The sequence below is a fragment of the Paenibacillus sp. LS-5 genome, assembly GCF_056121505.1.
In genome coordinates, this window is record NZ_JBWAVA010000001.1 from 115,344 (window position 1) to 173,014 (window position 57,671).

Here is a 57,671-nt window from a genome sequence, read left to right on the forward strand (position 1 = left end):
TTGGGTAATAATGTCTGTGCTTTATTAGAGATGAACCAAAGCAGATCAGGATATACATATTTGTACGAAGTGAAATCAATGAAGTAATGCTCACAAAACTTAAGCATATGCTTTCGAAGTGAGTTTTGTACGAAGTGAAATCGATGAAGTAATGCTCACAAAACTTTAGGAGGGATGGATTTGGCTTTTGGCGCCCGCATACTCAAAACCGGATTGGCAGTAACTCTTGCCCTCTATCTGTCCGCTCTGCTTAACTTCACATCCCCCGTGGGCGCGGCGATTGCAGCGATATTCGCAATGCAACCCTCTATATACAGATCCTGGCGTTATTTTCTGGACCAGATACAGACAAGTACCATGGGTGCTGTACTGGCGCTCCTGGGTGGAATGCTGCTATCCAATGAACCGATTGCCGTCGGTCTGGTATGTATTCTGGTGATTATGATCAGTATGAGAATGAACCGGGCCGATACGATCGGTCTGACACTGGTAACCGTGATCTCGGTCATGGAGGCCTCGGGACAGTGGGAGTTTGCTTTAACCCGTTTTTTACTCACGCTGAACGGTATTATTGCAGCATTCATCATTAATATCGCAGTATTTCCTCCCCAGCCGCGTAAGCAATATATCCAGCAGATTGAAAATGTTTTTGGAAGCCTGTCATTACTGCTCAGAACGGCAGTGTCGCACGAGATGAAGGAGAGCGTCTTCCGTGATGAGAAAAATGCGCTGGAAGGCTCGATCCGGTCACTTGCAGACAAATATGCTTTGTTTGAGGAGGAGCAAAAGCAGCTTCGCAGAGCTAAATACAGTCAAACCCGGCAAATGGTCGTCTACAAGAATCTGCTGGCTTCACTGCAGAAAGGGTTTGAGGTGCTGGAGGCGGTGGACCGGCATTATTTTCAGGCTGAACGTACAGAACGCACAGACGAGCTGTTCGACCGTCATTTGGAGCAGCTTATCAAATACCATGAGACGATTTTGCTCAAATTCGAAGACAAACTGAAGCCGGGAGCGACCGATATCGACCCGCTCAGCGAAGACAACGACCGTTTCCTGCAAGCAGCAATCAGCGGCTATGATGCAGAGAAAAGCGGGCAGTTGAGGTTATCTGTTGTAGCTGCGGCGGTCTATGACTATGGGTACCAGCTGGAGCGCCTGGATAAGGTGGCGGACCAGATCAATCGTCTTACCGGTGATGAAAAAGAATAATCCGCTATCCCTAATGAATATTCGAATAAGTTGACCATCCATCGGAATGAGGAGCATACTTTATAGTGATCAGCTTGTAAGGGCATCGATTGGAACACAGCAAAAGATCCGGCCCCAAAGGGGACCGGATCATCAAAGACTTGATTAAATATAATGTAGTTGTTACAATTGAAGGATATCAGTAACTCTAGATATACAAAGCACAATTACGCAACTTAATTATAACATGATCATGCGTGGATGTCAACCTTTCGGAGGGGATGAATTTCAATGGAGAAACACGATATTGAATGGAAAGAAGAACAGGAAAGGGTCAATGGAATCACGAAGCTGCTGTCAACTCATATCCGGAGGTTATCCGGTGAGCTCGGTCTTCATCGCAGTGATGTCGTGGATATGCGTAAAGAGTTCTGGGAAGAGGTTACTGTGAATTTCAGCAGCCCGGATGACCTTGGGGAAACATCAACAAGTCTTCGGCAGCAGGCCCAGATTCTGAATGAACGTGAACGCCATCATCTACAATCAAGCAAAGCACTTAAAAAATATAGAAAGCTGGTTGTTTCCCCATATTTCGGCCGGATTGATTTTAAGGAGACACCTGAAGCCGGGACAGAGAAGATTTATCTGGGTATCGGTTCGTTAATGGAGGATAACGGTACTTTCCTGATCTACGACTGGCGCGCCCCCATCTCCAGTCTTTATTATGACGGGGCTCCGGGACCGGCATCCTATGAAACGCCCGGGGGCCAAATCTCCGGAACGATGGAGTTAAAGCGCCAGTTCGTCATCGATAACGGTTCGATAGAAGTCATGTTTGATACAGGCGTTACCATCGGTGACGAATTGCTCCAGCAAGTCCTCAGCCACAGCGCTGACGACCGGATGAAGAGCATCGTTGCGACGATACAGAAGGAGCAGAATGCCATCATCCGCAATGACCGGAGCCGGATGCTTGTCGTTCAAGGAGCTGCTGGCAGCGGTAAAACCTCAGCCGCATTGCAGCGTGTAGCCTATCTATTATATAAATACCGCGAGGTGCTCCAAGCAGACCAAATGCTGCTCTTTTCACCCAATCCGCTTTTCAACAGCTATGTCTCCACAGTGCTGCCGGAGCTGGGTGAAGAAAATATGCAGCAGACCACGTTCCAGATGTATTTGGAGCATCGGCTAGGCCAGGAATTCGAGCTTGAGGATGTTTTCAATCAGACGGAAAGTCTGCTGAATGCCCCGGACGGGCCCGAGGCGGCTATACGCAGAGAAGGAATCGCTTATAAATCCTCAGTGGCTTTTCTGGATGTGATCCGGCATTACGTCAATCTTCTGGAGCATGAAGGGATGCTGTTTAAACCGCTTATGTTTCAAGGCCGGGCTGTGGTCAGCAAGGAAGAGATGGAGCACAAGTTCTACAGCTTTGATCCCAGTATTAAACTGGCGAACCGGATTGATCTTATGACGGGCTGGCTGCTCAAAAAAATCGCTGCATTCAGCGTGGAAGAACGGGATTCGCAATGGGTGGAGGATCAGATTGAGCTGATGGATTCCAGTGACTATCAGCGGGCTTATAATATGCTCCGCCGTAAGGGTGGAGGGCAGAATGACAGCTTTGATGATTTCGATATGGAGAAAACCTCGCTGGCCAGATTTATCGTCAGTCAGCGTCTGAAGCCCCTGCGCGGCTGGACCAAACGCAGTAGGTTTGTGGATGTGAAGGGGCTCTACAGCCTGCTTTTTACGGATCAAGATTTAATGGAACGTCTGAGCGGTGGCCGCAGGCTGCCTGATGCCTGGAATGACATCTGCCGGCAGACTTTAATTTCGCTGAACCAGAACGAACTCGCGTATGAAGATGCAACACCTTTTCTATATCTGAAAGAGCTTAGTCAAGGTTTCCGCACGAACACACTAATTCGTCATGTGATTGTAGATGAGGTGCAAGATTACTCTCCATTCCAGCTGGAATTCATGCGGCGGCTGTTCCCGCGGGCCAAAATGACGGTGCTTGGTGATCTGAATCAGGCGATTTATGCCCAAGGCGAGGTGCTGGGGGATCTGGGTGGACTGGTCAGCATCTATGGGGAAGAGAACACCGAAGTCATTTCCCTAACCCGCAGCTACCGCTCTACGTATGAAATTGTTGAGTTTACACGTTCGATGATACCCGGAGGAGAAAAGATCATTCCATTTAACCGGCGGGGAGAATCACCGTTGCTGACGGTTATGGACAATGAGGAAGGCCTGCTGGCTTCTATAGAAAAGGATGTACTGAATTTGCATTCCATGGGTTATCATTATGTGGCCGTAATCTGCAAGACTGCTGAAGAAAGTGCACGCGTTCATGCTGAACTGCAGGATCGTCTTCCAGTGAGGCTGGTTACCAAGGATACGCCCAATTTTCAAAAAGGAACGCTGGTTCTCCCCGCCTATCTGGCCAAGGGGGTTGAATTCGATGCCGTTATCATTTACGACGGCTCTGAAGCTAAATATGGCCGCGAAAGTGAGCGCAAGCTGTTCTATACCGCATGCACCCGGGCTATGCATCTGCTCCATATCTACAGTCTGGGCCAGCCCAATCATTTCCTGCCTGCTGAAGTTCGTGAGTCCGTGACTGCCGGGGCTTCACAGAGATAAGAACCGAAGATTTCAATACGTAAAGACCGCCTTCATAAGGATATTGGAAGGCGGTCTTTGCTGTGCGTTAGATTTAATTTAAAGGGATATCAATGGGTCTTATCCGTAGCCGTAACATCTTAGGCGGAATTTATTTGCCTACTGGATGATTTATGGAAGGTTCCTGGGCAAAGCTACGGCGTTGATACCGCGAAGTAAGCAAAATAACCAAATAGATCCCCAATAATAAAAGCGGGGCAAGGGTTGAATAACGGTACATGACAGCATAGCTGGTATAAAGTGCAATCGAACCGAGAATCAGCGAGCCGATAGCTACACCCAGATCCAGTGAGTTAAAGAACATCCCGTTAGCCATCCCGCGCTGCCGGGGCTCTACAGACTGGATCATCCAGGTCTGCAGCGCAGGCTGCATGGATCCGAATCCGATACCATAACATATCGCGGCCGGAAACAGTGCGGCTGTTGATGTGGCGAAAGAGAGCAGCAGCAATCCTGCAATAATAAAGAGACTGCCTGGAATGAGCAGAGCGGGAGGACCATAACGGTCGTAGATTTTGCCGGATAGAGGTCTTACCACTACAATAGCGACAGCATTGAACAGGAAGAAGTAAGCGATATGTTCAAGATGAATTTCATTACCGAAGAGAGCCAGAAATCCCAGCAGCCCCCCGTAAGAGACAGAGAGCAGAAAGTTAAGCACACAGGGAACGAATAGTCTGCGGAAGGCTCCACCTTGGAGTTGTGTCACCGGAGTATTTGCGGGTTCCTTGTGATGTGCCGGCAAATTAGCGGTCAGACGGTAGCCAAGCGGGACAATCAGCGCCAATACGGCGATTGTACAGATCAGCAGAGAGCCGAAGCCGGGCCCCTGAAGCAGGCTCAGCCCGAGGAGGGGGCCAGCTGACATGGCGAGACTCGTGGACAGGCCGAAGTACCCCATGCCTTCACCCATCCGCCGGATCGGAATTACATCAGAGGCCATCGTCGGGAAGGCGGTGCTGGCCATGCCGAATCCTACCCCGAACAGCATCCGCATAAGCAAAAGAGCAAGAATGCTTCCTGCCCAGTAGTAACCGATAACCGCAGCAAGGGATATAGCAAGCCCAAGGAAGATCAGCAGATTACGGCCGCCTTTCTCCATAGCCTTCGCAGAGAGGAGGCGTGAAGCGATGGCACTCAGTGCGAAGAGACTGGTCACAAGACTGACTTGAACAGATGAAGCGTGAAGTGTTTCTTCTGCATAGGCAGGGAGAGTGGAGAGGGTCATCTGCAGGCCCATGAACAGCATTAAATTGCAGATCGTAAGAATAATAAATGACGGGGTCCATAAACGTTCAGATGTATGATTCAAAACGGGTGTCTCCTATTCTTGAAGTGTATTTCCAGTGTTGTTGTAGATCAATTCCAGCATGGAGCGGAGATCTTCAAGCTGTTGCGGGTTTAGTCCATTAACAGCTGCTGCAATGGTCTGCTGCTCCAGAGTAACCGTGTGCTCTATCAATGACTTGCCTGTCTCTGTTGCATAGAGTAAGAAGGCACGCCGGTCGGTGGGACTCATGGTCTTGTGGATGAAACCTTTCTTCTGCAACAGCTCCACAATGCGGGCAGTCGTCGGCTGGTCCTTGGCAGCCGCAGCGGCAACCTCTTTCTGATTGATCCCTTCACGGTCACAGATCATCAGCAGGATAGACCACTGCTCCGGGGTGATGTCATAGGGCTTAAGGACACGGGCGAATAGATTGGAGATTCTCCGGTGCGTAGAGCCCAGCAAAAATCCGAGAAAATCTTGATGTGAAGTATGGGACATGAATAGTCGTCCTTTCAATTATACTTGTTATGACAATTATATTTAAGACAATTAAAATTGTCAATGAACAACAAAAAAGCCTATCCCCGCATTAGCGGAAATAGGCTGGTAATTTATCGTTAAACAGTGCTTAGACCTGCGGAACCTTCTCCCAGTCCTTCAGGAAACGCTCGATGCCGCTATCAGTGAGCGGATGCTTCCAGAGTGAAGGCAGGAGGGAACCAGGAATGGTTGCAATATGTGCACCTGCAATGGCAGCCTGCTCCACATGCGCAATGTTACGGATACTCGCAGCGATGATCTCCGATTGGAGTCCGTAATTGGTCAGGATCGTCTTCAAATCCGAGATCAGCTTCATGCCATCTACACCGATATCATCCAGACGTCCAACAAACGGGCTGATATAGGTAGCCCCGGCTTTGGCTGCCATCAGGCCCTGAGCTGCCGAGAAGATGAGGGTTACGTTGGTTTTGATACCTTTTTTGGTTAGTTCATAACATGCTTCCAGACCATCTTCGGTCATTGGCAGCTTGATCACAACATTCGGTGCCCATTCAGCGATTTCATAAGCTTCCTTCAGCATTTCTTCAGCTTTCAGACCGATGACCTCGGCACTGACAGGGCCTGGGACGATCGCAACGATTTCTTTGATTACATCTTTGAACAGTCTGCCTTCTTTGGCGATAAGCGACGGATTCGTCGTTACGCCATCCACTAATCCGAGGCGGGTAATACGTTTGATTTCTTCAATATTTCCGGTATCCAAGAAAAATTTCATTTCGTGGTATCCTCCCTTGGTTGATATGGATTGACAAACGTTTTGCACCACTTCATTATGAATCATGCTGCTGGAAGATTCAACTGTTAAGATGAATATTTCAAAATAACTTTATAGAATTCCAGGCTGAAATGTAAATTCAGCAGGCCGTGCCCATTCCCTGACACGTTCATCACGTGATAATATAGAAACGGTATTGTTCATAACGCTGAAATGGCAGGTGTCAGATATGATTATGGTATATGCAGGGGTTGTTATCTTTCTGTTATTTGCTGCCGGCGTCATGGCCTTTCAGAACAGCAGGCTAATTGCCCAACAGGAGGCTGGAGAGTCTACGGGACGTATCAGCAGCTTGATGTATTCCGTCTATTATCAATCCTTTTCAATGAATGAAGAGCGTCCGGAAGCCGTTCCTTTGTTTCAATTCACCGTACATTCGGACGAAGAGGGGCGGCTTGCTAGCGGAGAGGTTGATAAGACGATCGCCCTTTGCCGTGTTCCAGCCGGAAGCGGGGAAATGGCACTCTCTGACGCACAGAACTGGATGCTGGGCAGTATCCGGCAGTCTGCGCTTCGGGGCTTGCACATTCTACCTGCATCATTTACGGACAAGGCCGTGAACAAAGGGGAGAAAGAACTGATCTTCCGTTTGGAATCAGCCGTAAAAGAGGAGACCGCAGTTGCGGATCGTCATTAGCCATGTGGTCATTGATACCTGTACAAGGTGATAAGAAAACCCATACTAAAACTATATAATAGTTGGATAATATACAGATGAGAGTGAGGGACCGGGAATGTCACTGAATATCGGAGTGGAATTTGTTGTGGTTGATCCAGAGAATAGAGATTTGCAGAAACTGATTAAACGGCTGGATGATGAATTGAAATCCAGATATCCGCATGAGACGATCTATGTTGTGGATTTCTCTGATCCCAAGGTGAGGGAGATGACGTTTGTAGTGGCCTATGCCGGGGATCAGCCGGTAGGCTGCGGAGGTCTGCGCCCGCTTGCTGCTGATTCTTCAATGATGGAACTAAAACGTTTCTATGTAGACCCGGATACCCGCAAACAAGGAATCGCAAACCGTATGCTGCTGGATTTGGAGCAGAAGGCGGCAGCGGCGGGCTGCAGAGAGATCCGGCTGGAGACAGGCATCAAGCAGCCGGAAGCTATTGCGCTGTATGAGAAGCACGGCTACCGGCCGATTGATTTGTTTGGACCCTATATTGGTGATCCTGACAGCCTTTGTTACGGCAAAGTCTTGTCTTAATTAACTTTAAGCGTGATACTTGCCGGTCGGTGCATCCAGTACCCACTCCAGCATCAGGATCATATCCTCAAGCCGGCTTAATTGGGCGTTCAGCGTTTCTCGCTGCGGGCTACCGTCCGGCAGTGGTGCCAGGCGGGATTCCATGGATCTTTTTTGCAGGGTCAATTCATTGATTTTGGATTGGATCTGATGTTCGGTTCGCATGCTGGAAGCCTCCTGGCGATGATAATTTGCTTACTTCTCAAGAACTATTATAACGGATACATGGGGGTATTAGAAAATGACGATCAATGTGAAGCAGCTTGCGGCAGAGAAAGCAGTGGAGTATGTGAAGGACGGAATGAAGGTTGGACTGGGAACCGGTTCTACTGCTTACTGGGCCATCCGCAAGCTGGGTGAACGGGTGAAGGAGGGATTGCAGATTACTGCTGTTGCCACTTCGGTTGCTTCGGAGGAACAAGCCCGTGAGCTCGGTATCCCCCTGGTCGGTTTCGGTGATATCGACGGTCTTGATCTGACCATTGATGGCGCGGATGAGCTGAATCATGATCTGGAGCTTATAAAAGGCGGCGGCGGTGCGCTGCTTCGTGAGAAGATCGTGGCCCGCAATAGTACACAGATGATAGTGGTGGCTGACGAGAGCAAAGCTGTTGATACCCTAGGCAAATTCCCGTTGCCGGTTGAGATTGTTGCTTTTGCCTGGGAGTGGACTATAGCCGAGCTGGCCAAGCTGGGCTGTACACCAGAGCTTCGGCGCAGCGGGGATGTTCTGTACAAGACGGACAACGGAAATTATATTGCAGATTGCCGCTTCGGGTCCATTACTTCAGCTGCTGCACTCGCAGAGTCTCTTCAGAATATTACCGGGGTAGTGGAACATGGACTGTTCATTGGTATCGCCGATATGGCAATCATCGGTAAAGCGGACGGGAGCATTGAAATCATTGAGCTCAAGAAGGTCTTATAGCAGAAGTAAACATGGCAGTTCCGGCGAGAGAGTCAAAAGAAAACATAGGCCTCCGCAGACTAGAGGTATAGGCCGGGCATTGATTATGATCCTGTTAGTAGCATACTGCTCCGCCCTTGTGTACTGGATGTTCCTGGGGTTTGGACGAACTGTTCATTCAGAAGGGCCGTTCCGGTATAACGTGCAGCCGCTTCGTACCATTGAATTATATCTAAATCTCGATAACGGAATTTCTTTGTCAGGCAGAATAATCAATTTACTTGGCAATGTCATTGTCTTTGCACCATTTGGTTTTCTGTTGCCCTTGCTGAAAAGGAATCTGTATGCTGTCTTTCGGCTGCTTATGGTGTCGGCAGCAGGAATACTGCTCCTGGAGATCATGCAGATGCTGCTTCGCGCCGGTAGCTTTGACATTGATGATGTGATCCTTAACCTGGTGGGAGTATTATTCGGATACCTCATGCTGCGCATTGTGTATTTTAGAAGAAAATAGATGGAGAGGAGAATGAATTACATGCTGACAGATTTGAAGCAGCGTACCGATACAGAGGAAGTGAAGGAACTGCTGGCTTATGCCGTGATTGATGAACCGGATGCACTCTGGCGCACCACGGTGGAATATAGCAGCAAGGCTGCATTGCAGCTCTATGGGTGGGAAGAGGAAGGATTGCTTGTAGGATTGGTAGGATTTGAGGAAACTGAAGATGGTTCGCTGGACATCCGTCATATTGCCGTACTCCCGGAGAACCGGGGAAAAGGCTATGCGCGGGGGATCATTCTCGAACTGTTGGCAGCCCGCAATCCGCGGTATCTTCTGGCTGAGACAGAGGATGAGATTGCCGCAGACTTTTACAGGAACTTGGGCTTCATGGTGTACAGTCTTGGTGAGAATCCTGCGGGTATTGAGATGTTCCGCTGTGTGTATGAAGTGGAAGAAGAAGAGGATGAAGAGTAAACAGCCAGATGCATTCGTAATTATCACATAGGCAGCATGGGCATGAGCCACTTCGCATATTTATGGCGGGGTGGCTTTTTTGTGTGAGATATATATTTTGCAGGAATGAGTATGTGATATTGACTTGGCCGTATGAAAATATTCTGTAAGCAGATTGACTTTTTAGTCTGCAAATTATATAGTTTCACTGTGAAACTATTCTACACACGAACTATTATCAAAGATAGGAGGTTGGAATATTGAACCTTGAAGAACAATGGATTAACCGCTATGTGGATGCATATATGGCAGTGACCCGGCAGATCAACTCGCAGATCAGGGACAGTATGGCAGAGGGATTAACCAATGACCAGTTTCTAATTATGCGGCTGATCAAAAGCCAGGCCCTGTGCACATCCACTTTTTTGGCAGAAGCAGTAGCTGTGGGGAAGAGCTCCATTACTGCAATCATCAATCGGCTGGTTGAAGCCGGATTTATTGAACGGACCCGTGATGAGAATGATCGCCGTCAAGTCTATTTGACGCTGACACCTGTAGGAAGTGAAACCTATTGTACGGCTGAAAAGCAGGTTCATGAGGTGATTTCTCCTTATTTCTCGCACTTTGAGGAACAGGATATCGAGAAATTTATCACGATGTTTGAGAAACTGGCATTTTTGATGCAGGAAACAGGAGGGAAAGACAATTGAAGACAATACTTAGAGCAAGATGGGCCATTATAGTCGTATGGCTCGCGGTAGCCGTACTATTATTTTTAACTGCACCGGGCATGTCAGATCTCGTTCGTGAGAAGGGGCAGATATCCGTTCCGGACGGCTATACCTCGACCAGAGCTTCAGAGATTATGAAGGAAGTGGCCGATACCAAAGGCGGAGAGACGCTGCATCAAGTGGCGCTAGTCTTCAACAAACCAGCCGGTCTTTCCGCAGAAGATACTGAGAGCATTAAGCAGGGCGTTGAGAAGCTTGCTGCTCAAAAAGATACGCTGAAGATCAACTCGATCACCGACCCGTTTTCGCAGTCTGAACTGAAGGACACCCTGATTGCCAAAGACGGCAAAACCCTAATGGTTGCGCTGATGGTAAGCGGCGGGGAGGAAGCGGTTAAGCAATTGCCGGATCAGGTGGATGCCTTGCTTAGCGGTGTCAGCGCCGATCACTACTTAACGAGTGAAGGACTAATTACGGAGGATACCATTGCCAGTTCGGAAGCCGGACTCAAAAAATCGGAATACATTACGGTCATCTTTATTTTGCTGATTCTGTTTGTGGTCTTCCGGTCGTTTGTTGCCCCCTTTGTGCCGCTTCTGACCGTAGGGCTCAGTTATATTGTCTCGCAGTCCGTAGTAGCATTCCTGGTGGACCGCTTCGATTTTCCTTTATCGACCTTTACGCAGATATTTATGGTTGCCGTCATGTTCGGGATCGGGACGGATTACTGTATCTTACTGATCAGCCGCTTCAAAGAAGAACTGGCTGCTGCTGAGGATACTAAAAGTGCCATTATCACTACATACCGTAAAGCGGGTGGTACTGTATTCTACTCCGGCCTTGCCGTATTCGTAGGATTTCTGGCGATCGGGCTGTCCAAGTTCGGGCTCTACCGTTCTGCGGTAGCAGTAGCCGTAGGAATTGCTGTGATGATGCTGGCACTCGTAACAGTCGTTCCTTTCTTCATGGCAGTATTGGGTAAGACACTATTCTGGCCTTCAAGCAGTAAGCTAGAGCACAGTGAGAGCCGGATTTGGGGGGCAGCAGGTTCCTTTTCCCTCAAAAGACCTTGGGCAGCTTTGCTGATCGTAGCGGCGATCGTAGTGCCTTTCCTGTTGACTTACACGGGTAAGCTGTCCTTTAACAGCATGGATGAAATTGGTTCCAACTATGCTTCAGTCAAAGGCTTTAACATCATCTCTGAGAGCTTCGGCCCGGGTGAATCCATGCCAGGCAAGATCGTCATCAAAAATGACGACCGTATGGATACTTCGGAATATATTGGACTCGCGGAGAAGATCAGCCGTGAGCTGGAAAAGGTGGAAGGGGTCAAATCGGTACGCAGTATGTCGCGTCCGACCGGCGAGCAGATCAATGACTTCCTGATTCCAACTCAAGTGGCAACCCTATCGAATGGTCTCAGTCAGAGCAATGAAGGACTGACCAAGATTCAATCGGGCCTTGAAGAAGCAAGCAAGCAGCTCAGTGACAATGAGCCGAAGCTGAACGAAGCCGTATCAGGCAGCGCGAAGCTGACAGAAGGTACAACCGAGCTGAAAAAAGGTATCGATGCTCTGGGTGATGGGCTGTCACGCATTCAAAGCGGCATTCAGAGCGGCTCCGCAGGCGCCGGAGAGATCAAAACCGGACTGGCACAGGCGGCAGCCAGCGCCAAGAAGTTAGCTGATGCCAATGCATCACTGCTGGAGGGTTACAAGAAAATTGGAGCAGGACTGACGGCGCTGGACGGAGGACTTGGTCAGCTCCAGACCCAGCTTCAAGGTGTGGCGGCTGCGCTCGGAGGCTTGGATGCGTCTTTCACCGGTCTGGAAGCTACTCATCCCGATCTCTTGCAGGATGTGAACTATCAGACGATCAAAGGCACAGTAACGCAGAGTGGGACAGGAGCGGCCCAGCTAGCAGCTGGATTAAGCCAGATATCCGGACAGTTAAAAGGAGCTGCATCAGGCCTGGATCAGGCTAATACAGGATATGCCAAAGCGGCAGCCGGACAGACTGCGCTTGCGCAGGGGCTCGACAAGCTCGTGGCGGGTATCGGCCAGCTTCAATCAGGGTTGAATCAGGCGGCTGCCGGACAAGGACAGATTGTAGATAAGATACCTTCTATTACAAGCGGCCTGGATCAGCTGCAGGGCGGCCAGCAACAGCTGGCGGACGGTTTCGGCCAGCTTACAGGACAAATTGGCCAATTGACAGATGGTCTGAGCGACAGTGCGAAGGGCCTGAAGCAGATTACAGGCGGACTGGATTCGGCTCAGGATTATCTGAAGCAGATTCAGGATGCCAAAGATGATGAACTGAGTGGATTCCTGGTACCGGAAGAGGCGCTTAAGGCTGAGGGTATGGGGCAGGTATTTGATAATTATCTGTCATCAGACCGCAAGGTGATGACCATGGATGTGGTATTTACAGCTAATCCATACAGCGCAAAAGCCATCGACAGTATGGGTGATATTCAGGCAGCTGTAGACCGCGCCGTCAAAGGTACAAAGCTGGAAAATGCCGAAACGGCCATCAGCGGTGTAACCAGCACCTATAGCGATCTGCAGAAAATATCCAATGAGGATTATACGCGGACAGTTATCCTAATGTTAGGCGGTATCTTCATCATACTGGTACTGCTGCTGCGTTCGATTATTATGCCGCTGTACCTGATCCTTTCACTAGTGATCACCTACTTCACAGCACTCGGGGTGACTGAGGCGATTTTCGTACATTTGCTGAACTACTCCGGGATTACATGGACGACACCATTCTTCAGTTTTGTAATGCTGATTGCGCTGGGTGTGGATTACAGCATCTTCCTCATGGCCCGGTTCAATGAGAACAAGACATGGGATGTGCGGGAAGCCATCCTGCACGCCATGCGTAACATGGGTACAGTAATCCTGTCTGCGGTTGTCATTCTGGGCGGAACTTTCGCTTCGATGTATCCGTCCGGCGTACTGTCGATGATGCAGATTGCTACTGTAGTCCTGTCGGGTCTTGCCTTGTACGCACTGGTATTCCTGCCATTCTTCGTACCAGTGATGGTAAGAATGTTCGGCCGGGCCAACTGGTGGCCGTTCAGCGGATCTGCTTCGGATGACAAACCAAGAACACTAGACATGTAAAACTGGATATTTATATAACAATCAATACCATCTGAATGGATTGTCCTTAATCCCAAAAAACCTCCGCCGCACATTACTTGTGCTGGCAGGAGGTTTTTGGTCTAGCGGATGTATGTAGCGGCTGAACTAGCGTATCTTTGCCAAATAGCTGCGAAGCGCCCAGCCGCGTTCCTGCCGTTTTTTGTATTTGGGCAGTGAGCGGTAAATGGCTGTCGATTCGGCAAAGGCACGTTTGGCATCGTCAGTTCTGCCCAGTGCCTTATACATCGAACCGGCAAGATAATAGGCTTCACTGGAAGAAGATTGTATCTCCTGAAACTGGGTTACATAATGCAAGGCTTTGTCATGATCGATATTTCGGAAGGTTTCAGCGAGACGGAGGTAAGGCTGTCCGTATTGGGCTTTGCGGTTGATCTCCAGACCTTGCAGCATCTGTGCTTCGCCTTCAGGCAGCAGTCCCAGCTTCAAATTCGCATAGCCCAGCTCCACCCAATACTCCGCAGATTGCTCATAGCGGTCAGCGATTTGTACAAGCAATTCCTTGGCTTCACTGTAACGCTTGCGTTCAATCAGCAGTCTTGCCAAATCAAATTTGGCGGACACGTCATTCGGATTGAGCGAAATGGTTGTCCGCAGTCTGGACATTTGCCGGCTCCGGCGGAACGGCTTGGTGATGCTGGGGAAAATACCGACATATCGGCGGTCCAGAAAATACAGGATAACGAGCAAAATGAGAAGTGCCAGAAAAGGGTTGCCCACCAGGCGGTACAGCAGCAAGAAACCGAAAATTTTAAACATGAATTCCCTCCGTTATATTGGTGTATCCGAACTTCATTCCTATAGCTGATTGCAGAGCAGGGTAATTATACCATATTGACCTATATTTCAGATTGTTATTTTTCGTGCAGTAGGGTGAATTGACAGTCTATGGCTTAAGATTTAAGCTGAGAATATCTGCAGCTCCGCACAGGGATTTCCTGTTTTCTGCCTGCATAACTGAACGTACTCTATTTATGGGAGAAGGATGATTCATGGAATCAGGATTGGCAACAGCCGGCTTACGTCCCTTGGGACAATCCACATTAATGGTGTCGCCGCTTGGACTGGGATGCTGGCAGTTCAGCCGGGGTAAAGGCATTGTCGGGAAGTATTGGAGTAATCTGGAGGATGCGGATATTCTGGAGATTGTCCGGGTGAGTCTGGAAGGGGGCATGAACTGGGTAGACACTGCTGAGATCTATGGCGGTGGTAAATCGGAGGAAGCACTAGCCCACGTGCTGGATCAGCTAAAAAGGGAGGGGAGCCCCCATGCTGCACCTCTGATTGCAACCAAATGGTGGCCGCTTTTCCGTACCGCTAATTCCATTACCTCCACGATTGATGAACGGATCCGTTGCCTCGGCGGCCGGGATATTGATTTGTACCAGATTCATCAGCCATTCTCCCTTTCTTCGATTGCCAGTGAGATGAAAGCGATGGCAGGGCTTGTTCAAGCCGGCAAGATCCGTAACATCGGAGTCAGCAACTATTCGGCCAAGCAAATGACGGAAGCCCACAGGCTTCTCCGCCAATATGGCTTGAATCTTGTCTCCAACCAGGTGAAATACAATCTGCTGGACCGGAGAATTGAACAGAACGGAACGATGGCGGCTGCGAAAGAGCTTGGAATTTCGATTATTGCCTACTCTCCGCTGCAGCAGGGCATCCTGACAGGTCGTTTCCACCAGGACCCTGCGCAGATACAGGCTGTCTCCCGTATGCGGAGAATGCAGTCCGGACTTGGTGACAAAGGACTGGCCCGCAGTAAGCCATTAATCGAGAGTCTGAAGGAACTGGCAGGGAAGTACGACGTGACTCCTGGCCAAATTGCTCTTAACTGGCTGATGTATTTCAACGGCGACACGGTGGTTGCTATCCCAGGCGCATCCAAGGTCCGGCATGCCCGGGAGAACATCGGAGCGATGAGCTTCCGTCTTGAGCAAGGCGAGCTTGAGCATCTGAATGAAGTCTCTTGGACCGTTTTGAAGTGACGGAGATGACTGGATAATGAACCTTTTAGAATGAAACGTATAAGACCTCCATTCCGCTTTGCGGATTTGGAGGTTTTTTATTTTTTCCTCAATGTGCAATAAAACTGTTTAGGATTGGAAGTTACGGGTTAATTAAGGGATAAGATAGTGCACAGATACGCAAATATGGACGAACCTATATAAGGAGGTTGACTTAAATGAGTATGGCAGTACATAATCTTATGGCTTATAATCCTCACTATTTCAGACCTCAGCCCGTTGCTGATCCCAAGCCGCAAAGATCCGATGACCACACATTGAGCTTCAAGGAAATTCTGAGCGAGAAGCTGAAGGCGCAGAACGGAATGAAGAAATAATTACAGCACTTCAGTATATCTATAATGATAAAAAGATAGAAGCCGGATAAATCGACTAAGGTCGTTTATCCGGCTTTTTGCGTACCTTCTAATGTGGATTGGTTAAAGAAGCTAAGGTCTAACCTCATAGAATTGGCAGCTGCTGCGGGAATAATAGGTTAAGTCGCTGACTCTGGATTGAATCACGACATCCGAATCAGTAAAGCGTACAACGGTGGCTCCGGTATTCACCAGATGGTCATCCTCGAAGACTCTTACCGGCAGTTTGCGGTCAACGGCTTCCTGGAGATCGCTGTCGGTCAGCAAAGGGCGGTTAATAGGCATGATGGTATTCTCCTTTTATACAATATAACGATGCTGCGATTGCTGATAATGGAATTCAAAAATAGTATACCTGCGGGCAGCAGATAAATCCAGAAGGAACTCAAATGTGGGTCACATCTATCGTAAGTATTTCCACCATAAATCAGAAGTTTGCCTCCTCAAAAAAAAAGATCGCCTACTGTACACTAAATATAGTAAGAGAAACCTTTGAAAGGGGTACAGAGGAATGAGAAAAGCAAATCACCTGGCAGTGTCACTTGCCGCCGTTCTGCTCGTCGGTTCACTGGCAGGATGCGGAGGAAACAACAATGCCGGGAATGACAGTAAAAAAGAAAATTCGGGTAACAATGCGGCAAGTACTAATACTCCGGCAACAGAAAAGGCAGCAGATCCTGCTGAAAAGATTGAACTCTCTTTCTGGACGCTCGGTAACGTCAACTATGAAGAGTTGGGGAACCAGTATACCAAGGAACATCCAAATGTTACCATTAAGGTTCAGAACACCGGTGACCAGACCGCTCACCACAACAACCTGACGACTGCATTGTCAGCAGGTTCGGGAGCACCGGATATTTTCCAACTTGAAATCGGTTTCATGGAACGCTTCCTGGGGGCCCAGGATAAATTCTACAACCTGAACGATTATGGCGCGAAGGATATTCAAGCCAATTATCTGGACTGGAAATGGAAACAAGCTTCTTCCAAGGATGGCAGCTTCCAACTGGGTCTTCCAACAGATATCGGACCTACTGTTGTATACTACCGTACCGACTTGGCTAAAGATGCCGGTTTACCGGATGATCCAGACGGCTTCGGTGCTGCAATCGATACCTGGGATAAATTTGCTACAGTAGCCAAAGCGTTCAAAGACAAAACCGGCAAGCCGTTTGTGGATCTGACGGATCTGACTTATAACGCTCTGCGCGACCAGTCGGCTGACGAAATTTACTTCAGCAAAGCTGATGGCAAATTCATCGGTGACACGAATCCGCAGGTTAAGAAGGCATATGATTTCACAGTTAAGGGTATTCAGGAAGGATGGATCAGCAATGTAATGCTGTGGTCTCCTGAGTGGGGCCAAGGCATGAACGACGGTTCCTTTGCAGTAGTTATGGGACCAGCATGGATGGCCGGCAATATTAAGAGCAATGCACCGGATTCCTCCGGTAAATGGAAAATTGCTCAGCTTCCAGAAGGTGCCGGCAACTGGGGCGGATCATTCATCACCCTGCCGAAGGAAGGCAAGCATCCTAAGGAAGCTTATGACTTCATCCAATGGCTTGTTAATAAAGACAACCAGCTCGAATCGTTCAAGACTAAAGGTCTGATGCCTTCCATTCCTGCACTGTATGAAGATCCTGCCTTTAAGGACTTCAAGGATGAATTCTTCGGCGGCCAGCAGACTGCGGTTGAATTCGGTAAATCAGCAAACCGTGTAAAACCTGTCTACTACGGTCCGCTGCATGACCAGACGGATACGTTCTTCAAGAACGCACTGAAGAATGTACTGGAGAAGAAAGCCGATCCGGCTAAAGAGTGGGATGAAGCCGTAAAACAGGCGAAGACTCTGGCAGAACGCGGTTAATTAGTTCAATTAAGTTGTTATGATCGTCCGGATTCATGGGGGAGCAGTATCCTCCTTGAATCCGGATTTAAAAACGTTATATTCCCTGGAGGTGTGACATGGCTGAGCCCGTACTCGCGAGTCCACATGCCGAGAGCAAACGCCCTTTTTTAACTGAACAAAGACGGAGCCGCATTACTGCATATACCTTTATTTCTCCTTTCTTTATTCTGTTCTCGATATTTGGACTGTACCCGATATTCTTCACAATTTATTTATCCTTTTTTAAGTGGGATGCACTGGGTCCCATGAAATTCGTCGGTATGAAAAACTATGATCTGGTGACGAGCGACCCTACTTTCTGGATCTCTTTCACCAACACGCTCATTATGGGCCTTATGGGAACTGTACCGCAGATTATTCTTGCGCTGCTGCTGGCAGTACTCCTGCATTCGGGGATGACCCGTTTCAAGAAAACGTTCCGTATCCTCTATTTCATGCCGAACATCACTTCGATTGTTGCCGTTACTCTCGTATTCAGTACGTTGTTCGGTAATAACGGTATGATCAACTGGATGCTGAATGGACTCGGTCTGGACAGCATGGCCTTCAACTCTGGCTGGTGGGGTGTTAAAATCGCTATTTCTTCGATGGTCATGTGGCGCTGGACGGGCTACAATGCCATTATTTTCCTATCTGGCTTGCAGAGTATTCCAATGGATCTGTATGAAGCGGCCCGCATTGATGGAGCGAGCAGAAGACAGCAGCTTACCTTCATTACCCTGCCGCTGCTGCGTCCGTTCATAATTTTTGTTACCCTGCTCTCAACGATTGGAGCATTGCAGCTCTTTACAGAGCCATATGTATTCCTGGGCCAATCCGGAACCGGATCGACTAGACAGGAAGGAATTACGATGGTGACCTATCTCTACAGTGAAGCTTTCCGTAATGGATTCTTTGGTACGGCGGCGGCTACGGCAGTTCTGCTGTTCCTCGTCACGATTATTTTCTCCTTGCTTAATATGCTGGTCTCAAGCCGCATGGGCGGAGATACAGGAGGGAAAAAAGCGTGAGCACACTGCGTATGTTCAAAAAAAATCCGGACGATCTCGGCCTTTTCGGCAAGTTCTGGTTCTATGTTCTGCTAATTCTCGGGGCCCTGGTGTCCATCTTCCCGTTTTACTGGATGTTTGTGGTAGGTACCAATGACAAAGGTGCTGTATTCCATGTGCCGCCGCTCTTGACCATCGGGGATCAGTTCATTGACAACTTCAAGCGTGTACTGGATAAATCGGATTTCTTCCAGGCACTGGGCAACTCCCTGTTTGTATCATCAATGGTGACGGTTTCGGTCGTATTCTTCTGCACACTGGCCGGTTATGCATTTGCCAAATATGAGTTTCCGTTCAAAAATGTACTATTCTACTTCGTCATTGCCACCCTGTTCGTGCCGCAGCAGCTCGGAGTATTGCCAACCTATGTCATTATGGCCAAACTGCACTGGATCGACAGTTTCAAAGCGCTGATTGTACCAGCGATGGTTAATGCCTTCGGGATCTTCTGGATGCGCCAGTACATTTCCACAGCCGTACATACGGAGCTGATTGAAGCCGGCCGGATTGACGGCGGAGGTCATTTCCGTATCTTCTGGAACATTGCAATTCCTGTCATTACACCAGCTATGGCTACGCTTGGTATTCTAAATTTCATGACCGTATGGAATGATTTCTTCTGGCCGCTCGTCGTGCTGAAGAACAAAGAGAATTTCACCATTCAGATTGCATTGCAGCAGCTGTTCACCACGCGTGACGGCCTGGATTATGGAATGATTATGTCTGCAACATTCACCGCAACACTACCGCTGCTCGTTGTATTCCTGCTCTTCAGCCGCTGGGTCATTGCCGGACTTACGTCGGGTGCGATCAAGAGCTAAGAGGAATTAAGGATTGCCGTGAAGAATAATAAGGACATAGGACAGCAGGAGGAAGGGAAGGATTTATGAAGCTCCGCCGCAAAATATTGTTCGCTATTATTCTTCTCGTGTTCATCCCCGTCATTGTGATGGGAAGTGTGACTTACGTTAATTTTTCCAATGCCATGGAGAAGAAATCCAGCAATTTCTACTGGATCTCCCTTCTGGAAACCGACCGCAAGCTGAAGTTTGCGCTCAGTGAAATTTCATCCATAACCAATTCGGCCATTACGCAGCCGGCGATTCAGCAGTCACTGAAGCAGCCGGATTTTGTGCTGACGTATGACCGTAAGCAGGAGATCAATAATCTGCTAATCAATCATCCTATGATTACATCCTTTAGTTTGTATGGCAAAGACCGCTTATTATATCAATACAACGCTCCGATGTCCTTCGCTGACATGCGGAAGCAAGTCTGGTATGGGGCAATGGAGGGCGCAGAGGGGCGTCCCGTCTGGTCTGGTCCAGGGGAGAACGGTTCGGAAGCATCGGGTCACCCTGTGCTGGTGCAGGCCAGAATTATTAAGGATTATTATTCGCTGGAAGATATCGGCTATCTGGTGGTGTATGTGAAGCCGGATTTGCTGGATCAGATCTTCTGGGAAGCCGCCACACTGAAAAAAGGGGATATTCTGCTGGTGAACAAGCAGGGGAACATCGTCTTTACCAAATCCGGAGAGCATATCGGACAACGAACGGATTTTCCTTTTTTGCAGGATAACTATTCTCAGGATGAGGATTATTACATCGACAATTATCAGGGGGAGAAATCACTGATTACTTTCCTCCCTTCACATAATGCAGACTGGTATTTGGCAGCGATTACACCGATGAATCTGATATCATCAGAGTCAGTCTCCATCCGCAATATTGCGCTCATACTGGGTGCGGTTTCGCTGATATCTGCTTTTTTATTTGACCATTATTTTGTGCGCAGGCTTGTGCGCAGCATCAACAGTGCAGTGAACGGTATGAAACGGGTGAAGCAGGGGATTTTTACACCCATCACCATTCCTCCTCGTGCCGACGATGAGAGCGATTCGCTGATTGACGGTTTTAATCGGATGAGCTCGCAGATCGTAGAACTGATCGAGCAGGTGCAGACGGAGCAGGGCCGTAAGAAGGAAGCAGAGATGCAGGCGCTGATGGCGCAGATTAACCCGCATTTCATCTATAATTCACTGGAATCCATCAATTCCATGGCTATATTGGCAGGCAACAGGGATATCAGCAAAATGGTGATCTCGCTTGGTAAGCTGCTGAGGATTAGCATCAGTCAGAATCAGGAACTAATTCCGCTGCAGATGGAGTTTGAGCATGTCCGCCATTATCTGGATATCCAGAAATTCCGTTTTGAAGACAAGTTCTCTTATGCGCTGGAGCTGCCGGATTCTCTCAAGTACCTAATGACTCAAAAGCTCATTGTTCAGCCCATTGTCGAGAATGCCTTATACCATGCCATTGAACAGATGGAGGAGCATGGAGTGATTACAATCTCTGCGGAGGAGATGGGAAGGGATCTGATTATTATTGTCAAGGATAATGGCCCGGGCTTTGATCTTGCTACGATGATGAGTCTGTGGAATAAGGAACGCATCAATCCGAAAAAATACAGCGACAGCGGGGTCGGGCTTAAAAATGTGCATGAGCGCCTGAAGATCAGGTTCGGCAATCCTTATGGCATTGTAGTCTGTTCCTCCCCAGGTTTCGGGTCAACGATATGTATCCGCATTCCGAGAATTCTGCCATGACGGGGGCTGACGGAATGACCAGGAAGCAGACGATCCAAAGATGGCTGATGAAACGGGGATGGATCATTCTTTATATTGGCCTGATGTCGGGGGCGGTCTTCTTTATTATGCAAGGCAGAAGGGAACCTATTGAGGACAATGCCCAGGAGAAAATTACACTCACCTTCCGCCATTTTTGGATTAAGGAGCATGACCGGCCATTACTGGCTATTTTTGAAGAGGTTGTGGAGGAGTATCAGCAGGAACATCCCAATGTCAAAGTGAATTTCGAGGGACTGGATCAGACCATACACCGGGAGCAAAAGCTGAAGAGTGAAATGGTTACCGGTACGCCGCCGGATATGTTCGTGTTATTCGGAGGGGCCGAGATTGAACCTTATGTCCGCTCCAACCGTTTGATGGATTTGACGGACTTTGCCGAGGAGAACGGTTTGAAGGATCAGTTCAAGGATCTGCACCTCTGGACGTTCAATAATAATCATATTTACGGTCTGCCGATTGAAGGCAATGCGGAGCCGCTGTACTATAACCGGACGATCTTCAACAAGCTGGGTATTAAGGTCCCTGAGACGCTGGCTGAACTGGATGAGGCGATCCGCCAACTGAAGCAGGCCGGCTACATTCCCTTTGCGCTCGGCAATGAAGACCGCTGGCCTGCGGGAATATTTGCCCATTATTTAATGGACCGCTATGCCGGTCCGGATCTGATCCAGAAGCTGGTCACCGGCAAGGATGGAGCCAGCTTTGAGAACAGCTATTACAAACAAGCTTTCCGGCATTTGGGTGAGTGGATCCACGAAGAGGCATTTAGTCCGCTCTCTAATGATACATCACCGGAAAATGCAGTCGGCCTGTTTACAAACGGGCAAGCTGCCATGTATTTGAACGGCAACTGGGATATTAACCTGTTCACTGGAGAGAAGGCACCTGAGGGTTTCCAGAACGAGGTAGGGGTTATTCCGTTCCCGGCTCTAGGAAGTGGTGAGGAAGCCTCTATTGCGGGCGGGTATACCATCGGAATCGGATTGTCTTCGAGCCTGAGCGGAGCCAAACGGGAAGCGGCGCTTGCGCTGATGCAAGCATTCTATACACAAGAGATACAGAGACGGATTGTATACGAAGGCTTAAGAATCCCGTCCATGCGGATTACCATTGATCCGAATAAGACAGGGCCGGTATTTGCACAAGTCATGGAGATGATGGAGAAGAATCAGCAGAGCTTTGTGCCGTATGATAATCTCCTTTCCCCTGAGGTCAAGAAAACATTCCTGAGTGTTATAGAAGAGATGATTGATGGCGGTCTGCAGGGCAATGATGCATTGAAGCAGCTGCAGGCCTCATCGGAACAATACTGGAAATTGATTCGGAGCTCGGCCATTCAATAAGCCTGGGGGGGTCTTTAGATGGGGGTAACACAGGTGAATTATAAAGTGCTGCTGGTGGATGATGAACCGGTCATTCTGCGAAGCTTGAAGGTTGCCATACCGTGGGAAGAACTTGGCCTTACTATTGTTGGGGAAGCGCGGAATGGGGAAGTGGCGCTGCATATGATCGAGGAGACGGAACCTGACATTATCATCAGCGACATCCGCATGCCAGTTCTTGATGGTATTGCATTGATGAAGGAGGTGCTGCCGCGCAGCGGTAAGCTGATCTTTATCTTTATCAGCGGGTACGGGGAGTTTGAGTATGCACGGGAAGCACTGCGCCAGGGGGCATTTGATTATTTGCTGAAACCGATTGATCATGAGGAATTAACCGAGATGCTCACACGGGCCAGAGCAAGACTCGACCATCAGAAGGAGAATGAACAGCTGATGCTCTCGGTACAGACTCTGTCGATGCTGGCCCGTGAGCGGATGTTTGCCGAGTTCACGCTTGGTAATCCGCGTCCGCTTCAGCATCTCAAATGGCTGGAGAACAGTGAGCTGGAGAGCGACTATTTCATGGCGGTGGTCCGGCTGGATCATTACGCCGCTCTGATCGCCGAGTGGAGCGTGGAGGAGAAGCGCCTTTGGCTGTTCGCGGTAAGGAACATTCTGGAAGAGTGGTCGCTAGAAAATGGTGTGTTGTCCGTGTTCCCGTTCTATAACGGTGAATGGATCCTGCTTTTCCCAGGAAACCTTACTACCGGCAGAAAAGAACTTGGCGAACAGTTGATCGAAGGGATCAAAAGATATTCCAAGCTGGAATGTTCAGTGGGGATCAGCCGCATCACACACGGGCTTAATCAATTGAGTACCGTGTACCCGCTTGCTTGCAAAGCTCTGTACCAGCGGTTTTATTCGGGTCAGGCGGGTGTATTCCTCGATGAGGAGTCCTTGCCTGGCGGAAGCCGGGAAGTGAAATATCCGAAGGAGCTGGAGCTTGCCCTGATTGAAAGTATCCGCACCGTAGATCTTGAGCGGATGCTGTCCTTGTTCGATGAATTGTCCAGTTTCATTGAAGCACAGGGATTGCCGCAGGAGCTTGCGGAGAGGCTGATTATTGAGATGATTGTGGTGCTGTACCGGCAGTTTGAACATCTCAATATGCATACTGACTGGTCCTTAGAAGGATTGCTCAGCAGGCTACACGGTCTAGGTACACTTTCAGCTATGATTGCGGCACTGAAGATGGAATTCCGCGAGTGGATGCTGGAGAGCCATAAATCTGCCACCCGTGAGGATGGCCGGAGCATCGTGGAGAAGTCCAAACGGTATATTGAGGCAAATTATCATAAGGATCTCAGCATAGAAGAGGTATCGGAGGTCGCAGATCTGAGCATCAGCCACTTTTGCACCCTGTTCAAACAAATCTCGGGCTATACCTTCCTGGAATACGTAACCCACTGCCGGATGGAGAAAGCCAAATATATTTTGCAGAACAGCAATGTTAAGGTCTATCAGGTTGCACCGCTTGTCGGCTATCAGGATCCGCGTTACTTTACGCAGGTATTCAAGAAAGCCACCGGAAAAACACCTACGGAATACCGTGAATTGAATTCCCGGCAGGCTAATTAGACTTTGCCTTATCACTGATGTTAAGTTTGCCTAACAAAACCGCAGGAGCTGGTCTTGAAGACCTTAGCTGCGGTTTTTTGTTGTATTGGTGGTTGGCTTGATGCTGTCAGGATACATGGAAGGAGCTTTCCCCAAGGAATAAACGGGTTGTTCAGCCTGTCTCCCTGTCATAAGTATGACATTTGTCATACTGTATCATTGATGTTTATGTCTTCCGCAGATGACACATACTTCTCTATAATTAAGTTAGATGAATGTATCCGTGACCGGGCACATCCGAGGAGGAAATGAACAAGATGACTACAAACCAGACATCACAGCTCTCCAGCCTGAAAAAAAGCATGGCCCCTTTTGAAAAAACTAATCAGAGTGCGAGCATCAGACAATTGATCAATACACTCGTTCCGCTGGTACTTTTATGGATGGCAGCCTATTTCAGCCTGTCTGTATCCTACGGACTCACGCTTTTGTTCGCGGTCCCAGCTGCGGGATTCGTGATCCGCACCTTTATTATTTTCCATGACTGCTGCCATGGCTCGTTCTTCAAAAACCGCAAAGCCAATGATATCATCGGCACCATTACGGGCGTACTGACGCTTGTACCCTATCGCCAGTGGAAGCATAGCCATTCCATCCATCATGCCGGGAGCAGTAACCTCGATAAACGAGGAATCGGTGATATCTGGATTATGACGGTAGAGGAGTATATTGCTGCGAAGCCATTGAAGCGCCTGTACTACCGCATTTACCGCAATCCGCTGATCATGTTCGTGGTCGGGCCGATCGCTGTCTTCCTGATTCAGTACCGTTTCAATGCCAAGGGTGCAAGACGCAAGGAGCGGATGAACACTTACTTAACTAATGTTTCTATTGCCGCACTTTATGCTGCATTGATCTGGGCCATGGGCTGGCAGGCTTTTCTGCTGGTACAGTTGCCTGTAGTATTCGTATCCGGCTTTCTAGGCATTTGGCTGTTCTATGTGCAGCATCAATTTGAGGATTCCTACTTCGAGCATGAAGAGGAGTGGAGCTATGTATCAGCCGCTGTGGAAGGCAGCTCTTATTATAAACTGCCTAAGCTGCTGCAATGGATTACCGGTAATATCGGATTTCACCATGTTCATCATCTGAGTCCGAAGGTGCCGAACTATAATCTGGAGCTGGCACACAATGCCTCCACACCGCTGCAGCACGCAACAACGATTACCATCGGAACCAGCCTGAAGGCCCTCCATTTCCGCTTATGGGATGAAGAGAATAAAGGTTTTGTCGGTTTCAGGGAGATCAAGGCGAGAATGAAAGAGCCGAAACCGGGAACAGATGGCCTGAAAGTCATCAAACCCGGATTCCAGGGCGAATAAAATATATAGCAGAGAAAGAAGCAGCCGGAGAACATCAGGCGCTGCTCTTTCTCTTTTTTTGCTGCATATTGTTGGAGGATGCTGGGTTTATGCTAAAATGGGGGTACAAACTTGCTGGCAAAAAGGATGGCTGACATGCAGAAGTGGCATCATATTTTTCACAAAAGTACGGGTCTCAGCCCATATGTATGGGTAGTGTTTTATATTCTCCCGTTTTATTTCATCTTCCGTTCCGCTTCGGTGAATCAGAACCAGTGGGTCTATGGAATCGTTATGATTATGGTCTTTTTCGCCTGCTATGTCCTCTCCTTCAAATCGAAGGGCTGGGTTGTCTATTTCTGGACCAGTGTGCAGATCGTTGTCTCAATTACCATGACTCTGCTGTTCGGATATATGTATTTTGCTTTGTTTATTGCCTTTTTTATCGGGAATATTCAGAAAAGAGCCGGTTTTTTCATTTTGTATTCGATTCACCTGCTGACCACCATCGTAGCTATCAACTATGAGCTGATTACTAGAAACCCTGTATTCATCTCACAGATTCCGTTTGTATTGGTGAGTATGATCGCTGTAGTTCTTCTGCCCGCGACAACGCATAACCGGAACAACCAGGATAAGCTGCAGGGTCAGCTGGAGGATGCCAACAAACGCATTTCTGAACTGGTAATCATGGAGGAGCGGCAACGGATCGCCCGGGATCTGCACGATACACTTGGACAGAAGCTTTCGCTCATCGGCCTCAAAAGTGATCTGGCCGGCAAATTGATTCACAAAAATCCAGCGCAAGCGGTACACGAGATTAATGACGTCCGCCAGACTGCCAGAAGTGCACTCAAGGAAGTCAGGGAAATGGTTACGCAAATGCGCGGAATCCGTCTGGAGGATGAGCTGGTACGTATCCGGCAATTGCTGCAGGCGGCAGAGATTGAATTCACTTTGGAGGGCAGTCCGAGGCTGACGAATACCTCCTTGATTACAGAGAATGTACTGAGCATGTGTCTGAAAGAAGCCATTACCAATGTAGTGAAGCACAGCCAAGCAACACTTTGCCAGGTGCTGATCGAACCGTCACGGACCGACCTGCAGATTAAGGTGAAGGATAACGGTACGGGAATTGAAGGAACCAACCTGTACGATAAGGGACACGGGCTGCAGGGGATGAAGGAGCGGCTTGAATTCGTGAACGGAAGTATGGATGTAGTGCAAGATCAAGGAACGACGCTCGTCATTAAGGTGCCGAATGTCTTTAAGCAACCGGAACTGGAGGTAAAAGAACTATGATCAAAATAGTAATTGCTGAAGATCAGCGCATGCTGCTGGGGGCACTCGCTTCCCTGCTGGATCTTGAGGAAGATATGCAGGTGGTAGGCCGGGCAAGCAACGGTGAGGAGGCCGTCAAGCTCGTGCAGCTGCACCAGCCGGATATTTGTATCATGGATATTGAGATGCCGGCAATGAGTGGTCTTGAGGCTGCGGAGGCCTTGAAGGATTCTGTCTGTAAAATAATGATTCTGACCACCTTTGCACGTGCGGGGTATTTCGAACGTGCTGTCAAAGCCGGTGTGGATGCTTATCTGCTGAAGGACAGTCCAAGTGAAGAGCTTGCGCTCGCGATCCGCAGTGTAATGGCCGGCAAAAGGCTCTATGCCCCCGAACTGATGGATGAGGCCTACAGTAATGAAGCGAATCCTTTGACCCAGCGGGAGAAGGAAGTGCTCGGACTCATTGCCGATGGCAAAAATACGAAAGAGATCGCCAGCCAGCTCTACATCACAACCGGAACAGTACGCAACTACATATCTGTAATACTCGACAAGCTTGACGTAGGCAACCGGATTGAAGCGATTACCCGATTTAAGGAAAAGGGCTGGTTTAAATAAGAATGCAGAATAACAATGTAGAATAACAACGGGGACTCGATGAGTCTCTTTTTTTGTATCTACTTCTGTCAATATTCTTGCATTGACGTGACTTTATTCCTGTTTTTCAGGAGGAACCATATGCCGGATTGGAACCGGTGGATATTTTTGCTAAGATAAATGCAAACATGTGATCTTATCCCTTAATCTGGGTAATGACGTAATGAAGTACATGTGTGCAAATAACACAATATATCAGCTGATCTGCCACCTAATTCAGTCGGGAGGACAACTAATTTGCCTGAACTAACATCATCCTATGTAGATTCGCTCGCACCCAATGCCGCTGCCATTAAGAATGGCCAGGGTCTGGTGCGCAAGAAGAGCTTCGTACAGCTGCATGTTTCAGAGAATGGAGAGTTGCTCTTTGGTCAATGCGCCGGGAGCGGTAAAACCCCTTACGAATGCTCTGTGGATTTTATTACCCCTGAAAGTCCGGTGTTCCGTTGTACCTGTCCCAGCCGCCAGTTCCCTTGCAAGCACACCTTGGGCCTTCTTTATGCTTATGTGGATGGGCAGGCTTTCTCGCCAGCACCTGTGCCGGAGGATGTTGCCTCCAAACGTGAGAAGGCGGAGAAACGGGTAGAGAACAAGGCGAAGCAGACGGCCGAGGGTGCCGAGAGTAAGCCAAAGAAGGTCAACAAGTCTGCATTGAAGAAAAAAATAAACGCACAGCTCGAGGGACTCGATCTGCTGGAAAAGCTTGTGCTGTCTCTGATCCGTGGCGGATTATCCACCATCGACAACAAGACACTCAAAACCATACAAGAGCATGTGAAGCAGCTTGGTAATTACTATTTATCGGGAGCGCAGACACAGCTGCGCAGGTTTGCTCTGCTGCTGGGCAAGGGAGAGGACAGAGAAGAGGGTTATACATATGCCATGGAGCAGTTAACGCGGCTGCATGCTTTTATCAAGAAAGGCCGGATTTATCTGACAGCCAGAGCCGAGGACCCGGAGCTTGCACTCGATCATGAATCTTCGATTGATGAATGGCTGGGACATGCATGGCAGCTTTCGGAGCTTAAGGAGTATGGGCTGGTGAAGGAAAACGTGGAGCTAATGCAGCTTGCGTTCTATAGTTACGATGATGCTGCCCGGCAGGAGTTCGTAGATGTAGGCTACTGGCTGGAGACCGCTAGCGGCGAGATTCACCGGACTGTGAATTACCGTCCTTATAAAGCTGCCAAGCTGATGCGGGAGGAAGACAGCTTTTTTGAGCTTGCCTGTATTCCGCTGCTGTACACTTACCCGGGAGATATGAATGTCAGGGTGCGTTATGAAGAACTGACATCAAGAGCTGTAAGTGATGCAGATCTTGAACAAGTCTTGGCAAAAGCTAGCCGTTCTTATGCTGAGACGCTCAAGAAGGTCAAAAATCAATTGAAGAACCCTTTAAGTGATAAAACCCCAGTTGTATTACTTCATGCATCCAGCCTCGGTGTGACCGAAAACGGCCAGTATGTGATCACGGATGAATCTGGAGCCGGGCTGGTATTGGAAGACATTCCTTCGTTGCCTCAGGGCACCCTTGAGCTGCTCCCGTTCCTGCCTGCATCTGCTCTGAAGGATTGCTGCATGCTGGTGATGTTCGAGCATCTGCTGGATCAGGGGCGCCTGGTAGCTCAGCCGTTATCCCTGATCCAGGGTGGGTCGATTACCCGGCTATTGTACTAACTGTCTATAAATATCATATACGTTCTTATATATCCTATAGGGGGACAGTCCATGAGTACAGCATTATTGCAAGAGCTTCACCAAGAGGTCAGAAGATTATATATCGCCGGCAGTGATCTGGCCGCAGGTGATTTCCGCCTAAAACGGCTGCTGCCGCAATTTCAACAGCTTGGCGAGCGGGCTGCAGTGTTCAAAAGGCTCGGGGAAGGCATTGCCTCTCTGCTGGAGCCCGGGGACGGGCAAGGAATGCAGGCCGCGACCCGGCTGCAGGAGCTGACGCTGCTGCTGGAATCGGTGCTGTATACCCAAGGGGTTACTGCACCAGAAGGCACTCCTGGTGAGCTTCGCAGCCGTAATCTTTTGCTGGAGACCAAACATCCTTACCGTAAGCTCGCCGCAGTACGGCAGGCGCTCACTACCACCGGGAGCGGCAGATATGAGATTGTAATTGAGGCTTTTAAGGAGGGGATGTTTCAGGATCTTCGTCTGCTTCCGCTCGCGATTGCGGCACTCAATGATCCTTATTCCGAGATCGCCGAATACAGTATGTCGGAGATTCTCCCGGCCTACGGTCCTGACATTACCGGCTATCTGATCGAAAATCTGAATATCACCGGCGGTAAAAGTGAAGTCCGCAAGCTGAAGACCATCGCCAAGGCGGGAGGAACGGAAGTGCTTGAAGAGATCTTTCATGCTGCTGAAACCGGCAGTGACGAGATCCGGGCCGCTGCTATTGAATGCCTTGGCACACATGAAGCTTACCTGCCAGCCCTGCTGGAGTGGAGTACCGATAAGAAAAAAGTGATCCGCGAAGCTGCGTATAAAGCACTGGCTGCAGGCGGTTCACCACAAGGTGAAGAACGTCTGTATGAAGCTTTTTCGGGCAAAAAAGACCGGGAGCTAGCTGCAGATGCTATAGTGCACAGTTCTTCAGCAACACTATTTGAAAAGCTGTCAGTACTATATAACAAAGAGTTGCATGAAGCGCCGCAGGAGAATGTGGATAAGAAGCATACGGAGGAAGTATGGAACAGAATCCGGCCGTTTGCGACGGTTCTTTCCGGACAGCGGAATTCGCAGTTGGATGAGCTCTACAGCTATGTAATCCAGGAATATAGACGGTTTGCTTCCCTGGGCTTTACGACTGTAATTAATGAAGCCGCGTGGTATAAACAGAGAGCCGCTTCGGAATCGGCTTTTGAGGAGCTGCGACAGCTGGAAAAACTTGATTCCCGCTATTTCCCGCACTTTTTCCGCGCAGCCCAGCAGCTGATGTCACCTGAGGAGCTCTACAGACAATTTGGCGGCACGCTGATAAACAAGCTAAAAGCTGTAGTCACAAAGGATTCTGCGCAGCGTAACAAGCTGCTTATGGATACAATTATGCAGCAGGTTATGAATGTAGAGGAAATATGGTATGACGCAGTCTGGGACCCGCAGAGGGAGCGTCCATACCGTGAGATGGGAATGCTCTCCCCCGAAAAAATCCAGGCCGCATGGGACCCTCGTTGGTTGGATTTGTTCATACATCGGGATGTGACCGAGCTGGTATGCGCTTTTGCCCGACCGGATCATGAAGAATCCCGCAGCTATCTGCTGAATAAATTGAGCGATCAGAGCAGCCAGCAGAAAAAGCAGCGGAATCATGACTTTATGGCGAATATCTTTACAGGTCTGGCGCGTTCTGGGATGCCGGATTCTGAACTGAATGAGCTGCAGATATCGGCAATGGAAAATGAGAAGGGCTATAGTCCCTACAGATTTGAATATGCCCAATTCCAGCAAATGCTGAAGTTTCCCGTAAGCTTCATCAGCCGTCTGGAAGCACTTCTCCCGAATCTGAGGTACTACGAAAGCCGTGCGCAGCTGGAATATGTGATCAATCAGCTTCGCAGCCAGGAATAATCATGAGCGGTCTAATCAAAGGAGAGATATCCATGTCAACGGAACAAGAACACCTTCAGGATTATATGCGTCTGCCGGCAGAGGTATTGTATCAGGAAGAGCTGGAGGCGCTGCGTAAGGAGGATAAAGGTAATATTCCGGCCGGATGGCAGATGTCACCGCGCTCGGTGCTGACCTTTATCGCAGGCGGAAAGGCTGGCAAAAAGGTGATTACCCCTAAATACATTGGCAACACGCGCCTGATTGAGATGGCCGTAGCCACCCTGGTCACCGACCGCGCACTGCTGCTGATCGGGGAGCCGGGAACGGCAAAATCCTGGCTGTCGGAGAACCTGGCAGCGGCCATCTATGGCAACTCTGGACTTGTTGTACAGGGCACGGCCGGCACCAGTGAAGAGCATGTTCGCTATTCATGGAATTATGCCATGCTGCTGGCTAACGGCCCAACCCCGGAAGCACTGGTCAAAAGCCCGATTATGCGGGCTATGGAGGATGGCGGGATTGCCCGGTTCGAAGAGATCTCCCGCTGTGCTTCGGAGGTGCAGGATGCGTTGATCTCCATTCTCTCGGAGAAGACGATCTCCGTGCCGGAGCTTGGTAAGGAAACGGGTGCGCGCAAGGGCTTTTCCATTATAGCCACTGCCAATACGAGAGACCGCGGTGTCAACGAAATGTCGGCTGCACTGAAGCGGCGCTTCAATATTATCGTGCTGCCTGCACCGACGGATATTGAAACCGAGTTGTCGATTGTGAAGAAGCGGGTTGCTGAGATTGCATCCTCCTATAATCTTGGGGCTTCCGTTCCTGCGGATGAGGCGCTGCTCAAGGTGGTTACGATCTTCCGGGAGCTGCGCAGCGGCATGACGCTGGATAAGAAGGAGAAGGTGAAAACACCGGCTGGGGTGATCTCCACGGCTGAGGCCATCTCCCTGCTGACGAACAGTATGGCGCTTGCAGCCAGCTTCGGTGATGGTGAGCTGACAGAACGCGACCTTGCTGCAGGACTTCAAGGAGCAGTGGTAAAGGACGATGACAAGGATAAGCTGGTCTGGAAAGAATACCTGGATAATGTGATGAAGAAAAAAGGAGCAGAATGGCGCGGACTTTACCAGGCCTGTAAGGAGCTGAACGAGTGAAAGCGACCGCTGAAGCCGGGGTGAATATTTTCGGAGTGCGTCACTTGTCTCCGGGCGGCGCGAAGCATCTGCTGGAATATCTGAATGAGCTTCAGCCAACGGCGGTGCTGATCGAAGGCCCAAGTGATGCCACGGATGAAATCCGCCATTTGACGCATCGTTCAACCCAACCTCCCGTTGCTATATTGGCTTTCACGGAAGAGCTGCCGGTTCGGACTGCACTGTGGCCTTTAGCGGTCTATTCCCCTGAATATCAGGGGATGAAATGGGCCAGGGATCATGGGGCGGATGCAGCATTTATTGATCTTCCTTCCTCGGTTATTCTGAGTCTGCAGGATGCCATGAGACGGGAAAGTCTATCCGTACAGCAAGTGAAGCCAGAAGTGAATGAGACGGGAGAGCCGTCTACGGAAGCGATTAAGGAAGAAGAGTCGGTGTATAGCCGGATTGCTCGGCTGGCCGGTGAACATGATTATGATATGTACTGGGAGCGTAATTACGAACACAACGCAAGTACCGGAGCTTATCGTGCGGCGATTCTTTCATTCTCCGCCGAGATGCGCTTACTGTCGGAAGGCCGGGAGCAGCTTGAGCAGCCGAAGGAGCACGCTTATAACGCGCTGCGCGAAGCCTATATGCGGCGGCAGATCCGGGAGAAAATCGCTGAGGGCCATGCGCCGGATAAGATCGTGGTCATTTGCGGAGCATATCATGCTTCTGCGCTTACCGATCTGTCAGAACCCCTGGATGATAAGCAACTGGCGGGTCTGCCTTCACGCAGTACCAAGCTGACACTGATGCCATATTCGTATTACAAGCTCTCGACAAAGTCTGGCTACGGGGCAGGGAATGGAGCACCACATTACTTTGAAATGATGTGGGAGACCATGGAGGCCGGGCGGCCGGAGGAGCTGGCGCATCTTTATTTGTCCACGCTTGCGGGCTATTTGCGCAGCAGCGGAACCCACCGCTCCACGGCTGAGGTAATCGAGGCGGTACGCCTGGCCGAGTCGCTGGCTGCGCTGCACGGCGGTAGTGCGCCTACCCTGCGTGATTTGCGCGATGCTGCTCAGACTCTTCTTGGCCACGGTGAATTATCTGTCATTGCCGATGCCCTGGCTAGAGTGGATGTGGGGACAGCCATCGGGCAACTGGCTGAAGGTGTCAGTCAGACCCCCATTCAGGACGATCTGAACCGGCTGCTGAAGCGATATAAGCTGGAGAAGTATAAATCTACCGTAGCCAGTGAACTATCGTTAGACCTGCGGGAGAACCGCAGAGTAACTCGTGAGGAAGCAGCGTATCTGGATCTGAACCGGTCTGTTCTCTTCCATAGACTGCAGCTGCTTGGCATATCTTTTGCCAAGAATAGGCCCAGTGGACAGGATGCGGCCACCTGGGCAGAATACTGGATCATCCAGTGGACCCCGGAGGTCGAGATTCAGGTTGTCGAATCGACCCTGCTGGGAGAAACGATCGAAGTGGCTGCCGCCTATGTACTGCGTGAGAAGCTGCAGGCTTGCCGGTCTATCGCCGAAGCCTCGGTGCTCATACGAGTCGCCTGTGAATGCGGTTTGACGGCACAGATGGAGGAAGCCAGCCGTGTACTTCAGAGTCTTGCTGTAGACAGCCGCGATGTAGTTGGTATTGCTGCAGCAGCCCGTGAACTGGCCACCATTATCGGCTTTGGCGACATCCGTAAGGTGGATACCGTGCCTCTAAGACCACTGTTGGAAGAACTATTCCGGCGGGGATGCCTGTTCCTGCTCGATGCTAGTGGCTGCAATGATGAGGCCGCCGGGCAGATGATTGTGGCTATGAATGAACTGAACGGAATATCTCTGGACCACAGTGAGACGGTGGATGAACCGCTGTGGCTGAAGGAATTGCTGCATCTGTCGGAGCAGGATAACCGTAACCCGAGACTCTCCGGGTTCGCCTGTGCCATTCTAATGGAGCGTGGGGCGATCACTGCTGAGGAGGTTGCTTCGGAAGTCTCCCGCCGCTTGTCTCCCGGCATCCCGGCCGATCTGGGGGCTGGCTGGTTCGAAGGCCTGTCCATGCGTAACCGGTATGGACTGCTGTCAAGAATGAGCCTCTGGGAGCAGTTGAACGAATATATTAATGCGCTCGAAGATGATGAATTCAAGCGGGCGTTGGTGTTTCTGCGCCGGGCATTCAGCACTTTCTCGCCAAGGGAGAAGACGATGATCTCCGAGCTGCTTGGCGAACTGTGGGGTGTGGATACGGAGCAGGCAGCAGAGATCCTTACCGGAGAATTGAAGGAGGATGAAGCCAAGATGCTGGACGATTTGAATGATTTTGACTTCGGGGATTTCTAGATGACGAATGATATTAAGCAAGAGAGCACAGTTACCCGTTGGCGTCTGATCTTGGGACAGGAAGCCGAGGCATCACTCGCAGCTTATGGCGAAGGCGGCCAGCTTAGCCTGACTGAAGAGGAGCTGATTATGGACTCAGCACTTGCCGCTATCTATGATGAGACAAACGGAGGAAGCAGCTCCGGTAATTCTCCTGCCGGCCGGGGTAAAGGAGCAGGGACCGGTCATGCCGCCCTGAATCTCTCGAAATGGCTTGGTGATGTGCGCAGCTACTTCCCGGAGGATGTCGTATCGATCATCCAGAGCGATGCCATGGAGCGCCGGGGCTGGAAACAGCTGCTGTTCGAGCCGGAACTGCTAGCTGCGGTGAAGCCGGATATCCAGCTGGTAGGCACGCTTTTGTCATTGAAGGGGAAAATTCCTGAAAAAACAAAAGATACCGCAAGAATGCTGGTTCAAGCTCTGGTTGATGATCTGGTTAAGCTGCTTGAAACCGATATCCGCCGTGCTGTTACCGGGGCGCTGAACAAGCGGCAGCATTCTCCACTGCCTTCGCTAAGTGGGCTCGACTGGAAGCGGACCATTCAGCGGAATCTGAAGCACTACGACCAGGAGCGGCGAATCATTATTCCTGAGCGGTTTTATTATTTTGACCGGGCCAGACGTAGCAAGGAATGGACAGTTATCGTTGATATTGACCAGAGCGGTTCGATGGCCAGCTCTATTATCTGGGCTTCGGTCATCGGGTCCATCTTCGCCAGCATTCCGGCGCTGAATACCAGGGTGGTTGTTTTTGATACCGAGGTAGTGGATTTGACGGAACAATGTGCGAATGATCCGGTGGATATGCTGTTCGGGATTCAGCTAGGCGGCGGAACGGATATCCATAAGTCGGTAAAGTATTGCGAGCAGTTCATTGAAGAGCCGAAGAAAACGCTGTTTATTATCGTCTCGGATCTGTATGAGAACGGGAACCAAGCTGGGCTTGTGCGCCGGATGCGTGATCTGCGCGAGTCGGGAGTCCGCACAATGACCCTGCTCGCCTTGTCGGATGAAGGCAAGCCCTCCTATGATGAGCGGCTGGCTGGCCAGTTGTCACGCGATGGCACTCCTTGTTTCGCCTGTACTCCGGCTCTACTGCCTGCGCTTGTGGAAGGGGCGCTTAAGGGGCAGGATCTTGGCGAACTGGCGAAACGCCTGGGCGCTTCATAACACCGATAATTTTTTCCAAAAGCCTCTTCTTTACAATCACATATTGTGTAAGCTGCATATATCATTTATAATCGGTTATTAAAAAGCACCTATCGAAGGCGCTGCTTGAAAGGAAATGAAATTCTTATGTCAAGTAAGTTGAGAGCGGGTATCGTCGGGGGTACCGGAATGGTAGGCCAGCGTTTTATCGCATTGCTTGAGAATCATCCCTGGTTTCAAGTAACGGCTATTGCCGCAAGTGCGAACTCGGCAGGTAAAACTTATGAAGAATCGGTCAAGAACAGATGGAAGCTCTCCACTCCTATGCCTGAGGCGGTCAAAAGCATCATGGTTCAGGATGCCTCCAAGGTGGAGGAAGTAGCTGCAGATGTAGATCTGATCTTCTGCGCCGTCGATATGAAAAAAGAAGAGATTAAGGCGCTGGAAGAAGCATATGCGCGTACTGGAACTCCTGTGATTTCCAATAACTCCGCACACCGCTGGACGCCTGACGTTCCTATGGTGATCCCTGAGATCAATCCTGAGCATCTGGAAGTCATTGCCCAACAGCGCAAACGTCTGGGTACAGAGACTGGATTCATCGCGGTTAAGCCTAACTGCTCGATTCAGAGCTACATGCCTACACTGCATGCGCTTAATGATTTTAAGCCGTCCAAGGTGGTGGTGACTACCTATCAGGCGATCTCCGGTGCAGGCAAAACCTTTACCGACTGGCCGGAAATGGTGGACAACGTCATTCCCTATATCGGTGGTGAAGAAGAGAAGAGTGAGCAGGAGCCGCTACGGATCTGGGGTAATGTGACAGACGAAGGTATTGTGAAAAGCGAACAGCCTGTTATTACGACACAATGTATCCGTGTGCCTGTTGCTGACGGTCATATGGCTGCAGTGTTCGCCTCCTTTGAACAGAAGCCGTCCAAGGAAGAGATTCTTGAACGCTGGAACAGCTTTCAAGGCCGTCCGCAGGAACTTGGTCTTCCAAGTGCGCCCAAACAGTTCATTACCTATTTTGCAGAGGAAAATCGTCCTCAGACGCAACTGGACCGTGATATCGAGAATGGTATGGGTATCTCTGCAGGCCGTCTCCGCGAAGATTCATTGTACGACTACAAATTCGTCAGTCTGTCCCACAATACGGTAAGAGGCGCAGCCGGAGGCGCGGTATTAATCGCTGAACTGCTCAAAGCAGAAGGCTACATTAAACCGAAAAAGTAATCTGCATTTCTATATAATTTGGAGTAGTAACAGCCTGCCGGATCTGCCCCGGCAGGCTGTTTGCGTATTTTCCTGACATATGGTGCATGGTAATGGTAAGATAGATGGAAGCAAGGCGAAAACTGATTACTGACGGAGTGATATTGTGGCAAAAAGTAAAGGCGGCGGCACAGGCAGAGGAACAGGCAGCAAAGGCTGGACCCGCTGGAACAAAACGGCGAAACCTGTGAAACCAAAAGGCGGACCCTCCGGGGGACCTGGCGGCAAAGGTACGGGTGCAGCCAAGAGCAGCAACGCAAAACAAACCGGGAGCGGCAAGTAAAACGGCCGGATGCCAATAGATCATCAAGGGGCATCTGATTTGGAATGGCTACTTCGATTCAAATCAGATGTTTTTTCTATTTAACTTGCAGGAGTGCGAAATCTAATATGAGAATCAATAAATACATAAGTGAGACAGGTGTGTATCCAAGACGGGAAACAGACAGATTAATTGCGGCTGGAAGGATTACGATTAATGGCCGTCCTTGTGCAAAAGGTGCGGAGGTTAAGCCGGGAGACATTGTAGCTGTAGATGGAGAGCGGATAACAACGGTGAAAGGTGCCCCCGTCTATCTTGCACTTAACAAACCGGTGGGCATCACCTGCACATCCTCACGTGAGGTGGAGGGGAATATCATTGATTTTGTGGGATATCCTTCGCGGGTGTTTGCCATCGGCAGGCTGGATAAACATTCCGAGGGACTGATCCTGCTGACCAATGACGGTGCGATCGTGAACCAAATGATGCGTTCGGAGAACGGGCATGAGAAGGAATATGTGGTTACCGTAGACAAACCCGTTACCGATGAGTTTTTGCAAAAAATGTCCGCTGGCGTAGATATCCTGGGCACCCGGACCAAATCATGTGAGACCAGCCGTGTTAGCGAATGCGAGTTTCGGATTATACTCACCCAAGGGCTGAATCTGCAGATCCGCCGCATGTGCAAGGAATTAGGGTACAGAGTGCTAAGGCTGGAGCGGATCAGGATAATGAATATATCCTTAAGCGGACTGGAGAGAGGGCAGTGGAGACATCTGGAGCAAAAAGAGTTGACAGAGCTTCTTGGAATGCTGAGCGGTAACCCGTCTTCTATATAAAAATTAGAGTGATAGAGGAGGACTATGTCATATGCGATTTGTGAATCTTACTCTCATTTTATTGATGCTGACCCTAGCCGGGTGCTCATCCACATTACCGCTTTCCACACCGGCAGTGTCGTCGCTTCCTTCTCCAGAAGTCTCTCCAGAATCGTTCCCACGGATCGAGGATCAGTATCCCGGTTATGTACATAAGGACTCTTTTGAACTGAACAGTCAGAACTTTGAAGTCTACTACTGGAATAACGGCGAATTTGATTATACACAGTTTTTGATCGCTAAGAACCGCGAGATCGTGTTCGATAGTCAGCAAGCCGCATTAAAACCAGAGGGCGGAATGATTAGTGATCGCAAGGAAGATGTTTGGGCAAAAGCACTCCTGCAGAACAGCCGGCCCACCTTTCAATTCGAGCTGGCTGATAATCGTCCCGAGTCAGCAACGATAGTAATTGAGGAGATTGATGGCGAGTTTCAGGTTACAGTAAATGATAATGTGCTGCTGATCTTTGAGGATGTGGATCAGGATGGACAGCCGGAGCTGTTAGCCAGTCCTTATTCCGGTCAGGTGCCGCTGGGTCCTGCATTATTCGCAGTATATGAACTCAGGGGCAACCAGTATGTTCCCGATAAGTACAGAACATTGCAATATTATGAGGATCAGCTGCCACATCTGGAACAGAACTTCAAGACTGACCCTACGGAAAGCAATTTAGAGGCATTGCTTGATGTCTATCTGATCCTGGAGAGGATAGATAAGGCGCAGGCAAAGTTCCCGGAGTTCTATAAATGGGCAGGACAGACTGCCGGGGATGGAGGTTTTGTGGACACTTACAAGCGGCGCATCCAAGAGGGTTCCTATGATCAGATCGACGGATGGATGAGCAAGCTCACACCACTGAAACACTCTCATCCTTCATCGTCATTATAAATAATCCGCAACAGTCCCGCTTCTTAGATGGACTGTGCGGATTTTTTGTCATACATTTATTTACATTAAGCCAGCGCTTTGGGTTCGAACTGTTTGTCATATAAATCCCTGTAGACTCCGTTAATCTCAAGCAGCGACTCATGTGTCCCTTTCTCAACGATCGCACCGGCCTTCATCACGAGAATTTGGTCCGCCGCCATGATAGTGGAGAGCCGGTGGGCGATGACGATGCTGGTCTTGCCCTGAAGCAGGGAATGCATGGCTTGCTGGATATAATATTCGGAGGCGGTGTCCAAGGAGGAGGTGGCTTCATCCATAATAATGATCGGCGGATTCTTCAGCAGCACCCGGGCGATGGAAATCCGCTGCTTCTCGCCTCCAGACAGCTTGATGCCCCGGTTGCCTACAACTGTATCGTATCCCTCCGGGAAACTCATAATGAAATCATGGATATAGGCTGCCTGGCACGCGGCGATCATCTCAGCATCACTAGCCCCATCCTCTGCATACATCAGGTTATCCCGGATCGTTCCATTGAATAGATAGGTATCCTGTGTTACGAGGCCAATCTGTGACCGCAGGGAATCCAGCGTGAAGTCGCGGATCTCGCTACTGCCGATTGTGATCGATCCTGAATCCGTATCATAGAGGCGCGGAAGAAGGTTGGTGACGGTAGTTTTCCCGGCGCCGCTGGGACCGACGAGTGCAGTCAAGGTTCCCGCAGCAGCAGTGAACGAAATTCCGTGCAGCGCTATTTTATCCGCCTGGTAGGCAAAAGAAACCTCATGAAATCCGACGTCCTTGCCAACTGCGCTTAAGGCCCTGGCCTCCGGCTTATCAACAATCTGAGGTTTCATGTCAAAATAGTCAAAGATCCGTTCAAACAACGCCGCAGATCGTTTGATATCCACATAGAGATTCGTCATTTGCATCACGGGACCGTAGAGTCTCCCCAGCAGGGCTACAAAGGCTACGATTGCCCCTACAGATAAATCTCCCTGAATGAACAGATAGCCGCCATATAAGTAAATCAGCAAGGGTCCAATACTGGTGAAGGTGGACAGAACCATCATGAACCAGCGTCCGGCCATAGATTGACGGATTTGCAGGCGGGTGGCTTCGGAGTTGATGGTCTGGAATTTCGCGTATTCCGAAGATTCTTTGGTGAACAGTTTCATAAGGAGATACCCGCTAATGCTGAGTGTCTCCTGGATAATCTGATTCTGATCAGAGATTTTTTCCTGGGTCTGCTTGGCCAGCTTCCAGCTAATACTGCCCATCTTGCGGGTTGGGACGATGAATAATGGGATCACAATCATGCCGAGCAGCGCCAGCTTCCAGTTCATGATGAACAACGTAACTCCAGTGGAGACAAGAATGAACAGATTGCTGGCAAAATTGACTACTGTGCTGCTGAACACACCCTGCACACCGGAAATGTCACTCGTCATCCGCGTTATGACTTCACCTTGCTGCACCCCGGAGTAGAACTGCAGAGGCATTTTTTGCAGATGGCGGTACATCTGATTTTTCATATCGTAGACAATGTGCAGTGAGATAAATGAATTCAAATAATTCTGCAGTACACCCAGCAGGCCGGACACGATAGTTGTACCGAGTGAAGCAAAAACGAGCAGAGTGAGCAGCCGCAGATTTTTATCCGGAAGCGCCTGATCGATAATCTGCTGAATGAACAGGGGAGGCAGGAGTCCAAGCACAGCGGTTACCATTAGTACAGCCATAACGAGTAGAGTTTGTTTCCAGTAGGGTATGAAAAATTTCGCGATGCGCAGCAGGAGAGCTTTGCTGAGATTAGTTTTGCGTGCGTCATCATCGAAATTCAATCGGCCATGGGGGCCCCCCGGTCCAAAACCTCGGGACATTTACATCACCAGCTTCTCTTGATTTAGGGATTCAGTTGCAGCAACAGCTGCTTGTTCATATGAATGAGCTGCGTCAGCTCATTCTCGTTGAATTGCTCCAGGGCATCCCCGAGTACTTTATGGGACCAGGCCTCCTCGTTATACCGCAGGCATAATGCTTCGCCTTCAGCGGTGAGATACAGCTTAGTCTCTCTGCGGTCCAGCTCCGACACTACACGGGTGACCAAGCCTTTAAGTGCCAGAGCATCAATGTGCAGACTAACCCTGCTTTTGTTAAAAATCATACGTTCTGTGACATCCTTCTGGGTCTGACCCGGATGCTGTAGAAGGGAATTGAGGATGCCGAATTGATGGACGGTCAGCCCAAGGTCCGCCGCGCTTTGATGTGCCAGCTTCTTAAGCTGGCGTGCTACTGCAAAAAACGATTGATACACTTCTATGGTCTGCTCACGATCAGCCATCCTGCACCCCGCTTTGAATAAAAGTTATCATTGTAAACTGTTTATAAAGTAAACTAATAATACAGCAAAGTCAAGAACGAGTAATATTGACTAAACTGTCTGCAGGCTTAATATGGAAAGGTGTAGAGCAGCTAAACCCCTCAGGAAGGAGAGTACATAATGAAAAAGGAACTATGCCAATATGAACACTGCGGCACAATCATCACGATACGGGAGGCAGACCCTGCAGATGCCCGATTGCTGCCACAACTCCGGCTGCAAATCGATGGAGAGACTGAGAATTTAGATAGGGAACAAGGGGAGGCTTTCATTGATGCAGTGGGGTTCGAACAGCTTATCCAAGATGATGCAGCTAACCCCAAACACCTTTTTTTAGTGGCAGAGGTAGACGGCAGGCTGGCTGGATTCTCCAGATGTGAGGGGAGTAGCTTGAAGCGTTTGTCTCATCAAGTGGAATTTGGAATAGGCGTACTGAAGGAGTACTGGGGAGTTGGCATTGGCCGCCAGCTACTGGCCGCCTCCATTAACTGGGCGGAAGCCAGTGGCATTCGCAAAATCACATTGAAAGTGCTGGAAACCAATATCCAGGCAATCACACTCTATCAGAAGCTGGGATTTGAAGTGGAAGGCCTGCTGAAGAACGATAAGCTGCTCTCTGACGGTAGGTATTACCACACTATTGTAATGGGGAGATGGCACTGAAGATTCTTGTTGATATATAAAAAGCACAACGCCGAGTGAAGAAGGGCTGTTGTGCCTTTTTTGTTAAATTACCTACAGGAACTTTCGTGCTGCAACGCTGATGTTGTCTGCTCCGGCGATCGCTGAGATTATGGCGATTCCATCGGCTCCGGCTTTCATTACAGGTACTGCATTGTCCGCAGTAATACCGCCGATTCCAACCAGGGGAATGGTAAGTCCGCTTCGGCGCAGCTTTTCTATCACAGCGGTTCCCTGGACCGGCTCAGCATCATCCTTGGATGAGGTGGGATAGACCGGTCCGACGCCCAGATAATCGGCTCCGTCGGCGATAGCCTGTTGAGCTTCTTCCAGGGTGTGGGCGGAGACGCCGATGATTTTGTGTGCTCCCAGCCGCTCACGGATAGAACGTGCCGGCTCATCCTCCTGCCCGACATGAACACCGTCCGCATCCAGGGCAATCGCCAGCTCAATATCATCGTTAACGATAAAGGGTACCTGGTACTCCCGGCAGCACCGCTGGAGCTGCCGGGCAAGCTCAACATATGCCTGGCCTGTAATAGCGGCACTGCCTTTTTCACGATACTGGAACAAGGTTATCCCGCCGTCAATCGCTTCAGTGAGTGTTTCCAATGGATCTTTCCGGCAGTTTACACTACCCATAATGAAATACAGCTTCAGCATTCTGCGCATCCGCTCACTCTCCATCCGCTGCATCAGCGTTTCCCCCTCAGTCTGTTCTGGTAGGCGAAGTGATTCGTCGGACCGTGTCCCAAGCCTATATTCAAGCCGTCTTCAATGGCTGCATGGATAAAATCCTTGGCCGTACGGATTGCCTCTGAGAACGGGAGCCCTTGCGCTAACCCGGACGTGAGAGCAGCTGAATAGGTACAGCCGGTTCCATGGGTATGTTGCGTTGCAATACGCGGACTTTCCAGATAAGTGAACTTCACTCCATCATAGATAAGGTCAGTCACCATGTGATTATCTTCATCATGACCGCCCTTAAGGACCACATATCGCGGTCCCATGGCATGAATAAGTATGGCTGCTGCTTCACGGTCAGTCATGCCGGATATCCTCATTCCGGTCAGGATTTCGGCTTCAGGGATATTCGGTGTTGCAGCCAAGGACAATGGCAGCAGATGGGTGATCAAAGCCTGCACGGCTTCTTGCTGAAGCAGGGGGGAACCGCCTTTGGCGACCATGACCGGATCAACGACCAGATGATCCCAGCCATAGTGCCGGACCTTGCCTGCTACCACACGGATAATTCCGCTGCTGAACAACATGCCGGTTTTGACGGCATCCGGTCTAAGATCGGTTCCGATGGAATCAAGCTGGGTAGCAACGGCATCCACTTCAAGAGGATATACACCTTGTACACCTAAGGTGTTCTGTGCAGTTACTGCGGTAAGGGCGGACATGCCGTATACCCCCAGCTCCTGAAAGGTTTTCAGATCGGCCTGAATACCAGCTCCGCCTCCGGAGTCGGAACCGGCAATGGTTAATGCCTTGAATACTTTTTTTTCTGTAGACTCTGTCATTACGGGTTCTCCTTTGGTTAAGCAGTTATCGTTGTTCCAGTTGCTGTACACGGGAGCGCTCTGCGTATACTTCAGGTGTAACGAGAGCCAATTGATTCAGGAATTCGATCTGGAAGCTGCCAATTCCCTGCTGGCGCGTCCGGTCCGCTGCGATTTCGGCAGCAACTCCATAGAAGGACAAGGCTTCTACCGCTGCTTCCAGCCAGGCTCCGCCACTTGCTGCCAGGAATGCACCAACGACTGCACTGAGCAGGCAGCCGGTGCCGGTAACCTTGGTCAGAACAGGATGTCCGTTACTGACTACATAGGTGGTAACGCCATCCGTGATGACATCCTCTTTTCCGGTGATAATCACCACACATTTAAGCTTCAGCGCAGCTTTTACAGCAAGTGCTGCCACATCACCATCTCCGCTTCCGGCATCCACCCCTTTAATGCTCCAGCTCTCGCCTACAACATGGGCCACTTCAGCGACATTGCCGCGCAGTGCGGTAATCTGCATTTGGTTGACCAGCTTATGGGTAACACTGGTACGGTAAGCGGTAGCCCCGGCACCCACAGGGTCTAGCACGACCGGCACGTTATGCAGATTAGCCGCCTTACCGGCAAGCAGCATCGAATCAATGGCATAGTCATTAAGGGTGCCGATATTCAGCACCAAAGCTCCCGACATAGCGGCAATATCTGCGACTTCTTCATGTGCATCCGCCATAAAAGGGGAAGCCCCCAGTGCAAGCAGCCCGTTCGCGCTAAAGTTCGCGACCACAATATTCGTAATGTTGTGCACTAGCGGATTGCTGTCCCGCACCTTGGATAAAAAAGACATGATGATTCCTCCTAAAATATATTTGAGTGATCCTTCCTTAAATTCCCCATCACAAGTTAATAAAAGCTTCTCCGGTCTTCACCTTGCTATTTAGTAGACCGTTATCACTCAGCCAGTTCTGTACCTTTTCCCACGATGCAGGGTCCTGATAGCCAAACGGCTCATTCCCGGCGTCCATCAGGGGCAGCAACAGATTCAGGCTTTTGGACTCAATGCTTTTGTCGAGTGGAGCCGTAGCATCTTCGTGAGCCAGCAGAAGATCAAGCGCCTCTTGCGGATGGTCTGCCACGAATTGTTGTCCTTTACGTGCTGCATGGATGAACTTCTGAATGTAACCTTCCGAATTCTGCAGACCCAGGTCACTAGCAATCAGGACTAGCTCATAGTAATCGGGTACACCATAATCCGTTGGATCCAGTGAAGTAACCGGATGGCCTTCCTGTTCCAGAATCAGCTGCTCGTGGTTAATGAATCCGCCAATAATTCCATCTACACGTCCGGTAGAAAGGGCAGGAATCAGGTCAAAGCCAACATCAGTTATGTTTACTGCGCCAGGATCCCCGCCATCGCTTTGGATCATTGTTTTCAGCATTGCTTCATAGAGAGGGATAGAGGAGTACCCGGCAGTTTTGCCTGCAAGGTCTTTAGGACTCTTGATCCCGCTGTCCGCAGGAACCATCAGATGATTAAGCGGATGCCGGACGATCGCAGCAATAGACTTCACCGGAATCTGCTCGCCCCGTGCCATCAGCACCTGCGGCTGGTAGCTTAGGGCCAGGTCAACTTTGCCTGCGGCTACAAGCTTGAGAGCATCATTGCTGTCTGCGGGCATCTGAATATCCACAGTAAGACCTTCGTCGGCAAAATAGCCCTTCTGCTGGGCAGCGTACAGGAAGGAGTGGACAGCATTCGGATACCAGTCGAGCATAATCGTCAGCTTGTGGGGGGGCCCGCTATGATCTGCAGCTGCAGAACTGTCAGGTTCCTTAGTACTGCTATTTCCGCAGCCGGCTACCGCAACTCCCAGGCATAGAAGCAGCAATAATGGAAGCAAAGGAAGGGACCTTTTTCGAAAGGGTTGTTCAGTATGCATTAGTTTCATTGATGAATGCCTCTTTTCTGCACAATAATTTTTTCGAGCAGCACAATAAATAGAAATAGAACGATTCCGAGTGCGGATAAAAGAAATACAGCGGCGAACATTTCCGCGCTCTGCAGATTCCCCGCCATCCGCCGGCTGAAATACCCGAGCCCCCGGCTTCCGCCCAGCCATTCCCCGATCGTCGCACCAATGACGCAGTAGACCATAGAGAGCTTAAGTCCGGAGAACAAAGAGGGCAGTGCCGGCGGAATCTGGATCTTACGCAGAATCTGCCAGCGGGTGGCACCTAGTGTGAGTAGCAGTTCTTTGTACACAGCACCACTTTTGCGCAGACCATCAAAGGTACCTATAACTACCGGGAAGAAGGCGGTGAGGAATACTACCGCTACCTTGCTCCACATGGTATAGCCAAACCACATAATAAAAATGGGCGACAGTGCAATCAGTGGAACGGTCTGACTGATCACCAGCAAGGGGTATAGTGCTTTTTCAAGTGGAGTGAACATGTGCATACCCGTCCCCAGCAGCATCCCGCAGGTGGCCGACAGAACAAAACCAAGCAGAACCTCCTCCAGAGTAGCGGGTAGATGCTCACCGAAGAGCAGCAGTCTCTGCTCCACAAGCGCGGTCCATATGGCTGTTGGTGCCGGGAGAATGAAAGCCGGAATCAGCTTCATCCGGGCAGCGCTCTCCCAGCCGGTAAGTGTCACGAGGACTAATACGGCAAAAGGAACATAATCACTCACAAGGGTTCTGATACTAGCACGTCTCATGCAGCCTCCGCTCTAATTCCTCCCGCAAAGCAACAAATTGCGGTTCATAATTCATACGGTAGTGTCTGGGACGCGGCATTTCCACCCTGAATTCCTGTACACCGCCGCTAATTCCATTCATTAGATAGATCCGGTCACTGAGCAGCAGTGCCTCCTCCAGATCGTGGGTAATGAACAGAACGGTTTGTTGCAGACTGCCCCATAGTTCCAGGAGCCAGCGGTGTAACTCGCGTTTGGTAATGGCATCCAAGGCTCCAAAAGGCTCATCCAGCAGCAACAGCTCATTTCCGGCAGCAAGGGTGCGCAGCATAGCTATACGCTGACGCATCCCGCCGGACAGCTCCTGCGGGTAGAGCCGCTCTTTACCTTTAAGTCCAAACCGGTCCAGCATATCACGGATCTCCTTTATGGCTTCTGATTTGCTGCCTTTTCGCTTAAGCTCCCAGGGGAGCAGGCAGTTGTCCATCACGGTTCTCCAGGGCAGCAGCAGATCCTGCTGAGGCATATAAGCGACCTGGCCTAGTCTAGATGAAGGATCATTAGACGTCATACCGTGAATTTTCAATTCACCTTCCGTATGTTGAAGCAATCCGGCAATGATCTTGAACAGGGTGCTTTTCCCGCAGCCGCTGGCACCGACTATGGAAATGAATTCGCCCCGCCTGACATTCATTGAGAGTCCGCTGAATACCGTAGACTGCGGTGAAGCAGAGTAGGAATAGGACAGGTTACGGATAGATATCATCTTGGTATGTATAAGCCTCCTTTCTTGTACACGCATTTGCAGCCGGATTTGTAACGATCAAGAATGGGATGGAAACACAATAAAGACCCATCCGTCTCCAGAGGAGGCAAATGGGTCTGAAAGGTTCGGCAGTAGGCAAGGAGCAGTACCGCTGATCGTTTCTGTTCCACTTCCCTCCGCTGGTATGATCCAGATCAGGTTCCAAGGGTCCGAAGCTTAAAGCTTCGTCTCAGTCATAGACTCCCCTAGTGAAATAGCAGGTTAATATAATATTCGCAATTGCTAACTAAATAAGATGAACTTGAGAATGGATAACGATCATTGCGGAACGCCATGAATAACAAGACTTTCCGCAATGATGAGCCTAACATTCTCAAATTCACGTTCTATAATATAGCATATTCCAGAATGTTGTCAAAAGAAATAGTACTCAGCACCGCTGCAGCCCGGTTACGAAGAGGGTCAGAATTCCCTCGGAAATCTCTTTTTTGCCGGACCCGTGAAGCTTCTGTTGATAGAGGTAGAGATCAGGACTGAGGACTGCGATCAATGAAGTTGCAGCAAAATGGGGATCAATGGTTATCAGCTTGCCATCATCAGCGAGCCGCTGCAGCCGCTCGGCCATCACAGCATTCAGCCGCTGGAAAATCGGATGCTCAAACTGGGTAAGCTGTTTTTTGCCGGTAAACTCAGACTTGATCATCTGGAGCAGTTCGGCATGCTGGTCTATGAAATCCACGACCTGTTCGATACTCCTCCGCAGCCCCTCAATGGAGCTGTCTGATCCAGCCGGGACTTGAAGCTCGTGCTCCAGACTTGCAAGAAATTGTTCGGAACTGGTGGAGAGCAGGGCAGAGCAAATTTCACCTTTATCCGTAAATCTGCGGTAGAGCGACCCCTGACCCATTCCTGCCCGCTTGGCGATGCTGTACATGCTGACTGCTTCGAGACCATTATCTCTAAAAAGCTCTCGGGCGGCTTCAAGAATACGCTGTACATATGGATCCTGATAGTTCCGGGAGGATGATGGATTGGTTTGAGCTGTTGGATTTGAGGACGGGCTGCTGGCGGGTTCTCTCGGGTTCATAGCAGACTCCTTTCAGAAATTCAGCATAAATTTACAGAAAACGTGAGAACTACATTGACAGAGCGGACAATTGTCCGTAGACTAAAAAATGCGATACCGGACAGTTGTCCGTTTCAATATACATTATATAAATTATGCTGCGTTGCGGTCAATGAATTCCCCTTCGCAGTTCTATTCAGGAGGAGATAGAGAATGGATCAATCGCTGAAATCGGATGCCGATTTTCGTCTGTCAAGCATTCTGGTTCCACTGCTGGCTATCATTGCCGGTGTATTCATGGTGGTGCTCGACAGTACTGCTATGAATGTAGCTTTGTCCACGCTGGTTAAGGATTTCAATACAGATTTAAATACTTTGCAATGGATTGTGACCGGCTACATGCTGGCTCAGGCCTCAGTAATCCCGTTATCCGGGTGGTTGTCTGACCGATTCGGTTCTAAGACTGTTTTTCTGACTGCGGTTATTGTATTCACTATCGGTTCTATCCTCTGTGCAACACCTAGCCGTGCAGAGTGGCTAATAGCGTTCCGGGTCCTGCAAGGTCTGGGAGGAGGATGTGTGCTCCCGGTCGGCATGGCCTATGTCTATAAGCTGGCTCCCAAGAGTAAGGTAGGCGTAGTCATGGGAATTATGGGCATTCCTGTACTGTTCGCTCCGGCAATCGGTCCGGTCCTATCCGGCTGGCTGGTGGAATATCATTCCTGGCGCTGGATCTTTCTGATTAATATTCCTATCGGAATCATCTGTCTTCTCATCGGTTCACGTAAGCTGCCGCAATCGGAACGCAGCCAGGTTCCGGGTATGGATAAGCTTGGGATGATTCTTGGGCCGCTTGCATTTGCTTCTCTTTCTTACGGGGTAAGCCAGGGAGCGGATAGCTGGACATCGGACAAAACAATGATCGGCCTATTACTGGGTACGGCAGCGTTAATTGCTTTTGTCATTGCTGAGCTCCGTTCAGATACACCTCTGCTGGAGCTGCGTATTCTGCGCTCGCTTGATTTCAGCACAGGTATATTTGTACAGTGGATCGCACAGTTCGGTTTGTATGGTGCGTTGTTCCTGCTCCCGCAATTTCTGCAGCAGGCCCGCGGCTTCGGGGCATTCGATACCGGTCTTACCCTGCTGCCCCAGGCGATCGCTTCCGGCCTTATGATGCCCATTGCCGGGATTTTGTTCGACAAGATTGGAGTTCGCTGGCTGGTGGTCTGCGGACTTAGCCTTGTCTCGGGTGCTTTGTTCCAGTATTCTCATGTGGACCTCACCACGCAGAGCAGAGATTTGATTCTGCCGCTGATCATGTGCGGTGCAGGCATGGGTATGATGGTAATGCCTATGAATACACATCTGCTCAACAAGGCCCCGAGTCATCTGGTTAACCGGGTTACCTCTTTGACTAACTCCATGCAACAGGTAATCAACTCACTGGCTGTATCTACACTTGTAACGATCTTGACCTCAAGAGCGGCAGCACGGGGCGCCGAAATGCAAAAGGCTGCAGCTGCGGCCGGCAAGAGCGCGGCCCAAGCTTCACCCGATGCTTTGAAGTTGGCTACACAGACTGTTCTGGCCAAAGGGTTCGACGATACTTTTCACATTATGATCTTTGTTGCTCTCGGAGGTGCTGTATTGGGTTTGCTCCTACGGAGAGGGCGCAGAGGTGGGAAAGACGGTTCAAAGTCAAAAGTGCAGCCAGAAATGATGCATGGTTAAGTTCTGATAGTAAGTCAGGATTAGATCTGACAATCTCCGTTCAGCATTCAGGTGCTGCGGAGATTTTTTTGTTTCTGATTCTTCTGGGGAGATTAATAAGTTTTGGGCAAGCTATCCCTATATGAGTGCTTTCAGAAAGTGAATTGTAAGGTTGTAACGCTTACAACACAATTCCGATGTTTATTATCGGAAAAAGGTATTGACTCCACTGACTTGAGGGTGTTACTATTCAACTTGCCGGTGAACAGCCGGTACATACAGAGAATGATACGAGAGGGGTTAATCTATTTATGAAAAAACTTAGTCTGACTATCCTATTGCTGCTTACAGTGGTGCTGGTGGCTGCTTGCGGCAATAATAACAATAATACCGGAGGCAATAACACAGCAGCCGAGTCCTCGGCAGCACCCACTGAAGGAGCAGCTGCACCTGCGGAACAAAACAGCCTGGAGGTCATCAAAGCCAGCGGCAAGCTGCGCATTGGAACAGAGGGAACCTATGCGCCATTTACTTTCCATGATGCTTCCGGCAAGCTAACTGGCTTTGACGTAGAGATCGCTGAAGAAGTTGCCAAGCGGCTGGGAGTGAAAGCGGAATTCTTCGAAACCCAGTGGGACGGAATTTTTGCCGGGATGGACGCCAAGCGCTTTGACGTTATCTTCAATGAAGTTTCCATTACCGACGAGCGCAAGGTGAAGTACGATTTCTCGGACCCTTATATTGTCTCCAAAGCCGTGCTGATCGTTGGTGAGAAGAATGAAGACATCAAAGCCTTCGCGGATCTGAAAGGCAAAAAAGCCGGCCAGTCCCTGACCAGTAATCTGTCCGATATCGCTCGTGAGAACGGGGCGGAAATCGTGGCTACTGACGGTTTTAATCAGGCTATTGATCTGCTGACCTCAGGACGTATTGATGCAACCGTGAATGACGGACTATCCTATCTGGATCTGAAGAAGCAGAAGCCGGATGTGAAGATTAAGGTTGTTGACGAGATTGCAGAGGGTTCCCAGAGTGCTGCTGTTTTCCTGAAAGGCAATGATGAGCTCGTAGCCGCGGTGAGCGAAGCCCTGACAGCTATGAAAAGTGACGGTACGTACCTGAAGATTTCCGAGAAATATTTTGGCGCTGACGTTTCCAAATAATAACGGATGGACGAGGGCGGCTCAGGCCGCCCGGAGTCTAGAGAAGGATGTCTGATCTATGGATGACCGCAAAATACAAATTTTCCTTGATTCGATGCTGCCCCTGCTCAAAGCCGGGGTGGCTTTTACCATTCCGCTGGCTGTTGTCTCATTTATATTGGGACTGCTTCTTGCTGTGTTGACCGCACTTGTCCGTCTGTCACCATGGACTATACCGAAGCTGATCGCCCGTTTTTATGTATGGATCATTCGCGGCACACCGCTTCTGGTCCAGCTGTTTATCATTTTCTACGGTTTGCCGGTAGTTGGCATCATACTTGATCCTTTTATTGCAGCTACAATAGGATTCACGCTCAGTGTGGGCGCCTATTCCTCTGAGATTGTGCGGGCTGCAATTCTGTCGATACATAAAGGCCAATGGGAAGCCGCATTCTCAGTCGGAATGACGAGGGGACAGGCACTGCGGAGAGTCATCCTTCCTCAGGCGGCACGGGTATCGATTCCGTCATTGTCCAATTCCTTTATAAGTCTGGTTAAGGATACCTCGCTAGCCGCGACTATCACATATGTCGAAATTTTCAAAACAGCACAGCAGATCACAGCAACTACGTACGAACCGCTGTTATTGTATTGCGAAGCGGCTTTGTTCTATCTGCTGTTTTGTTCCGTACTGTCCATTCTGCAAAATTACCTGGAGAAACGGCTCGACCGCTTCTCGGCGAGATAAGGAGGAGTACCGTGATTGAAATTCGTGACTTGCATAAATCATTCGGTCCCCTCCAAGTACTGAAGGGTGTGGATCTTACCGTAGAACATGGTAAAGTACTCGTAATTATAGGTCCTTCCGGTTCCGGAAAAACAACATTGCTGCGCTGCTTCAATCTGTTAGAACAACCTGATCAGGGAAGCCTGTCACTGGGTGATCTGAAGCTAAATTTCACGGCTGGAGTCAAAATCCCGCAACGTTCAGTTCTGGCGCTTCGCCAGCGGACCGGGATGGTCTTTCAGTCCTATAATTTGTTCCCGCATATGACCGCTCTGGGCAATGTAATGGAGGGTCAGGTCACAGTCCAGAAACGTTCCAAGGAGGAGGCACGTAAGCGGGGCATTGAACTCCTGACCAAGGTTGGGCTTGCAGACAAGGTGGATGCCTATCCGCATCAATTATCAGGCGGACAGCAGCAGCGGGTTGCCATTGCGCGGGCGATGGCCGTGGAGCCTGAAGTGCTGCTATTCGATGAGCCCACTTCGGCGCTTGATCCCGAGCTGGTAGGGGAAGTATTGAAGGTAATCAAGCAGCTTGCCGCTGAAGGGATGACCATGGTCATCGTGACCCATGAGATGAAATTCGCTGCGGATGTGGCGGATCAGATTATATTGATGGATAACGGCGTGATCCTGGAGCAGGGGACACCGGCGCAGGTGCTGGAGCATCCAACAAATCCGCGCGCACTACAGTTTCTAAACCGGCTTAGCGGTGAAGATATCTAATCAGATGCATAACGCAAAAAGGCAGTCCGGAGAAAGTCCGGACTGCCTTTTTGCTTGACCACGGGAAGGATCTTAACTCTGGGGAGCGATGTCTGTTTTGGATTTCAGGTATTCCAGAGCGTTGTAGAGCATAATAGCGGCTTCGGCGCGTGTGATTTCACTTTTTGGATTAAACTTGCCGTCGGTATCCAAGGTGTTGATTTTGTATTTCAACGAGCGCTGAATACTGCCTTGGAAGGAAGGGTTCAATGCATATGCATCGGTGATGTCGACAGGGACGATATTGATCATTGGCAGATTGCCCGCTTTTTCTACCCCTTGGATCAGTAGGTTCGTGAAAAGTTCTTTGGTCATTGGCTTCGCTGGGTCGATATCGGCGGCAATTTCAATCCCATTGTAGTGGGCGTTAATGAAAGCTTCCGTGTACCAGGCATTGTCCTTAACCTTGGAGAACAGGCTGCTGGCGAGCGGTGCTTTATTGAAGTCTATAGCCGCAAGGCTCAGCTGAAGTCCTCCTGAGATGAACTGTATCCCTTGAGCTGTGGTTACTTTGGAACCTGGAAGGAACTTGGTGTCTGAGATGCCTTTAATCAAACCTTGGTCCTTCAGGGAATTGATTTTGTCTTTACCGGTTATGCTGTCAATATCCTTGAAGCTGCTGTCAGCGGCAAAGATGGGGCCGGCGAGTGAAAAACTAAGAAGGGATACGCTGGTGACCGCTGCAAAAGCTGTTTTTTTAAAGTTCATATGAATGCCCGCCTTTGATTGTAGAATTCAGGCCGGTTGGCCTTTTTCAACTCTTAGACGACACAGAATATGGAAAGGTTGCAGGCAATTGATTTTTTAGCACTATTGGAGGTTTAGTCTACACGGTTTGAATGCTTAATCTACGGGAATATATATCGTGATACGCATATGATCGGGAAACGAAGAGTTCATCACATCCGTGATTTCAAAATCCGGACCTTCCCGCCGTTCATAGCCGGAATTTGGCAGCCAGGTTCCATATATATAGTTGCGGGTTGTTGGAGTCAGCGATGCTGGTCCATAAGCTTTGAACATGGCATACTTTCCTGCGGACAGGATGAACCGATGGTAATTCTCATCCGGTAATGGTGCGGTTTCTGATACCGCCTCCCCTACGATAAAGGAGAAGTCGCCATTGTCCTGATAATCACAAGAAATACCGTAAGACATTCCAGGAGAGACCTTTTCCGTGATAGGCATAAAGCGCCCGTGTCGTCCGAAATCATCGTAAAATGCGGGAATATCCGCGTAATGGCCTTCTCCGTTCAGGCTGGTTTTGTATCTGCAGCCGATGATAGGTGTGCGTTCAAGCTGGATCAAGGTTGGTTTGTCCATTTGCTCTACATCTCCTTCGGTATTTTTATGCAGCTCCAAAAAGTTGATTTTTTGCTGCGATGCAGTAATCATATCCAGAGATTTGCGGTACTTGCCTGGAGTCACACCTGTATAGCTTTGAAAAGCTCTTGTGAAGGCCTCCTGGGACTGATATTGGCAGTCCAGGGATATTTGCAGTACACTTTCACTGCTGTGGCGCAGGAGCTTTGCAGCTTCGGTAAGTCTCCGTTTACGGATGTACTCGTGTACAGTAAAACCGGAAACCGCCAGGAACATCCGTTGGAAATGAAATGCCGAGAAACAGGCTTTGCCGGCAATCTCGGTAATCCGCAGTTCTTCCTGCAGATGTTCTTCAATATAATCCAGCGACAGCTGAATCCTTTGATAATAACTCATCCGTTTCATTCCTTTACAAGTGGAGTACAAATTCTATTATGAGGCATGAGAAATGATTTTTTTTGATGGTTTGTGCGTAACTTCCATGCATAATGTTATAATAATGTCAGACCCCTTACTCAAAGGGGCATTTATATTCTCAATCTGCGCTTCCTGAAAGGTGGGAGACTTAAGGTGAACCCGATTGCTACTATCAGTCAGCAATTTGCTGCCCAAAACTATAAATTGACGCCTCAGCGTGAGGCTATTGTCCAAGTTCTGCTTGATAATAAGAAGGACCGTTTAAGTGTTGAAGAAGTATATATGCTGGTGAAGGCCAGTTATCCGCATCTTGGACTAGCGACGGTGTACCGGACACTGGAACTGCTATGTGAACTTCATATTGTTGAAAAAATGAATTTTGGCGATGGGGCAGCACGTTATGATTTGCGCGATGATAATCATGCCCACATGCATCATCACTTGATATGCAATGTATGCGGCAGGCTGGAGGAGATCAAGGACGATTGGCTCCATGACCTGGAGCTGCGGCTGGAGCAGGAATATGGCTTCATGGTTACGGATCACCGGCTGGACTTCAAAGGCACATACCATACATGCAAACGGAGCGGCTGTAAAGGAGAAAAGGAATGCCAGGCGGTTTAAGAAGTCTGGTTCAGCTATGAGCGGACGGTTAACGAGTTCAGGATTTAGCCAAGGCTGAAGCTTTTGCACATCAAAAAAAACGGCATTTCAAGAGCGTACACCATACGCTTTGAGATGCCGTTTTTGCTATTGATCAAGGCCGGGACGGCACAAAAGACTTAATCCAAGTTCCGAAGCTGCCCGGATTACGGGATTGCACGAGCACCACGCCCTCACCGCGGAACCTGCAGACCAGAGCTTCACCACTCGTTAAGCTGTTCAACCAGCCGGAGGCTGCTTTTTCTACCTTGTAATCCATATAATCCGGCCAGGCCACCAGATGCCCGTTGTCGATGATCATTTCCTCGCCGGGTTCCAGATTAATGGCATGAATGGCTCCGAACGATGAGAGGAACACGGTTCCGCTGCCGCTGATCTCGATAATGAAAAATCCTTCTCCCGAGAATAGCCCTCGTGTCAGATTCTGCATTTTTGTGTTGACCTGAATGCCATGGGTACCGGCGAGAAAGCCGTCCTTTTGTACATACAGCTTGTACGACCCGTCCAGCTCTATGGCCTGAATGTCACCAATGGAACCTGGAGAGAGCAGGACTTCACTTTGCCCTCTTGTCGCCGTCAGCTCCTGGAAGAAAAACTTCTCCCCGCTGAGCATTCTCCCGAGACCCCTCATCAGTCCCCCGTCCACAGTACCTCTAAGTTCCACATTCGGGGACATGGCGACCATGGCTCCCATCTCCGCTTTGACACTTTCACCCGGATTCAACTGCACCTTAAGCATGGCAAAAGCACCTTCGTACAATACATCGTATTTCATGAATTCCCCTCCGCATCCGTGGTTACCGGCTTTTCCTAGTATTCACTTTCAAGGATACTGTACCCAAAGCTGCTTGTGCAAGCGGCCTGCGGCAGGCGTGATGATTATAGTCAACTTTACCGGGAAATTGTCAGATGAATATGTTAAAATTAAAAATATCAGCAGGTCCTGACACCCATCTGCTGACCATTCAGAACAATAAAGGAGTGCAAGCGTAAATGGCACGCACAAAAACACAAAAGGCACTGCTTCAAGCAGAACGCTCCGGTACCTGGTGCGCGGAACGAAACCGCAGGAAGAACGATCAATACGGCATGATATCACAGCATGTCCGGGTTACCCCGAGCAAGCGGGAAAAACTGAATAAGGTCAAACACAAGGAGCGGATCTTTCAGGATGGCGCTCCTTTTGCATGTCTGGAGAAGGCGCAGAAGAATTATTTTACGGTAAAGAAGCCATTTCTGTCTGCCGGCTATACGTACGATATTGCTTGGGCGACATTCCGAAACGTCCCCGGAACAATCGGTGGAAGTAAGTATAATTGGCAAAGCCGCATGTCTCGGAGACATGCTCCAGCGGCATAGGGCTGAAGGTGATCCGTTCTCGTGCCATATCCAGCCTGACGTCGTTCACATACTTGACGATTGTGGTGCCAAAAGCCTCTTTAAATAAATGAACCGCACGGGAGACCGAAATATCCACATGTCCCGCCACATCCTCAAGACGGAAAGGATAAGCGGCATGTTCCTCGACATATTGCTTCATGCGATAAGCCAGATAGCCCTTAGGCGATACCGCTGGCTGTTCAGACATCAACCGGTCGATTTCCAGGCACAGAATCTGCAGATAACAAGCAGAGATCTCTGGTGAGGGATTGGACAGGCGGCGCTGCTCCAGCACGATTTGGCGGAAGAGGCCAAGGAAATAATCACTTAGCGGCATGGGCAGAACCAGCGGGCGCTTCTTGCGGGTCCACCATTCTTCAATCCAGGGCCCCCCGCAAAAAATATGGTAATCGCCGCTTTCAATGCGGGGCTTCCCTACGGGATAGCTTTCTTTGTCGATGCTTAGATAATAAGGATCACTTGGTGCGAACAGCATAAGATCACCGCTCTCCACAGTGGTGAGAACACCATCGACCAGGGTCCGGCTTCGTCCTTCCGTCTGCAGACGCAGAAGATAATATTGAACGCTGTCTCCGCCAGTCATATGAAATGGCTTACGATGTACTGAGAATCCTGCAGACAGGATGTGGCAAGGTGCTGTATGTGTCATAGGTCCTCCCTGATGATGAAGTGGGGAAAATAAATAGTAAGCAGATTGTTCATGTATTAATCATATTCTTCATTTTATTATATACGCTTTCATATTACTATGAACCTGAGCAAAAAACATATAAATAAGGTGGAGGGGGCTTTATAGAGGCTCTGAAGGCTACATAGATACGCTAATGGAACATAAGGGATAAGGGAGACAGATATTGGAGATTCAGGTGCTTGCAGCCCTTTTGTTCAGGTGAGTCATGTAATCTGGCACCTAAGGACGAGGAGTAACAGAATAGATAGGAACGTACAAACCAAACCATGAGGAGTGAGGCAAACATGCTGAAGATCGGCTTGCAGCTGTATACGCTGAGAGAAGAACTGGAACAGGATTTTGAAGGAACCCTCCGCAAGGTGGCTGAGCTTG

The 57,671-nt window shown here is 49.6% G+C and carries 55 protein-coding genes and 1 riboswitch (1 of these 56 only partly in view); of the genes, 36 read left to right on the forward strand and 19 right to left on the reverse strand.

Features of this window, described 5'->3' with window-relative positions; genetic code table 11:
- Nucleotides 1-180: 180 nt before the first annotated feature.
- Together AC0MA3_RS00520 and helD are read left to right on the forward strand one after the other, a co-directional pair.
- Complete coding sequence (locus AC0MA3_RS00520) at nucleotides 181-1,212, forward strand: FUSC family protein (protein WP_474654780.1); 1,032 nt, start codon at nucleotides 181-183, stop codon at nucleotides 1,210-1,212.
- A 270-nt stretch (nucleotides 1,213-1,482) separates the two neighbouring features.
- The gene (helD, locus tag AC0MA3_RS00525) at nucleotides 1,483-3,840 is read left to right on the forward strand and encodes an RNA polymerase recycling motor HelD (RefSeq protein WP_474654781.1); all 2,358 of its coding nucleotides are present in this window, start codon (nucleotides 1,483-1,485) and stop codon (nucleotides 3,838-3,840) included.
- 130 nt (nucleotides 3,841-3,970) lie between these two features.
- On the opposite strand, the gene AC0MA3_RS00530 is transcribed toward helD, so the two are convergent.
- The 3 genes from AC0MA3_RS00530 to fsa all read right to left on the reverse strand — a co-directional run bounded on the left by AC0MA3_RS00530 (nucleotide 3,971) and on the right by fsa (nucleotide 6,425).
- On the reverse strand, nucleotides 3,971-5,191 hold the full coding sequence (locus AC0MA3_RS00530; protein WP_474654782.1) for an MFS transporter: 1,221 nt from the start codon (nucleotides 5,189-5,191) through the stop codon (nucleotides 3,971-3,973).
- Nucleotides 5,192-5,203: 12 nt separating this feature from the next.
- The gene (locus tag AC0MA3_RS00535; protein ID WP_474654783.1) at nucleotides 5,204-5,647 is read right to left on the reverse strand and encodes a MarR family winged helix-turn-helix transcriptional regulator; all 444 of its coding nucleotides are present in this window, start codon (nucleotides 5,645-5,647) and stop codon (nucleotides 5,204-5,206) included.
- A 130-nt stretch (nucleotides 5,648-5,777) separates the two neighbouring features.
- Complete coding sequence (fsa, locus tag AC0MA3_RS00540) at nucleotides 5,778-6,425, reverse strand: fructose-6-phosphate aldolase (protein ID WP_074088639.1); 648 nt, start codon at nucleotides 6,423-6,425, stop codon at nucleotides 5,778-5,780.
- A gap of 229 nt (nucleotides 6,426-6,654) precedes the next feature.
- Between fsa and AC0MA3_RS00545 the strand changes: the two genes are divergently transcribed.
- Together AC0MA3_RS00545 and AC0MA3_RS00550 are read left to right on the forward strand one after the other, a co-directional pair.
- Nucleotides 6,655-7,122 (forward strand): hypothetical protein, encoded by a 468-nt coding sequence (locus AC0MA3_RS00545; protein WP_474654784.1) that lies wholly within the window; start codon nucleotides 6,655-6,657, stop codon nucleotides 7,120-7,122.
- Nucleotides 7,123-7,219: 97 nt separating this feature from the next.
- Nucleotides 7,220-7,696: a GNAT family N-acetyltransferase gene (locus AC0MA3_RS00550; protein ID WP_474654785.1), complete on the forward strand. Its 477-nt coding sequence runs from the start codon at nucleotides 7,220-7,222 to the stop codon at nucleotides 7,694-7,696.
- Nucleotides 7,697-7,702: 6 nt separating this feature from the next.
- On the opposite strand, the gene AC0MA3_RS00555 is transcribed toward AC0MA3_RS00550, so the two are convergent.
- Nucleotides 7,703-7,900, reverse strand: coding sequence for a hypothetical protein (locus AC0MA3_RS00555; protein WP_474654786.1), 198 nt, complete (start codon nucleotides 7,898-7,900; stop codon nucleotides 7,703-7,705).
- 76 nt (nucleotides 7,901-7,976) lie between these two features.
- Here AC0MA3_RS00555 and rpiA point away from each other — a divergent pair, with 76 nt between their 5' ends.
- From rpiA to AC0MA3_RS00580, 5 genes are all read left to right on the forward strand, one after another.
- Complete coding sequence (gene rpiA / locus AC0MA3_RS00560) at nucleotides 7,977-8,663, forward strand: ribose-5-phosphate isomerase RpiA (RefSeq protein WP_474654787.1); 687 nt, start codon at nucleotides 7,977-7,979, stop codon at nucleotides 8,661-8,663.
- 85 nt (nucleotides 8,664-8,748) lie between these two features.
- Nucleotides 8,749-9,156: a VanZ family protein gene (locus AC0MA3_RS00565; RefSeq protein ID WP_474654788.1), complete on the forward strand. Its 408-nt coding sequence runs from the start codon at nucleotides 8,749-8,751 to the stop codon at nucleotides 9,154-9,156.
- A 21-nt stretch (nucleotides 9,157-9,177) separates the two neighbouring features.
- Nucleotides 9,178-9,618: a GNAT family N-acetyltransferase gene (locus tag AC0MA3_RS00570; RefSeq protein WP_474654789.1), complete on the forward strand. Its 441-nt coding sequence runs from the start codon at nucleotides 9,178-9,180 to the stop codon at nucleotides 9,616-9,618.
- A 239-nt stretch (nucleotides 9,619-9,857) separates the two neighbouring features.
- Entirely contained in the window at nucleotides 9,858-10,307 is a 450-nt protein-coding gene (locus AC0MA3_RS00575; protein ID WP_379153107.1) for a MarR family winged helix-turn-helix transcriptional regulator, read from the forward strand.
- Nucleotides 10,304-13,462 carry an MMPL family transporter gene (locus tag AC0MA3_RS00580; RefSeq protein ID WP_474654790.1) on the forward strand — a complete coding sequence of 1,053 codons (3,159 nt, stop codon included), beginning with the start codon at nucleotides 10,304-10,306 and terminating at the stop codon, nucleotides 13,460-13,462. Before AC0MA3_RS00575 ends, AC0MA3_RS00580 begins: the two co-directional genes overlap by 4 nt.
- 126 nt (nucleotides 13,463-13,588) lie before the next feature.
- Here the strand turns inward: AC0MA3_RS00580 and AC0MA3_RS00585 are convergent, their stop codons facing one another.
- Nucleotides 13,589-14,260, reverse strand: a complete 672-nt coding sequence (locus AC0MA3_RS00585; RefSeq protein WP_474654791.1) for a tetratricopeptide repeat protein — start codon at nucleotides 14,258-14,260, stop codon at nucleotides 13,589-13,591.
- 233 nt (nucleotides 14,261-14,493) lie between these two features.
- On the opposite strand from AC0MA3_RS00585, the gene AC0MA3_RS00590 reads away from it, so the two are divergent.
- The gene (locus AC0MA3_RS00590) at nucleotides 14,494-15,492 is read left to right on the forward strand and encodes an aldo/keto reductase (RefSeq protein ID WP_474654792.1); all 999 of its coding nucleotides are present in this window, start codon (nucleotides 14,494-14,496) and stop codon (nucleotides 15,490-15,492) included.
- 197 nt (nucleotides 15,493-15,689) lie between these two features.
- The gene (locus AC0MA3_RS00595; protein WP_379153099.1) at nucleotides 15,690-15,848 is read left to right on the forward strand and encodes a hypothetical protein; all 159 of its coding nucleotides are present in this window, start codon (nucleotides 15,690-15,692) and stop codon (nucleotides 15,846-15,848) included.
- Between the two features lie 111 nt (nucleotides 15,849-15,959).
- Here AC0MA3_RS00595 and AC0MA3_RS00600 read toward each other — a convergent pair whose 3' ends face one another.
- Nucleotides 15,960-16,172, reverse strand: a complete 213-nt coding sequence (locus AC0MA3_RS00600; RefSeq protein WP_379153097.1) for a hypothetical protein — start codon at nucleotides 16,170-16,172, stop codon at nucleotides 15,960-15,962.
- Nucleotides 16,173-16,398: 226 nt separating this feature from the next.
- Here AC0MA3_RS00600 and AC0MA3_RS00605 point away from each other — a divergent pair, with 226 nt between their 5' ends.
- The 18 genes from AC0MA3_RS00605 to AC0MA3_RS00690 all read left to right on the forward strand — a co-directional run bounded on the left by AC0MA3_RS00605 (nucleotide 16,399) and on the right by AC0MA3_RS00690 (nucleotide 39,296).
- Entirely contained in the window at nucleotides 16,399-17,757 is a 1,359-nt protein-coding gene (locus tag AC0MA3_RS00605; protein WP_474654793.1) for an extracellular solute-binding protein, read from the forward strand.
- Between the two features lie 98 nt (nucleotides 17,758-17,855).
- Nucleotides 17,856-18,809: a carbohydrate ABC transporter permease gene (locus AC0MA3_RS00610; RefSeq protein WP_379153093.1), complete on the forward strand. Its 954-nt coding sequence runs from the start codon at nucleotides 17,856-17,858 to the stop codon at nucleotides 18,807-18,809.
- 11 nt (nucleotides 18,810-18,820) lie between these two features.
- Entirely contained in the window at nucleotides 18,821-19,669 is an 849-nt protein-coding gene (locus tag AC0MA3_RS00615; protein ID WP_379154179.1) for a carbohydrate ABC transporter permease, read from the forward strand.
- Between the two features lie 65 nt (nucleotides 19,670-19,734).
- Entirely contained in the window at nucleotides 19,735-21,459 is a 1,725-nt protein-coding gene (locus AC0MA3_RS00620) for a sensor histidine kinase (protein ID WP_379153091.1), read from the forward strand.
- 14 nt (nucleotides 21,460-21,473) lie between these two features.
- Nucleotides 21,474-22,844, forward strand: a complete 1,371-nt coding sequence (locus AC0MA3_RS00625) for an ABC transporter substrate-binding protein (protein ID WP_474654794.1) — start codon at nucleotides 21,474-21,476, stop codon at nucleotides 22,842-22,844.
- Nucleotides 22,845-22,862: 18 nt separating this feature from the next.
- Nucleotides 22,863-24,461 carry a response regulator gene (locus tag AC0MA3_RS00630; RefSeq protein ID WP_474654795.1) on the forward strand — a complete coding sequence of 533 codons (1,599 nt, stop codon included), beginning with the start codon at nucleotides 22,863-22,865 and terminating at the stop codon, nucleotides 24,459-24,461.
- A 296-nt stretch (nucleotides 24,462-24,757) separates the two neighbouring features.
- The gene (gene desA / locus AC0MA3_RS00635; protein ID WP_379153083.1) at nucleotides 24,758-25,822 is read left to right on the forward strand and encodes a Delta(5) desaturase DesA; all 1,065 of its coding nucleotides are present in this window, start codon (nucleotides 24,758-24,760) and stop codon (nucleotides 25,820-25,822) included.
- Between the two features lie 135 nt (nucleotides 25,823-25,957).
- On the forward strand, nucleotides 25,958-27,103 hold the full coding sequence (locus AC0MA3_RS00640; RefSeq protein WP_474655149.1) for a sensor histidine kinase: 1,146 nt from the start codon (nucleotides 25,958-25,960) through the stop codon (nucleotides 27,101-27,103).
- On the forward strand, nucleotides 27,100-27,702 hold the full coding sequence (locus AC0MA3_RS00645) for a response regulator (protein ID WP_379153080.1): 603 nt from the start codon (nucleotides 27,100-27,102) through the stop codon (nucleotides 27,700-27,702). Before AC0MA3_RS00640 ends, AC0MA3_RS00645 begins: the two co-directional genes overlap by 4 nt.
- Before the next feature lie 276 nt (nucleotides 27,703-27,978).
- Nucleotides 27,979-29,418, forward strand: coding sequence for an SWIM zinc finger family protein (locus AC0MA3_RS00650; RefSeq protein WP_474654796.1), 1,440 nt, complete (start codon nucleotides 27,979-27,981; stop codon nucleotides 29,416-29,418).
- Between the two features lie 51 nt (nucleotides 29,419-29,469).
- Nucleotides 29,470-31,323 (forward strand): HEAT repeat domain-containing protein, encoded by a 1,854-nt coding sequence (locus AC0MA3_RS00655; RefSeq protein ID WP_474654797.1) that lies wholly within the window; start codon nucleotides 29,470-29,472, stop codon nucleotides 31,321-31,323.
- A 32-nt stretch (nucleotides 31,324-31,355) separates the two neighbouring features.
- Nucleotides 31,356-32,459, forward strand: a complete 1,104-nt coding sequence (locus AC0MA3_RS00660) for an AAA family ATPase (protein WP_379153070.1) — start codon at nucleotides 31,356-31,358, stop codon at nucleotides 32,457-32,459.
- A complete protein-coding gene (locus AC0MA3_RS00665; RefSeq protein WP_474654798.1) occupies nucleotides 32,456-34,801 on the forward strand; it encodes a DUF5682 family protein in 2,346 nt (781 codons plus the stop codon). Before AC0MA3_RS00660 ends, AC0MA3_RS00665 begins: the two co-directional genes overlap by 4 nt.
- On the forward strand, nucleotides 34,802-36,013 hold the full coding sequence (locus AC0MA3_RS00670; RefSeq protein WP_474654799.1) for a VWA domain-containing protein: 1,212 nt from the start codon (nucleotides 34,802-34,804) through the stop codon (nucleotides 36,011-36,013).
- A gap of 126 nt (nucleotides 36,014-36,139) precedes the next feature.
- Nucleotides 36,140-37,228, forward strand: coding sequence for an aspartate-semialdehyde dehydrogenase (gene asd, locus AC0MA3_RS00675; protein ID WP_474654800.1), 1,089 nt, complete (start codon nucleotides 36,140-36,142; stop codon nucleotides 37,226-37,228).
- Nucleotides 37,229-37,370: 142 nt separating this feature from the next.
- Nucleotides 37,371-37,550 carry a DUF3934 family protein gene (locus AC0MA3_RS00680; RefSeq protein WP_474655150.1) on the forward strand — a complete coding sequence of 60 codons (180 nt, stop codon included), beginning with the start codon at nucleotides 37,371-37,373 and terminating at the stop codon, nucleotides 37,548-37,550.
- 107 nt (nucleotides 37,551-37,657) lie between these two features.
- On the forward strand, nucleotides 37,658-38,368 hold the full coding sequence (locus AC0MA3_RS00685) for a pseudouridine synthase (protein WP_474654801.1): 711 nt from the start codon (nucleotides 37,658-37,660) through the stop codon (nucleotides 38,366-38,368).
- Nucleotides 38,369-38,399: 31 nt separating this feature from the next.
- Entirely contained in the window at nucleotides 38,400-39,296 is an 897-nt protein-coding gene (locus tag AC0MA3_RS00690; RefSeq protein WP_474654802.1) for a hypothetical protein, read from the forward strand.
- A 65-nt stretch (nucleotides 39,297-39,361) separates the two neighbouring features.
- On the opposite strand, the gene AC0MA3_RS00695 is transcribed toward AC0MA3_RS00690, so the two are convergent.
- Nucleotides 39,362-41,140 carry an ABC transporter ATP-binding protein gene (locus tag AC0MA3_RS00695; RefSeq protein ID WP_474654803.1) on the reverse strand — a complete coding sequence of 593 codons (1,779 nt, stop codon included), beginning with the start codon at nucleotides 41,138-41,140 and terminating at the stop codon, nucleotides 39,362-39,364.
- A 62-nt stretch (nucleotides 41,141-41,202) separates the two neighbouring features.
- On the reverse strand, nucleotides 41,203-41,640 hold the full coding sequence (locus AC0MA3_RS00700) for a MarR family winged helix-turn-helix transcriptional regulator (RefSeq protein ID WP_474654804.1): 438 nt from the start codon (nucleotides 41,638-41,640) through the stop codon (nucleotides 41,203-41,205).
- Between the two features lie 159 nt (nucleotides 41,641-41,799).
- On the opposite strand from AC0MA3_RS00700, the gene AC0MA3_RS00705 reads away from it, so the two are divergent.
- Nucleotides 41,800-42,342 carry an N-acetyltransferase family protein gene (locus AC0MA3_RS00705; protein ID WP_474654805.1) on the forward strand — a complete coding sequence of 181 codons (543 nt, stop codon included), beginning with the start codon at nucleotides 41,800-41,802 and terminating at the stop codon, nucleotides 42,340-42,342.
- A 72-nt stretch (nucleotides 42,343-42,414) separates the two neighbouring features.
- On the opposite strand, the gene thiE is transcribed toward AC0MA3_RS00705, so the two are convergent.
- The 7 genes from thiE to AC0MA3_RS00740 all read right to left on the reverse strand — a co-directional run bounded on the left by thiE (nucleotide 42,415) and on the right by AC0MA3_RS00740 (nucleotide 48,419).
- On the reverse strand, nucleotides 42,415-43,056 hold the full coding sequence (gene thiE / locus AC0MA3_RS00710; RefSeq protein WP_474654806.1) for a thiamine phosphate synthase: 642 nt from the start codon (nucleotides 43,054-43,056) through the stop codon (nucleotides 42,415-42,417).
- On the reverse strand, nucleotides 43,056-43,886 hold the full coding sequence (gene thiD / locus AC0MA3_RS00715; protein WP_474654807.1) for a bifunctional hydroxymethylpyrimidine kinase/phosphomethylpyrimidine kinase: 831 nt from the start codon (nucleotides 43,884-43,886) through the stop codon (nucleotides 43,056-43,058). The genes thiE and thiD overlap by 1 nt, the downstream gene beginning before the upstream one ends.
- Nucleotides 43,887-43,911: 25 nt before the next feature.
- Entirely contained in the window at nucleotides 43,912-44,712 is an 801-nt protein-coding gene (gene thiM, locus AC0MA3_RS00720) for a hydroxyethylthiazole kinase (RefSeq protein ID WP_474654808.1), read from the reverse strand.
- A gap of 49 nt (nucleotides 44,713-44,761) precedes the next feature.
- Nucleotides 44,762-45,805: an ABC transporter substrate-binding protein gene (locus AC0MA3_RS00725; RefSeq protein WP_474655151.1), complete on the reverse strand. Its 1,044-nt coding sequence runs from the start codon at nucleotides 45,803-45,805 to the stop codon at nucleotides 44,762-44,764.
- Nucleotides 45,806-45,810: 5 nt separating this feature from the next.
- Complete coding sequence (locus AC0MA3_RS00730; RefSeq protein ID WP_474654809.1) at nucleotides 45,811-46,587, reverse strand: ABC transporter permease; 777 nt, start codon at nucleotides 46,585-46,587, stop codon at nucleotides 45,811-45,813.
- Nucleotides 46,574-47,260, reverse strand: a complete 687-nt coding sequence (locus AC0MA3_RS00735) for an ABC transporter ATP-binding protein (RefSeq protein WP_474654810.1) — start codon at nucleotides 47,258-47,260, stop codon at nucleotides 46,574-46,576. Before AC0MA3_RS00735 ends, AC0MA3_RS00730 begins: the two co-directional genes overlap by 14 nt.
- A gap of 226 nt (nucleotides 47,261-47,486) precedes the next feature.
- Nucleotides 47,487-47,589: riboswitch (TPP riboswitch) on the reverse strand.
- Nucleotides 47,590-47,762: 173 nt separating this feature from the next.
- Nucleotides 47,763-48,419, reverse strand: a complete 657-nt coding sequence (locus AC0MA3_RS00740) for a TetR/AcrR family transcriptional regulator (protein ID WP_474654811.1) — start codon at nucleotides 48,417-48,419, stop codon at nucleotides 47,763-47,765.
- A 192-nt stretch (nucleotides 48,420-48,611) separates the two neighbouring features.
- Between AC0MA3_RS00740 and AC0MA3_RS00745 the strand changes: the two genes are divergently transcribed.
- The 4 genes from AC0MA3_RS00745 to AC0MA3_RS00760 all read left to right on the forward strand — a co-directional run bounded on the left by AC0MA3_RS00745 (nucleotide 48,612) and on the right by AC0MA3_RS00760 (nucleotide 52,765).
- Nucleotides 48,612-50,132, forward strand: a complete 1,521-nt coding sequence (locus AC0MA3_RS00745; protein WP_474654812.1) for a DHA2 family efflux MFS transporter permease subunit — start codon at nucleotides 48,612-48,614, stop codon at nucleotides 50,130-50,132.
- Nucleotides 50,133-50,422: 290 nt separating this feature from the next.
- Nucleotides 50,423-51,274 (forward strand): amino acid ABC transporter substrate-binding protein, encoded by an 852-nt coding sequence (locus AC0MA3_RS00750; RefSeq protein ID WP_474654813.1) that lies wholly within the window; start codon nucleotides 50,423-50,425, stop codon nucleotides 51,272-51,274.
- A gap of 58 nt (nucleotides 51,275-51,332) precedes the next feature.
- Nucleotides 51,333-52,001: an amino acid ABC transporter permease gene (locus tag AC0MA3_RS00755; protein WP_474654814.1), complete on the forward strand. Its 669-nt coding sequence runs from the start codon at nucleotides 51,333-51,335 to the stop codon at nucleotides 51,999-52,001.
- A gap of 11 nt (nucleotides 52,002-52,012) precedes the next feature.
- A complete protein-coding gene (locus AC0MA3_RS00760) occupies nucleotides 52,013-52,765 on the forward strand; it encodes an amino acid ABC transporter ATP-binding protein (RefSeq protein ID WP_379153030.1) in 753 nt (250 codons plus the stop codon).
- A gap of 72 nt (nucleotides 52,766-52,837) precedes the next feature.
- Here the strand turns inward: AC0MA3_RS00760 and AC0MA3_RS00765 are convergent, their stop codons facing one another.
- Together AC0MA3_RS00765 and AC0MA3_RS00770 are read right to left on the reverse strand one after the other, a co-directional pair.
- The gene (locus AC0MA3_RS00765) at nucleotides 52,838-53,512 is read right to left on the reverse strand and encodes an S-layer homology domain-containing protein (protein WP_474654815.1); all 675 of its coding nucleotides are present in this window, start codon (nucleotides 53,510-53,512) and stop codon (nucleotides 52,838-52,840) included.
- Between the two features lie 135 nt (nucleotides 53,513-53,647).
- Complete coding sequence (locus AC0MA3_RS00770) at nucleotides 53,648-54,523, reverse strand: AraC family transcriptional regulator (RefSeq protein ID WP_474654816.1); 876 nt, start codon at nucleotides 54,521-54,523, stop codon at nucleotides 53,648-53,650.
- Nucleotides 54,524-54,697: 174 nt separating this feature from the next.
- Here AC0MA3_RS00770 and AC0MA3_RS00775 point away from each other — a divergent pair, with 174 nt between their 5' ends.
- Complete coding sequence (locus AC0MA3_RS00775) at nucleotides 54,698-55,168, forward strand: Fur family transcriptional regulator (protein WP_379153023.1); 471 nt, start codon at nucleotides 54,698-54,700, stop codon at nucleotides 55,166-55,168.
- A 133-nt stretch (nucleotides 55,169-55,301) separates the two neighbouring features.
- On the opposite strand, the gene AC0MA3_RS00780 is transcribed toward AC0MA3_RS00775, so the two are convergent.
- Both AC0MA3_RS00780 and AC0MA3_RS00785 read right to left on the reverse strand, forming a co-directional pair.
- On the reverse strand, nucleotides 55,302-55,982 hold the full coding sequence (locus AC0MA3_RS00780) for a TIGR00266 family protein (protein ID WP_379153021.1): 681 nt from the start codon (nucleotides 55,980-55,982) through the stop codon (nucleotides 55,302-55,304).
- 441 nt (nucleotides 55,983-56,423) lie between these two features.
- On the reverse strand, nucleotides 56,424-57,257 hold the full coding sequence (locus tag AC0MA3_RS00785; protein WP_379153019.1) for a helix-turn-helix domain-containing protein: 834 nt from the start codon (nucleotides 57,255-57,257) through the stop codon (nucleotides 56,424-56,426).
- A gap of 326 nt (nucleotides 57,258-57,583) precedes the next feature.
- Here AC0MA3_RS00785 and AC0MA3_RS00790 point away from each other — a divergent pair, with 326 nt between their 5' ends.
- Nucleotides 57,584-57,671: the beginning of a sugar phosphate isomerase/epimerase family protein gene (locus tag AC0MA3_RS00790; protein ID WP_474654817.1), read on the forward strand. Its footprint extends 680 nt past the window's final position; 88 of the gene's 768 nt are visible here — the first part of the coding sequence; the start codon lies at nucleotides 57,584-57,586; its stop codon lies off the right edge, out of view.

Bases quoted from the DNA above. Each gene is read 5' to 3' on its own strand.
- AC0MA3_RS00535 (WP_474654783.1), bottom strand. From the start codon at position 5,647: ATGTCCCATACTTCACATCAAGATTTTCTCGGATTTTTGCTGGGCTCT.
- AC0MA3_RS00645 (WP_379153080.1), top strand. From the start codon at position 27,100: ATGATCAAAATAGTAATTGCTGAAGATCAGCGCATGCTGCTGGGGGCA.
- AC0MA3_RS00725 (WP_474655151.1), bottom strand. From the start codon at position 45,805: ATGCATACTGAACAACCCTTTCGAAAAAGGTCCCTTCCTTTGCTTCCA.
- AC0MA3_RS00780 (WP_379153021.1), bottom strand. From the start codon at position 55,982: ATGAAATACGATGTATTGTACGAAGGTGCTTTTGCCATGCTTAAGGTG.
- AC0MA3_RS00620 (WP_379153091.1), top strand. From the start codon at position 19,735: ATGAAGCTCCGCCGCAAAATATTGTTCGCTATTATTCTTCTCGTGTTC.
- rpiA (WP_474654787.1), top strand. From the start codon at position 7,977: ATGACGATCAATGTGAAGCAGCTTGCGGCAGAGAAAGCAGTGGAGTAT.
- AC0MA3_RS00595 (WP_379153099.1), top strand. From the start codon at position 15,690: ATGAGTATGGCAGTACATAATCTTATGGCTTATAATCCTCACTATTTC.
- AC0MA3_RS00545 (WP_474654784.1), top strand. From the start codon at position 6,655: ATGATTATGGTATATGCAGGGGTTGTTATCTTTCTGTTATTTGCTGCC.
- AC0MA3_RS00730 (WP_474654809.1), bottom strand. From the start codon at position 46,587: ATGAGACGTGCTAGTATCAGAACCCTTGTGAGTGATTATGTTCCTTTT.
- AC0MA3_RS00755 (WP_474654814.1), top strand. From the start codon at position 51,333: ATGGATGACCGCAAAATACAAATTTTCCTTGATTCGATGCTGCCCCTG.
- AC0MA3_RS00740 (WP_474654811.1), bottom strand. From the start codon at position 48,419: ATGAACCCGAGAGAACCCGCCAGCAGCCCGTCCTCAAATCCAACAGCT.
- desA (WP_379153083.1), top strand. From the start codon at position 24,758: ATGACTACAAACCAGACATCACAGCTCTCCAGCCTGAAAAAAAGCATG.
- AC0MA3_RS00610 (WP_379153093.1), top strand. From the start codon at position 17,856: ATGGCTGAGCCCGTACTCGCGAGTCCACATGCCGAGAGCAAACGCCCT.
- helD (WP_474654781.1), top strand. From the start codon at position 1,483: ATGGAGAAACACGATATTGAATGGAAAGAAGAACAGGAAAGGGTCAAT.
- asd (WP_474654800.1), top strand. From the start codon at position 36,140: ATGTCAAGTAAGTTGAGAGCGGGTATCGTCGGGGGTACCGGAATGGTA.
- thiE (WP_474654806.1), bottom strand. From the start codon at position 43,056: ATGCAGCGGATGGAGAGTGAGCGGATGCGCAGAATGCTGAAGCTGTAT.
- AC0MA3_RS00570 (WP_474654789.1), top strand. From the start codon at position 9,178: ATGCTGACAGATTTGAAGCAGCGTACCGATACAGAGGAAGTGAAGGAA.
- AC0MA3_RS00660 (WP_379153070.1), top strand. From the start codon at position 31,356: ATGTCAACGGAACAAGAACACCTTCAGGATTATATGCGTCTGCCGGCA.
- AC0MA3_RS00585 (WP_474654791.1), bottom strand. From the start codon at position 14,260: ATGTTTAAAATTTTCGGTTTCTTGCTGCTGTACCGCCTGGTGGGCAAC.
- AC0MA3_RS00605 (WP_474654793.1), top strand. From the start codon at position 16,399: ATGAGAAAAGCAAATCACCTGGCAGTGTCACTTGCCGCCGTTCTGCTC.
- AC0MA3_RS00590 (WP_474654792.1), top strand. From the start codon at position 14,494: ATGGAATCAGGATTGGCAACAGCCGGCTTACGTCCCTTGGGACAATCC.
- AC0MA3_RS00555 (WP_474654786.1), bottom strand. From the start codon at position 7,900: ATGCGAACCGAACATCAGATCCAATCCAAAATCAATGAATTGACCCTG.
- AC0MA3_RS00785 (WP_379153019.1), bottom strand. From the start codon at position 57,257: ATGACACATACAGCACCTTGCCACATCCTGTCTGCAGGATTCTCAGTA.
- AC0MA3_RS00705 (WP_474654805.1), top strand. From the start codon at position 41,800: ATGAAAAAGGAACTATGCCAATATGAACACTGCGGCACAATCATCACG.
- AC0MA3_RS00630 (WP_474654795.1), top strand. From the start codon at position 22,863: ATGGGGGTAACACAGGTGAATTATAAAGTGCTGCTGGTGGATGATGAA.
- AC0MA3_RS00565 (WP_474654788.1), top strand. From the start codon at position 8,749: ATGATCCTGTTAGTAGCATACTGCTCCGCCCTTGTGTACTGGATGTTC.
- AC0MA3_RS00700 (WP_474654804.1), bottom strand. From the start codon at position 41,640: ATGGCTGATCGTGAGCAGACCATAGAAGTGTATCAATCGTTTTTTGCA.
- AC0MA3_RS00625 (WP_474654794.1), top strand. From the start codon at position 21,474: ATGACCAGGAAGCAGACGATCCAAAGATGGCTGATGAAACGGGGATGG.
- AC0MA3_RS00685 (WP_474654801.1), top strand. From the start codon at position 37,658: ATGAGAATCAATAAATACATAAGTGAGACAGGTGTGTATCCAAGACGG.
- AC0MA3_RS00735 (WP_474654810.1), bottom strand. From the start codon at position 47,260: ATGAATGTCAGGCGGGGCGAATTCATTTCCATAGTCGGTGCCAGCGGC.
- AC0MA3_RS00765 (WP_474654815.1), bottom strand. From the start codon at position 53,512: ATGAACTTTAAAAAAACAGCTTTTGCAGCGGTCACCAGCGTATCCCTT.
- AC0MA3_RS00600 (WP_379153097.1), bottom strand. From the start codon at position 16,172: ATGCCTATTAACCGCCCTTTGCTGACCGACAGCGATCTCCAGGAAGCC.
- AC0MA3_RS00750 (WP_474654813.1), top strand. From the start codon at position 50,423: ATGAAAAAACTTAGTCTGACTATCCTATTGCTGCTTACAGTGGTGCTG.
- AC0MA3_RS00550 (WP_474654785.1), top strand. From the start codon at position 7,220: ATGTCACTGAATATCGGAGTGGAATTTGTTGTGGTTGATCCAGAGAAT.
- AC0MA3_RS00655 (WP_474654797.1), top strand. From the start codon at position 29,470: ATGAGTACAGCATTATTGCAAGAGCTTCACCAAGAGGTCAGAAGATTA.
- AC0MA3_RS00745 (WP_474654812.1), top strand. From the start codon at position 48,612: ATGGATCAATCGCTGAAATCGGATGCCGATTTTCGTCTGTCAAGCATT.
- fsa (WP_074088639.1), bottom strand. From the start codon at position 6,425: ATGAAATTTTTCTTGGATACCGGAAATATTGAAGAAATCAAACGTATT.
- thiD (WP_474654807.1), bottom strand. From the start codon at position 43,886: ATGACAGAGTCTACAGAAAAAAAAGTATTCAAGGCATTAACCATTGCC.
- AC0MA3_RS00615 (WP_379154179.1), top strand. From the start codon at position 18,821: ATGTTCAAAAAAAATCCGGACGATCTCGGCCTTTTCGGCAAGTTCTGG.
- AC0MA3_RS00770 (WP_474654816.1), bottom strand. From the start codon at position 54,523: ATGAGTTATTATCAAAGGATTCAGCTGTCGCTGGATTATATTGAAGAA.
- thiM (WP_474654808.1), bottom strand. From the start codon at position 44,712: ATGTCTTTTTTATCCAAGGTGCGGGACAGCAATCCGCTAGTGCACAAC.
- AC0MA3_RS00670 (WP_474654799.1), top strand. From the start codon at position 34,802: ATGACGAATGATATTAAGCAAGAGAGCACAGTTACCCGTTGGCGTCTG.
- AC0MA3_RS00690 (WP_474654802.1), top strand. From the start codon at position 38,400: ATGCGATTTGTGAATCTTACTCTCATTTTATTGATGCTGACCCTAGCC.
- AC0MA3_RS00640 (WP_474655149.1), top strand. From the start codon at position 25,958: ATGCAGAAGTGGCATCATATTTTTCACAAAAGTACGGGTCTCAGCCCA.